Source organism: Verrucomicrobiia bacterium, assembly GCA_035629175.1.
Taxonomy (GTDB): domain Bacteria; phylum Verrucomicrobiota; class Verrucomicrobiia; order Limisphaerales; family DASXHY01; genus DASXHY01.
This window is the reverse complement of sequence record DASPIL010000091.1, coordinates 56880-114550: the sequence shown is the minus strand read 5'-3', so window position 1 is coordinate 114550 and position 57671 is coordinate 56880. Positions and strand designations below refer to the sequence as shown.

Genomic DNA, 57671 nt, shown 5'->3' with positions numbered 1-57671 from the left:
ACAGCTCGTCATTGAACCGCGCCAGATCCACACGCAGCTCGCGCAGATCCTTCAGCGTCGCAGAACGCCCGCGGGTCGAGCGCGTGCTGAGATCGCGATACGAACGCTCCAATGAATCGTCCAGAATGCGGTCATAGGCCTCGAGCTCTGCCAGCTGCAGATTGGCGAGTTCCATGATGTAGAGCGTTTCATCGAAGTGTTTCCGCTCGTCCATGATCAATGCCGCATCCCAGTCAATCACCACCAGGTCGTGCTCGTAATAACTGAGGTAACGCCCCGTCGATTCGTCCGCTTCCTGCCGCGAGAGATGATCCACGTCAGGTCCCTGTGTGAGCAGCGACGCCACCGCGCGCCGATGCGTGCGCCACCATTGCTCAGCGTTGATGCGCCGCGCGTCGTCAATTTTCGGTGATTCGATGCAGAACACCGTGTACGCCTCCTCCTCCACGATCCGCTCAATGGGGCGCACAAAGTAAGGCGACAATTCGCGGCGCACCTCCTCTGCCAGCCGCCGCACTTCCTCGTGCAGGGACCCGTTGCTGAACTGAAGGTCGTGGAATCGAATGAGGTCATCGATGCGATCGACCTCAAACGGCACGCGCATTGTGATGCTGATGGCGCCGACGGGAAGGAGTTTGACCACGCACTCGGCACGCACCGGTCCGCCAGGGCCAATCCGTTCCAGCGGCGGGAGTCGGACCATTTGAGGCCGATAAAAAAAGAGCTGCCGCGGACTCCGCTTGCTGGCATCCACGACAAACTGCGCCACGGGCTGGCCCAGCAATTCCCTCACGGGCTGGCGCGACATTTCGTACGCGACGTCGAAGGCGTAGATATAAACAACTTCGCCACTGTAGCGCAGCGGGGTGTTTGCGGGCTTCCGTTCCAGTCCCTGGATCTGATCAACGGTGGTTTCCATGCCCCAACCTAAGCCACTCCCGCAACGCTGTCGAAACGCATTGCGCAGGGTCGGCTTAAAGCTCAATGCTGGCTGACGGATATTCCTGCGGGGCTGGTTGTCCTGTCCAGTATGGCTTCAGTTTTCAGCTTTTATCGGTTCCGCACTTTTCTTCAGATCCGTGTTCATCCGTGGTTAAAGTTCCTCTCTTCGATTCGCGCAAATTCGTGGAATTCGCGGAAACCTGTTTTCCCTTTGAATCCGTATTCATCCACGTTCACCGCGTGCGAGACGGGTAATCTCCTTCCGAACTCGTACGGTTGCGCTGGGGCGGCACCTCGGACACACTGCGCCCGTGCAATTTCAGGCGAAGATCCTTACCGCGGCGCAGCTTCCTGGCTGGCGCCAGCAGTTGCGTCACGCGGGCAGGAAACTCGTCGTCACAAACGGCTGCTTCGATATTCTGCATCCAGGCCATGTCACCTATCTCGCAATGGCCCGGGACCTTGGCGATGCCCTGCTGATCGGGCTGAACGCCGATGCGTCCGTCCGCGAGTTGAAAGGTCCTTCGCGTCCGGTCAACTCCGAATCCGATCGCGCCATCGTCCTCGCCGCGCTGGAAAGTGTCAGCGGCGTCTGCGTCTTCCCCGAAAAAACTGCCACGGAATTCCTCATGCGCGCGCAACCGGATGTTTACGTCAAGGGCGGCGATTACACATTGGAAACGATCAACCAGGACGAACGCCGCGCGGTGGAAAGCGCAGGCGGCACGGTGGCGATCCTTCCGATCGTGCCCGGAAAATCGACGACGTCGATCCTCTCGAAGATCGCAAAACTCTAACGCTTCAATGCGGATGCGCCACCCCCATGGCGTGCTGCCACGCGTGAAGAATGTGGCCGATGATCGATTCCACCCCCACTCCGTTCCTCACCTGCGCAAACACGAACGGCCCAGCGCCCCGCATTTTCAAAGTGTCTCGCTCCATTACTGTCAGGTCCGCTCCGACCGCCTGAGCCAGATCCGTTTTGTTGATCACCAGCAGGTCGGTTTGCGTGATGCCCGGCCCGCCTTTGCGCGGGATCTTGTCGCCACCCGCCACATCAATGACTTGAATCGTGAAGTCTGCAAGCTCGCGGCTGAAACACGCCGCGAGGTTGTCGCCGCCGGATTCAATGAACAACATGTCGGGCGTGAATCGTTGATGCAGGTCTTCAAGTGCCATGAGATTCGCAGAAATGTCTTCGCGGATCGCGGCGTGCGGACAGCCGCCCGTTTCCACCGCGCGAATGCGTTCCGCCTCCAGCGCGTTGTGCCTTGTCAGGAACTCGCCATCCTCGCGCGTGAAGATGTCGTTGGTGACAACCGCGATGTTCATCCGTTCGCGCAACTGAAGACACAACTGCAGCGTCAACGCCGTCTTGCCGCTGCCCACAGGTCCGCCGATGCCCACCGTAAACGCGCGTTCGCGGAAATCGCGGTGAAGCGGCCGGTCGCGTTCGTCGAATACGCCGCGATGACTGTGACCGTTGGCGTCACTGTGATGATAATGCAGAAGGAGTTTCATGTTCGTGTTTCGTTTTAATCGTTCCGCGATCCCGACATTCAGCTCTGGAACAACCGGGAATACAGTCGATCCTGCGCACCCTGCCACAGGTCCAGCAGCGGAGCCGTCTGGGCGAGGTCATCCAACGAGAGCGAGCCGCAACGGGCCAGCACGGCTTCCGCCACGCCTGACAGGCAATTCTGCAGAACCTGCGCGTCCATGGGACCAACAATGTTCAGCCGCACGGCGGCGGCGAAGGTTCCACGCAGGTGCTGGAAGACGAACATGCGACCCGCCGCGATGCGGTCGATTCCGGCTTCTCGCAAACAGGCGCCGAACATGGGCGCCATGTGCGACCACGGGGTGTCTTGGAGAGCCGCCGCTCGCTCGCCCAGGAACACTTTTCGGACTGCGTTGAAGAATGCCTTTCCCTGCAAACGGCTCGCACGGTTGGCTACATGATTCGATGTGAACGCGTGACACAGCGCATCGAATTCAGGGAGCCGTTGCGGCTCGGTCCAGGCCGCGGTCACAAACGGCAGGGAAGCATGTCCAAGTTGATCCAGACTGGCTTCAGTGAACGAGACCAACTCCGCGCGGTTCCTCACCTCGCCGTGTTGCCAGGCCGCTTCGAGGCCGTTTGAGTGCGCAAAGCCACCCGTCGGAAATGCAGAATCCACCAATTGCCAGACGAGCCATTCGTTACGCTCCGTCGCGTTCGGCGATCCTTCAATTGGCTGCGGCGCGCAGATTTCAGGTGGTTGCAATCGGGTCCCCATGCTGTTGTCAAAAAAGAAAATATCGTTGCGCGAGCGGCAGCACTTTTGCGGGTTCGCACGTGAGCAACTCACCGTTTGCGCGGACTTCGTAGGTTTCAGGATCGACAGTGATTTTCGGCAGGGCGTTGTTCCACTTCATGTCCCGCTTGCTCACAATGCGGCAGCCTTTCACCGCTTCGATTCGCTTGCTCAAGCCATACGACTTTCCAACGCCACGCTGTTTCGCAGCCTGGCTGACAAACGAAATCGCGCAGGGGCCCGAAGCCTTGCCAAAGCTCCCGAACATGGGCCGCATGATCACAGGTTGCGGCGTGGGAATGCTCGCGTTCGGATCGCCCATCTGTGACCACGCAATTACTCCGCCCTTGATCACCATCTCGGGTTTCGCGCCGAAGAACGCCGGTTTCCAAAGCACCAGATCGGCGAGCTTTCCTTTCTCGACCGATCCGATGATGTGCGCCATTCCATGGGCGAGCGCAGGATTGATCGTGTACTTCGAGAGGTAACGCTTGATCCGCACGTTGTCATTGTCACCGCTTTCCTCAGGCAGCCTGCCACGCTGCTGCTTCATCTTGTCGGCAGTCTGCCATGTGCGGGTGATCACTTCCCCGATTCGGCCCATCGCCTGCGAATCCGAACTCATCATGCTGATCGCGCCGATGTCGTGAAGAATATCTTCAGCAGCGATCGTTTCGCCTCGAATCCGGCTTTCAGCAAATGCGACGTCCTCAGGCAGATTTGGATCCAGGTGATGGCAAACCATGAGCATGTCGAGGTGCTCGTCGATGGTGTTCACCGTGTACGGCCTCGTTGGATTGGTGGAACTCGGCAGTACATTTGGTTCGCCGCAAATTCGAATGATGTCGGGCGCATGTCCGCCGCCCGCGCCTTCGCTGTGGTAGGTGTGGATGGTGCGGCCCTTAAAGGCGGCGATCGTGCCTTCCACGAATGCAGATTCGTTCAATGTGTCGGTGTGAATCGTCGCCTGGATGTCGAACTCGTCCGCGATCTTTAGGCAGCAATCGATGGCTGCGGGCGTGGTTCCCCAATCCTCGTGCAGCTTCAATCCAATCGCACCGGCCTGGATCTGTTCTGGCAATCCGGCTCGCAACGCCGTGTTGCCTTTCCCGGTGAATCCGAAATTGAGCGGCAATGAATCCACCGCCCGCAGCATCATGCGCAAGTTGAAGGAACCTGGCGTGCACGTTGTCGCGCAGGTGCCCACCGCAGGGCCCGTTCCGCCGCCGACCATCGTCGTCAATCCAGCCGCAATCGCTTCATGCGCCTGTTGCGGGCAAATGAAATGAATGTGCGAATCGAAGCCGCCCGCAGTGAGGATCAAGCCTTCCCCCGCAATCACCTCCGTCGTGACACCCACGATCATGCCTCGTGTCACACCCGCCATCACGTCAGGATTCCCAGCCTTTCCGATGGCGGCAATCAAACCGTCCTTGATGCCGATATCGGCCTTGTAGATCCCGCTCCAATCCAGCACGAGCGCGTTGGTGATGACGCAATCCAGCGCATCGCGATCACCCACACCGGCCGCCTGGCCCATCCCCTCGCGAATCACTTTGCCGCCGCCGAATTTGCATTCGTCGCCATAACTGGTGAAATCCTTCTCCACCTCCAGGAACAGCGAAGTGTCGCCGAGCCGTACTTTGTCGCCCGTCGTCGGCCCGAACATGTCCGCGTAATGCGAACGCTTCATTTTATGCGCCATAAAAGGTGGTTTTCTCAGAATGGAATGACTGCAGCGGCCGGCATCGTGGAAATCACCGGGTGTTCCCGAATTGCTTTTGTTTTACGCGCAACAGGGCCGCCTTCTTTGCCGCTGCCGAAACCTTCCCACTGGCGACATTGTTCCCGCCGCGAATGATCTTGCGGCCCGCGATCTCGACCAGCCGCACGGTCCTTGATTCGCCCGGTTCAAAGCGCACCGCCGTGCCCGCCGGGATGTCGAGACGCTTGCCGTAGGCAGCGCCGCGATCAAACTGCAACGCGGGATTCGTTTCGATAAAATGATAATGGCTGCCAACCTGCACAGGCCGATCGCCGAGATTGGTGACCGATAACTCCACGGCCGCCCGTCCCGCATTCAACTCAACGTCTCCGTCCAGGATCTCGCACGATCCCGGCTGGATGGATTCCTTGTCCGGTTTGAACGAAGACAACTCAGGGATCGGCAGAAAGCTGCCGTGCAACGCCAGTGTGAGATCGCCGTTTTCCAGCGCGATGGGATGATGGACTGTCACGAGTTTGGTTCCGTCCGGAAACGTGCCTTCCACCTGCACATCGTGAATCATCTCAGGAACCCCGCTCATCACCTGGTTTCGTCCAAGCAAATGCCTGCCCAACTGCATGAGTTCAGCGACTGCGCGGCCGTCTCGAATGAACTCCTGCAACTGCGTGGCGATCAATGCGACGGCTTCGGGATGGTTCAGTCGCAATCCGCGCGCCAGCCGCTTCTGCGCGAGAAATCCCGCCTGGTGCAGCGTCAGCTTGTCGATTTCACGTGGGGAAAGATGCATCGCCAGTTTGAATTCAGTTTAGCGCGGCCATGCCGCTTTGCATTTGCGCGCGTTGTTCATTGTCGTCGTGCCCAGGGATCATCACCCAGGATTTCCTTCACAAAATACAGAAGCCGTTGCACTTCGCGGCCCACGGCTTCGACGCTCTCGCCCGCGATGCGCACCAGCACGCCATCCTCGGTGGCGCTGGCGCTGACGATCAGCGCATCCTGTTTGCCAACCGCACGCGACGCGACATCCAACTGAATGGATTGCGCGCCCTCCTCCAGGGGCGTTCCCGCCAGCAGCACCGTGGCGATGCAGTTCCAGCGGCCCAGCCGATGGGCGCCCTTCAACTCGGTTCGCGTGCAATCCAGCAAAAGAGAATCCAGGAACACGCGACGGTCCTCAATGAACACCTCGTTTCGGCACTGGAACAAAGAGAACGCCCAGCGTTCGCCCCGCGCCGCGCGGCCCGAAGTAAACCAATCCACAAGCACCAATCCCGCGCCCGGCAACAACTGAAACACCTGCTTCTGCCGGTAAATCGAAAGCGCAAACGCTTGAACCGGATCGGGCGCGAACACGAGAATCGCGTCGCGTTCGACGAACCCCAGGGTCTCGTGCCCGCACGGAAGCCCGGTCTCGTTACGGTAAACCTTCGTGGACGCCTGTGTCCCGACGAAGCAGCGCGCGCCCGCGCGAATCCGCACCTCAAGCAGAGTTTCGTCGCCCGCCACCAATCCCCCGCCGAAGCTGCTTGTGCATGCCCAGACGCTTTGCCCCCGTGCACGCGGCGTCAGCAGCTTCAAGGGATTTGTCGCGAACGCAGAAACGACAGTGCTCTGTCCGCGAACCAAACCCACCTCGAGCGCGGCCCGGCCTGCTCGAGTCAGCTCACGGTCCTGTGATTGCAGTGTGTTCACAGCAGTGCGGCCCGCGATAAAACAACTTATTGCGGCGAAGGATGACGGCTACAAACCGCCGAGCGAGTGGCATTGATTAAAATTGTGCGTCGTTTTGATGAGCAAGAACGCGTCATGTCCGCCGGAAAAGCACTGCATGTGCCATGGCCCTCCAATCTGGTGTACGGAGCCGTACACAACAGCTGCAGCGGGCAGAATTCGCAGTAAATCGCCTTGATAAAACTTGGGTCGCGGAGCAGCCACGCAAAGAAATCACGTGATGCTCCTGGCGGAATTTACACAGCATGGCCAGATTCGCGCTGACAACCTTTTCTGGCCGACGCCTGTCTCTCCTCTCCCCAGACCTCTCCTCCGCTCCGAGCGGAAGAGAGTGAGAATGAAGACGCATTCGACACGAGAGTCTGTGCATGTCACCACGCTCCTGTCGCATTGGTCCGTTGTTTCATGAATTGCCAGGCTCTCCTTGCCGCCCTTTCGCTCTGCGTTCGTTCAGCGGTCCGCCGCCTCCGGCGGACCGCCTGCCGAAGGCCTCTGAAGCGGGAACGCCGCGGCAATAGTTCGAATCATCGAATCGTACAAACACAAGGCCGGGAAGCAGTTCCCGGCCTTGCTCTGAGTAGTTGTCTCGTTTGGGTTAGTAAGTCAGTCCAGTTGAGGCTCGCTGCCGTCGAGCATCTTGACGCCATTGTGCTTGAAGTACTCGCGAGTCAAATCCTTCAGCAGCTTGCCGCGCTGGTCATAGAGCCGCTTCAACTTGCGCGGCTTGTGTTTTGCGAGCGCGTAATGCGTAAAGAGCGGCATTGCGATCGTCGTATCCGTGTAGCAAACCACGGCGTCGGGAAGCTTGGTGGGATCCACCTTGCCCCAGCTCACCGCTTCGCCCGGCGTCGCGCCAGACAGGCCGCCTGTGTCAGGCCGCGCGTCAGTCACCTGGATGAAGAAATCCTGGCCGACCTCTTTCATTCGCAGGACTTCCTGAATCTGCGGCTCGGTCTGCAGCATGAAATTCTTCGGGCTGCCGCCTCCCCAGAGCACAACGCCGCTGCGTCCACCCCCACGCTTCGCGCCGAGCACGAATGCAGTGGTTTCATTGACGTCGATCGACGGATTCACCCGCAGCTTGTTGCCGCGCAATTCCACGCCGGCGAAGTTCATGCCAATCGTCGAATCACCAGGTGAACTGGTGTAGCACGGCACGCCCGCACGATACGCCGCAGCAAGGACCGACACGTCCTTGAGTTTGTGCTTCCGCTCCCATTCCGCGCAGTAGCGTCCGATCAGATAATGCAGCTCCGCGGTGCCCATCTCCTTCTGAAACTCCGGCTTTATCAGGAGTTCGCGCAGCAAATCGTCCGTCGCCATGAGGCCGTCGGAATACGGGATCACGACGTCATAGATGCGCACCAAATCATTGTCGCGGAGGTCCGTGTCGTCGAATTTGAAGCTGCCCGAATGGACCGGGTAATTGAGCGCAAAGTGCATGTCGTGGTAGAGATTCGCGCCGGTCGACACGATCCAGTCCACGAAACCCGCCTTGATCAGCGGGATGATGCTGGAGCAGCCGAGGCCCGCGGGCGTCAATGCGCCGGAGATGCTCATGCCGATCGTGACATCCTGGTCGAGCATCCGATTCGCGAAGAGCTGGCAGGCTTCCTTGAGACGTGCCGAGTTGTAGGCCAGGAACGTCTCATCAATGATGTAGGCGAGCTTCTCCTTGCCGTTGATGTTCTTCGGCATGATCCGCTTGCCCGACATGTATTTCTTTTTATGCGGGCAATGTTTGTCCTTCATCCAATCCGGCATGTCCGCGACCGCTTCGCGATTGGAAATTTTTTGACGTTCAGTTCTGGCCATAATGAATTCCTGTTCTTAAAAACGTGCTGTTCACAATACGAAAGGAACAAGCGAAGCCAACAAAGAAATTGCGGCGTTGCGTCGCAGATGACACGAGAAATGATTCCCTTCAACTCAGAGTGGAGGAGGGCGAGAATACACGAGCAGTGTCACGACGAGCCGGCCTGGCATCGGTGGAATCGCGACGCTTGACCGTTGCGCCCGCGGTCTCTATTACATTGCAGCGTATGCCGACTTACGAATACGTCTGCGAAAAGTGCGGACACGAATTCGAAAAATTTCAAAGCATGGCGGAGAAGCCACTGGCAATTTGCCCGGAAGACCTGTGCGCAAAGAAAAAATGGGGCCGCGGGAAGGTCACGAAAAAAATCAGCGCCGGGGCCGGACTTATCTTCAAGGGCAGCGGTTTCTACATCACGGATTATCGCAGCGAAGGTTACAAGGAAGCTGCGAAGAAGGACGCCGCCGCGACCGCGCCGGCTCCTGCCAAGGACTCCAAACCCGGCGCAGAAACGAAGGCGGCGGCTCCCGCGAAAACCGAGAAGAAGCCCAAGGCTTCCAAGCCCGACTGAACTCCTGACGTGAAAACGCTGTGCGCCATCGCTTTCGGACTGCTGGTCACCCAAGCGCCGGCGCAGCCTCGTCCGGAACTCGCGACGGCTCGCAGCGTCTCAGGCCAGTTTGTCGCGTATCCCGGCGCAAGCGGTTACACGTCGCGCTACTACAGGGGCGATGACACATCCATTCCGCTCGCCCCCGCGGTGCAGGTTATTGCGGCCGAACGCATCAAGCAGGCGGCGTGGCGCCAATTCGATCTTCAGGGATCCGCGCGCGGCAAAATTTTTCTCCGTGCACGCCCCGCCCGCTCCCCGTACGAGCAGCCGACGATTATTGTGGAGCGCTCGCTTGGCAGCTGGGCCTATCGAATTGATCTGCCGGACGCGGTCACTTCGCATGTGTTTGTCCGCACCCTGGTGCATGCCTGCCTGCTGGAGATCGCAAACCGCGATGCGCACCACCATGCCGCCGAACTTCCGCTTTGGCTGGCGGAAGGCATTGCGCAGGAAATTCTCGCCACGGAAAAACTGGATTACCTGATGCCGTCCGCGCGCGGCCGCGAAAACGGATTGATCCTGAACCGCCTCATCGTCAATGAGCGGCGCGCGGATCCATCAGCCCGCGCACGCTATGTATTGCATCGAAAGGCGCCGCTCACCTTCGAACAACTCAGCTGGCCGGGGCGCGAGCAATTAGTCGAGCCTGAGATCGAGGTTTTCCGGGCGAGCGCGCAAATGTTCGTTCGCCAGCTGATGCAATTGAAAGACGGCCGCGCGTGCCTGCGCAACAGTCTTGCGCGGCTGGGGAATCATCGTAACTGGCAATTCGCCTTTCTCTCGGGCTTCAGTCCTCATTTCAAAACCCAGCTGGACGTGGAGAAATGGTGGGCGCTCCAGGTTGTTGGATTCACGGGACGCGACCTTGCGCAAACCTTCACTTGGGAGGCGAGCTGGGAGAAGCTCGACAACATCGTGCAGGCGCCTGTGGAAGTCCGATCGCGTCCGCAGGAGATGCCGCGGCGTTCCCAGATCCCGCTGCAGGTGGTCGTCCGCGATTGGGACGGATTGAACCAGCGAACCGCGTTGCAGCAAAAACTCCAGCAACTCGAACTGCTGCGGCCCCGGGTGTCGCAGGAGCTGATCGGAGTGGTCGATGACTACCGATCCTTGCTCGCGGCCTATCTGTCGGAGCAGAACTTCTCGGGATCGTTCTTTGGCTTGCGCAAGCGGAGCGGTCCAATCCGCAACCGGGTTTCGGATTCGATGATCCGCGAGCTCAACTCGCTGGATGCACGGCGACTCGCGCTGAAGCCGGCCGCCGCGGCGGATTCCGATCCACCTGCTCTATCTGCGCTGCAGCCTTAGGCGTGCTCATTCGGGCACGACTCATTCACGCTTCGACGCCCCAATCGACCAGGCGAATGTACTCCTTGACCTTGCGGCGTTCGTAACGGTGTTTTTGTTCCTTGTGCGGCCGGTCCACCACATGCGGAAAAGGGTGTTGTGCAGTGCGGATGGTTTCAGCGATTACATCAAGAGACTTTCTCATAGGCTTTATTCAGTTCGTGTTTTGCAATCAACACCCCTCTCGCATCAGCGATGCCAATGGCTTTGAGGGAATTCAGAAGGGCGCAAAGCGATGCTGTTCAACGGGTTCATCGCGGGGTAAAGCGCCTCGCTGCGAGGTTTTCACCATTTGCCGGAAGGGAATTCCCTGAGCGTTTTTGCGCACGTTGCGCAATCCCGGCCCGTCAGAAATTCGCATGCCCGGCTGGCTAAAGCGCTCCGGGTGAACCACCTCCCGGGATGCACGGTGCGCGGGAGTTCCCCTCGCTTGACAGGAGGGGCTTCAAATCTATAGTGCGCTAACCATAACTAGAAAATGCACAGCGCAACTCCACGGGAGAGCGGCGAGGAGCCGCCCGCAGGTCGAAGTTTCGAATCGTTAAAAGAGTTCAAATCAGCCGGAAAAGGATTCTGGGAAGACGTTCCGGACACGGAATGGAATGACTGGCGCTGGCAGTTGAAGAACCGCATCACCACGCTGCAGCAACTGCAGATGCTGATGCCCACGCTGACGCCCGAGGAACACGCCGGCACGCAGCTCGCCAATCACAAGCTCGCGCTGGCAATCACCCCTTACTTTTTCAATCTGATTGATCCCGCAGATGAACATTGCCCGATTCGGCGCCAGGTCGTTCCGCGCCTCGAGGAAACCGCCACGGCGCCGTGGGAAATGAGCGATCCGTGTGGCGAGGATTCGCACTCGCCCGTTCCCGGGCTTGTTCATCGCTACCCCGATCGCGTGCTGTTTCTCGTGACCGATCGTTGCGCGGCGTATTGCCGTTACTGCACTCGTTCACGCCTGGTGAGCAACGCCGCGGGATATGATTTTCATCCCGAATTCAACCGCCAGATCGCATACATTCGCGAGCACCCGGAAATCCGCGATGTGCTGCTGAGCGGTGGCGATCCGTTGCTCTTGAGTGATGACAAACTCGAACACCTTCTCAGCCAGTTGCGGGCCATTCCGCACGTTGAGTTCCTGAGGATCGGGACGCGCATTCCCATCTTTCTTCCGCAACGCATCACGCCCGCGTTGTGCGCCATGCTGAAGAAATATCATCCCTTGTTCATGAGCGTGCATTCCAATCATCCGCGCGAGCTCACCACAGAAGTGCGTGAAGCACTCGGCCGGCTGGCGGATGCGGGCATTCCGCTCGGGAACCAAACCGTCCTGTTGCGGCATGTGAATGACGATGCGAATCTCATGAAGGCGCATGTGCAAAAATTGCTGATGTGCCGCGTGCGACCCTATTACATCTACCAGTGCGATCTAATTGCGGGCTCAGCACATCTCCGAACAAGCGTTCGCAAGGGCCTCGAGATCATGGAGCAATTGCGCGGGCACACGACGGGTTACGCTGTTCCCACCTATGTCATCGACGCTCCTGGCGGCGGCGGCAAAGTGCCCGTCAGTCCGGAATACGTGCTTAGCCGCAATGCCGACCGTGTCGTGATTCGCAATTACGAGGGCAAGGTGTTCGAGTATCCCGAAGCTGCCGACGGAACGCCGCTGTTCCGGCCGGAACGCGTCAACGAAGCGGAACTCGTCTGAGGTCTGTCACTGCGCCAGGCAATAACCCACAAGGACCGCGGCGTTCACGCCGCTTCAGCGTGCGCGAACCGGCAGGGCAATCATTCCAAACGATCCAAAGCGGCCATTGAAGCACCCTGAAGGTTGGGCTGCGGCCGCTGCCAGGATGCGCCCGCCCCTTGGCGGAACAGCGGATTGCGCTTGCGGAGATCGCATCAGTCGGCTTCTACTGCGGCCGACATGACCATCAAGAAGGAACTTGCCGCTTTGTCCGTTGGTGCCCTTCTGATTCTGAACGGGTGCGATAAGAATTCGAATTCGGAATCCGTTAGTCCGCCCGCGAAGGAATCTGAATCCACGGCGACGAAGCTCAAGGCAGCGGCCTCCGGCGCTGCATCCGAACTCAAGGCGACGGCACAGCAGGCAACTGCGGACGCGCGCGCAACCGCGGGCCGCATTCAGGCACAAGTCACACAAACCGCCAGCAACTCCATAGCAGCCGCAGGTCCGGCCATCGCCGCTTTCAAGGACGAGACCGAGCAGTTGATCGAAAAGGCGCGCCTGATGGTCAAGGACCAGCGCTGGGAAGACGCTGTCAAAAACCTGAAGGAACTTTCCCGTCTCAACTTGTCTCCCGAGCAGAAGCAGGCGGTTGAGGATCTCAAGCGTCAGGTGCAATCGTTGTCGAACCAGGCCGTCACAAATGCCTCGTCAGCGATCAATCAATTGTTCAGAAAATAACCCGGCAATGACACGGCTGATAAGGTTCAAGGCCGTTTGCCGCGTTTAGTGATCCAAAAGCAACCATGAAATACAAATCCATGCTCCCCTGCTTCGCGGCTGCCGTAGCTGCTGCGACATCCACCCAACCCGCCATTGCCCAGGCCCCCGCCGATGATCCCACGGCCTGGAAGAGCAGCGCTGCGTTTGGGCTCACGATGACACGCGGCAACAGCGAAACCGTGATGGGTACCCTCAATCTTTCCACGGGAAAGAAATGGGACCAGCACGAGATCAGTCTCGGGGCCGATGCTGCCTACGGGACGACGGAAATCGACGGCGAGGAAGAGACGACTGCCAGTTCCGCGCGCGCGTTCGGCCAATACAATCACCTCTTCAATGAGCGTCTGTATGGCTATGGCCGTCTCGAAGCGCTCCATGATGACGTTGCAAACGTGGATTATCGCATCACGCTCAGCCCTGGGGCCGGCTATTACCTGATCAAGGAAGATCGCATGGACCTTAGCGTTGAAGCCGGCCCGAGCTACGTGCTCGAACGGCTCGATGGTGAAGAGGACAATTACCTCGCTCTCCGCCTGGCTGAGAAATTCAACTTCAAGATCAACGACCGCGCCCGAATCTGGCAGTCGGTGGAGTTCCTGCCCCAGGTCGACGACTTCGACAACTTCCTCCTGAATGCCGAGATAGGGATCGAAGCCGACCTGACGGAAAGCTTCAGCCTGCGCAGTTTCATCCAGGACACTTACGACAACGAACCTGCTCCCGGCCGGGATGAGAACGACCTGAAATGGGTCACCGCAATTGCGTATAAATTCTGATCTCCACGCACTCACGGGAGCTCGAGAAAGGGCAGCCATGCTGAACATCAACAAAGCGCGGCCAACGCACGTCTGGCGTTTTTTTCGGGCGGGCGGTTTCGACCAGGTCAGGCTCGACAGTGGCGCAGACCTGATGCGCCTCGATGAGCTGGACCAAAAGCTTTGGGTCGCCCTGGCGAGCCCCGCGAGTGGACTGGAATTTGATCCGAAAACGCTCGCCCTCGTTGACGCTGACAAGGACGGACGGATCCGGGCGCCAGAATTGATAGCCGCTGTGAAGTGGGCGGGCGGGTTGCTCAAGAATCCGGATGTACTCGTCAAAGGCGGCGACTCTGTTCCGCTGGATGCCATCAGCACAGCCACGCCCGAAGGGGAAAAGCTGCTCGCATCGGCGCGACAAATTAACGAGAACCTTGGCAATGCGCAGTCGCCGACAATCGCCCTGGCGGACGCCTCAGACGCGACACGCATCTTCGCGAACACGACGTTCAATGGTGATGGCGTAATCATTGCGGAATCAGCGCCAGAGGGACCGCTGCGAAAGGTGATTGCGGAAATCCAGGAATGTTGCGGAACGGTTGCCGATCGTTCTGGGAAACCGGGAATCGACCAGGCCCACATCGATCAGTTCTTCGCAGCATGCGCGGCCTTCGATGGATGGACGAAGCAAGGCGACACCGACAGCGCAGCCCTGCTGCCCTTGGGCGGCGCCACCCCGGCTGCGAGCGCTTCGGTGAAGGCAGTGAAGGGCAAGGTGGACGATTACTTTGGGCGGGCGCGGCTGGCTGCGTTTGATGCGCGCTCCTTGCCTGCGTTAAATCGACGTGAAGAAGATTACGCAGCGTTTGCGGGGGCAGACTTGAGCCTCAATGCTTCTGAAGCGGCGGGTTTCCCGCTTGCACACGTTGCCCCGGGCAAACCCCTCTCCCTCACGACAGGAATCAATCCCGCCCACGCTGCCGCCATGGCAACGTTCAAAGCAAGCGCTGTTCAGCCGTTGCTCGGTGACAAGTCAGAATTGACCGAGGCCGACTGGCTTGCACTGCAGGCAAAGCTCGCGCGCTACGATGAATGGCAGGCGGCAAAGGCTGGTGCCATTGTCGAAAAACTGGGAATCGCTCGCGTCCGGGAAATTCTCGGCAGCGATGCGCAGCAGCGGCTGGGCGAAGTGATTGCGCAGGACAAGGCCCTGGAGCCTCAAGCCTCATCCATCGCGAACGTTGAGAAGCTCGCCCGTTATGTGCGCGACCTTCATCGGCTGTGCGAGAACTTCGTCAACTTCCGGGACTTCTACGACGCTGACGGCCGCGCCGCGATTTTCCAATGTGGTGTTCTCTACCTCGACCAGCGTGCCTGCGCATTGTGCATCGCTGTTGAAGATGCCGCCAAACACGCGCTTATGGCCGGCCTTGCAGGCGCCTATCTGGCGTATTGCGACTGCGTGCGGAAAGCCACAGGTGAAAAGCGCTCGATTGTGGCCATCGTGTCGAATGGCGATTCGGATAATCTCATGGTCGGCCGCAACGGATTATTCTACGACCGCAAAGGCCGCGACTGGGACGCGACCATCACGAAAATCGTCGATAATCCCATCAGCCTGCGCCAGGCGTTTTGGTCGCCATACAAGAAGCTCGTCCGCCTTATCGAGGAACAGGTGGCCAAGCGCGCCGCCGCCGCGGACGCCAAGGCGAACGAGAAGCTCGCGTCGGCGGCAAGTGCAACGGCAAATCTCGACAAGACTGGACCTGCGCCGAAAAAGGTGGATGTCGGAACGGTTGCTGCGATCAGCGTGGCAATCGCTGGGATTGGAGCTTTAATCACCTCGCTGCTTGGGTATGCGACTGGGATTTTCATGCTCCCATTCTGGAAGCTGTGCCTCGTCGTGACAGGGTTGGTGCTGCTCATTTCAACGCCGTCCATGATCATCGCCTGGCTGAAGCTCCGAAAACGGAATCTCGGCCCGATTCTCGATGCAAACGGCTGGGCAGTAAACGCCAAGGCGCGATTGAACGTGCCGTTCGGAGCTTCACTGACGCAGGTGGCGGCGCTCCCGGAGGGCGCGGCGATCGCGACCGACCGCTTCGGCGACGCGCCTACCAGCTGGCCGAAGATTGTGCTGACGCTCGTTGCCATCGCGTTCGTACTCAGCCTTTTGAACCACTTCACCTTGCTGGACATGATCGTCCATAAGGCCACAGGCCGGCACTATCCGCGGATCCTGAAACAAGCCGCCTACACACCAGCCACAATCGCGCCGACCAACTCGGTGCCTGCAGAGTCTGGCGTTTCAACCGATCTTCCCGCCGCAAGCAATTGAGGCAAAGACCAAGAGGCTTCATGGGAACGACGCGAAGGCCGCGAAAGTCGGGAACGGCAAACGGCATTGAACAGGAGCAAGCAGAGGTAGCAGAGAGAGGAGTGGGATTTTGTTCTTCTAACCCGTGTTCATCCTTGGTTAACAACTCTGCCGTTAATTCGCGACAATTCGTGAAATTCGCGTAAGACCGTGTGGCCTTAGGTATCCGTTGCAACCCGCGGTCAAATTCGTCTTTGGCTTGCGTGGAAGAATGGGCTTTTTGTTTCGTGTGATTCGTGTTTTTCGTGGTCATGCAACTCTTTCGCCGTTGATTTGTGTTCCTCCGTGTCCATCCGTGGTTAAGGTTCCTCTCTTCCATTCCCGTAATTCGCGCAAACCGTTTTACCGCTTCCCGTTTCGGCTGCGGCTCTGCCGCGCTGTCTGTTTCGCTGTGGTGCCATCGCTTGCCCGAATGCAAAGCCCGCCGTACAGTTGCCGCCATGCCGCGCGAATCACTTCAGGCGAAAATTGAGCGAACGGGAAAAATCATTTCCCGCTTGCAATCCGCCTACCCCGATGCGCATTGCGAACTGAATTTTTCGAATCCGCTGGAATTGCTGATCGCGACCATCCTTTCCGCGCAATGCACAGACAAGCGCGTGAACATCGTCACAGCCGGCTTGTTCAAGAAGTACCGGTCGGCCGCTGATTTTGCCTCCGCAGACCTAGGCACGCTCGAGCAGGACATCAAGAGCACGGGCTTTTACCGCAACAAGGCAAGGAGCATCAAGGCGTGCTGCCAGGCGATCGTGAGTCAGCACGGCGGCGAGGTTCCGCGCACGATGGAAAGTCTCGTCGAACTCGGCGGTGTCGGCCGCAAGACCGCGAATGTTGTTCTCGGCAACGCCTTCAACACACCCGTGGGCGTGGTCGTGGACACGCACGTCGGACGTCTCTCACTGCGTCTGGGCCTTACGCGTGAAACCGATCCAGTGAAGGTCGAGTCGGCTTTGATGCAACTCGTTCCGGAAGTCCATTGGACATTGTTCAGTCACCTCCTCATCTGGCACGGACGCCGGCGTTGTTACGCGCGAAAGCCCGATTGCCCCAACTGCGAGGTGCTGGCGTTGTGTCCGCGAATCGGCGTGACGGATCCGCTGCTGACGACTGCCAGGAAGAAGGGCGCCGAGTGAACCGCTGGCTGCTTCTCAAGCCGGGGCTTTGCGAGTCCGCTTTCAATATGGCGCTCGATGAGACGTTGTTGGTTTCCGCACCGAACCTGGGCGCGCCAGTTCTCAGATTTTACGGCTGGATCGAACCCGCAGCGACGTTTGGCTACTTTCAAAAGTATTCCGAAGTCTCAGCGACAACGATGCTGCGCCCGCTGATTCGGCGACCAACGGGCGGCGGCATTGTGCCGCACGATGCGGACTGGACGTATAGTGCGGCAGTTCCCCCGGGGCACGCATGGTATGAACTGAAGGCCATTGAAAGTTACCAACGCATTCACGCGTGGATCGTGGATGCATTCAGCGTCCTCGGCGTCAAAACCGAGTTGGCGCCCTGCTGTCGAAAGTCGGCGCCCGGGCAATGTTTCGCCGGCCACGAACAATTCGATGTTCTCTGGAACGGCCGCAAGATCGCAGGCGCAGCGCAGCGACGCACGCGCGACGGCCTGCTGATCCAGGGCTCTGTGCAACCGCCGCCTGTGTCGCTCATGCGTGCGGATTGGGAGCGGGCGATGCTCGACGTGGCGGCGAAACACCACGGGATCGATTGGCACGAATGCGGACTGGATGACACGCTGACCGCAACGGCCGCTCAGCTCGCCGCCAGCAAGTATTCGCAATCAAGTTACAACGAAAAGCGGTGACATGATGGGTGTTGCCATCGGCGTTCGCGACGACGCGGAATTCTTTTGACGCGCAGGCTGATCTTCACAAGGATTCCCGCATGCTTCAGGGAACAGGGAAAGCAAGGGGAGGGATCGTTCTTACCATCATTATCTTCTTCACATGTCATCAGTTGCTGCATGGTGGCGTCCTGTTGAACGAGGAGTTTTCGTACCCCGACGCCGCGCTCACGGCAGCCTCTGCCATTTGGCAGACACATAGCGGAGCTCCAGGCCAGGCTGTGGTCAGTTCAGGCAGGCTCGTGTTGAACGGGTTCAACACCGAAGACGTCAACGCCGCGCTCGCGGGTGGGCCGTTCGCGAGTGGCGACTCGACGAATCGTTTCTACAGCAGCTTTCGTTTGCGGGTCACAGCCCCGCCAGGGTCGGCGGGCGGTTACGTTGCGCATTTCAAAGGCAACTCCGCGACGGCGATATGCGGGCGCATCTGGATTTTCTCGCCAGCTGCAAGCCCCGGAAAAATTCGAATCGGCCTCTCCTCCGCCAGCGGTTCCGCTCCTGCCGCCGTATGGCCTTTTGAGCTGAATCTGAACGCGGATTACGTGGTCGTGACGCGCCTCGTGAACAGCAATGCGGCGACGAAGCTCTGGATCGATCCCATCTCCGAAGCGGATTTTCACGTTGTCGTGTCGGAACCAGCGGACTCGTTCAACGTAGCTGCGTATGCATTCCGGCAGGCGGCGGGGATTGGTTCGATCGAGATCGACGACCTGCGTGTTGGAACACGATTCATCGACGTTCTGCCAGCCGCACCCAATCTATACGCGCCTCTCGTGCTGGATGGGCCAGCCAATCAGCTCGTCCTGCAGGGAAGCCCCACAGTCCTTGAAGTGCGTGCGCAGGCGGATCCGCCGCCGTCGTTCCAATGGTTTCGAGACGGCTTTCTGCTCGCGGGAGCCCAAGGATCCACCCTCACTCTTCCACGAGCGGAGTTCGCGGATTCGGGGTTCTACCACGTTCAGGTCAGCAATGTCATCGACGCGGCGTTCACCGCGCCCGTTTCGTTGAACGTGCGTGTCGCCGCACCCGCTGCGTTCTCACTGCTGAACTATAATCTTCATGGAAACGGCGTGTTGAACTGGACGACGAACTCGCCACAGGTGCGCGCGATTGGGAGGATCGTTCAATTCTTGAACCCCGACATTCTCGCGCTGCAGGAGATTCCGGTGACCAACAACGGCACTGCGCAGATGGAACATTTTGTTAAGGCTTTCCGCGCTGGATTTCACCTGGCTACGAACTCAAGTGACGATGGATCGATCCGCAGCGCCATCATCAGCCGGTATCCGATCCTCGCGGCGCGCAGCTGGCTGCACGGCGCCAGTCTTGAACCGTATGGTGTTCCGAACGAGACCTTGAAGCGCGACCTGTTTGAGGCCGAGATTGCCGTGCCGGGATTGCCTGAACCGTTGCACGTATTCACAGTCCACTTGAAGTCGGGCCAGGACACTGCCGCAGCGCGACAGCGCACAGGTGAGACCGCTGCGATATCGAATTTCTTCGCAACCACGTTCAGGGCCACGCACCCGATGGCTCCCTATGTTCTGACGGGTGATTTCAATGAAGACTTGATGCGGCCGCCACCGAGCCGGCTGGGATCGGTCGAACGGCTCGTCAACCCGGGCACTGGATTGCACCTGACCACGCCACTTGAAATTTCGGGCGGGAGTGAACTGACGTTCAGCACGCAATCGCCGAACGGCTTCACGCGACGCTACGATTACATTCTGCCGTCCAGCCTGCTATGGTCGAACGTGGTGAGCAGCGAACTATTTCGTTCCGACGTTTTGGATGTCCTGCCACAGAATCTCTATTGGACCGACAGCCGCGTTGCATCGGACCATTTGCCAGTGCTGATCCGCTTTGCAAATCCATTCAGGCGGCAACCGTTCCTGAGAATCACACGAACCAGGATTGGCATTGACCTCAGCTTCTCGTCAGTGCCCGGCCAGCGGTATCACGTCGAACAATCTGCGAATCTGGTGAATTGGAATATGGTATCGGAAGTCACGGCGGAACAGGTGGAAACAACCATGCCGGTTCATCCACAGGAGTCATCCGGTTTTCTTCGTGTGGGCATCGGACCGCAGTAGCTGTGGGACGGGACCGAACGCCGCTCCGAAAAAGAGGTTCAACCACGAAATACACTAATCACACGAAATAAAAAGACGGCTTCAATCAGCGGTTTCGGGCGGAGAGGTGAAAGATTCAAACCCGATAACCTTCCTCTCTTCAATCGCGAAAATTTGCGTAATTCGCCTAAACCCCTTTTCCCTCTTTTCCGTTTTTGTTGCGGCTCTGACACGCTGTGTGATTCGTGGTCTTCACTTGGGCGGGGTGGCAGTTTTATCTTTCGCCACCCGCTCAATTTCGTTTCATTGGCGGCTCATGAAGCAGTTCGCCACCATTACGGTGATCGGCCGCGACAAGACGGGGGTCATCGCACGCGTCACCAGTTTTCTCTTCGAACAGCATGCCAACATTGAAGCGCTTGAGGAGCAGGTGACGCGGGGGCAATTCAGCATGACACTCCAGGCATCCTGGAAGGAGGAGCAACTCGACGCCCAAACCCTCCAGAGCGGATTGGCCGACCTCGCGAAGGTGCTGCAGATGGAAATTCGAATGCGCCTGACCAATCCATCGCGGCGCCAGCGCATGGCCATTCTCGTCACCCGTGAGCCGCATTGCCTCGAGGCGCTCCTCCGCGCGGTGCGGCAGGGTCGATTGAATCGCGCAGAACCTGTCATCGTGATCAGCAATCGCCCGGACTTGGAACCCATCGCGCGCGAGCACAAGCTGCCGTTTGTGTTGATTCCATGGAACGAACGCGCGGACGCCGAGGCGCACCTGCTGCGGCTGCTCGACGAGAACGAAATCGATTTCCTGGTCCTCGCCCGCTTCATGAAAATCCTTTCGCCCAACGTCGCGTGGCGATTCAAAAACAAGATCATCAACATTCATCCATCTCTCCTCCCAAGCTTCCCAGGCGCGCAAGCGTATCGGCAGGCCTACGAGCATGGCGTGAAGATCGCGGGAGTGACCGCTCATTTCGTCAGCATGCACCTGGATGAAGGCCCAATCATCGCGCAGGGCAGCTTCCGTGTGCATCCCGAATGGACGTTGAAGGAGATCGTCGCAGCAGGCCAGAAGCTCGAATCAGAGATTCTGCTGAAGGCCGTGCGGCTCTATCTGACGAAACGCCTCGATGTTTATTGGGGCGTGGTCAGGGAAGTTTGAAGGCCATTTAAATCCTGCGCCGCTTTCGCCACGCAACCGGATCGCGAGCCGGCGTCGCGCCGCGCAGACCTCCGAGTCTGCTGTATCGCCCTTCCTCCGCAGCAGCCTGCTGCGGAGGGTGGACCGGGTGGGAGACCTGCGCTACGCCGCTTTGCGCTTTCCGGTTTTCCCTTTGCCCCGTATATAACGTGGCGCATGACCACACCCGTCCGAAGTGAACCTTCGTCGCCTAAAGCGGCGCGCACGTTCAAGAAGTTGATGGCTGCCAACCGCAGCGAAATCGCCATCCGAATTTTCCGCGCAGGGACTGAGTTGAACCTCCGAACCGTTGCGATCTACGCCGCCGAAGATCGATTTTGCCTCCATCGCTTCAAAGCCGATGAAGCTTATCTCGTTGGCTCAGGCAAGGGGCCGGTTGCGGCGTACCTCGACATTGAAGGCATCGTTGCTGTTGCAAAGGAGAAGGGCATCGATGCGATCCATCCAGGATACGGTTTTCTTTCCGAGAACCCGGACTTTGCCCGCGCATGCGCGAAAGCTGGAATCGCCTTCGTCGGTCCGCGCCCTGAACTCCTCGAGATGATGGGCGACAAAACCGCAGCGCGCGCGCTGGCCCGGAAGATCAATGTTCCCGTCCTTCCCGGTGTTGAAACGGCCATCACAGAACGGGATGCAGCGTTGAAGGCGGCGAAGGAAATCGGCTTCCCGCTGATCATCAAGGCCGCGTTTGGCGGCGGCGGGCGCGGCATGCGCGTCGTGCACAAGGCGTCGGATCTCGCGAGCCTGCTGGAGGAGGCGCGTTCGGAAGCGGAGCGCGCGTTCGGGAATCCGTCGGTGTTTCTGGAGAAATACATTCCCCGAGCCAAGCACATTGAAGTGCAGATTCTCGGCGATCAACACGGCAACGTCATTCATCTGCACGAGCGCGATTGTTCCGTGCAGCGCCGCCACCAAAAGGTCGTGGAAGTGGCGCCGAGCTTTGGGTTGCCCCGCAGTGTGATCAAGGAGCTCTGCGATGCTGCCGCGCGCATTGCGCGGGAAATTCGATACGACAACGCGGGAACGATCGAGTTTCTATACGACCTCGACAACCACGAATGGTTTTTCATCGAGATGAACCCGCGCATCCAGGTTGAGCACACCGTCACGGAAGTCATCACGGGCCTCGACCTCGTTCGCGCCCAGATCCTGATTGCCGAAGGTTATCCTTTGCACGGGCCTGAAGTGAACATGCCGTTGCAACCCGACATTCCCCGCAACGGTTACGCCATCCAATGCCGCGTCACCACCGAGGATCCTGAGAACCGATTCATGCCCGATTACGGAAAGATCCTCGCGTATCGCTCCCCGGGCGGCTTTGGCATTCGGCTCGATGGCGGGATGGGTTACGGCGGCGCCATCATCACGCCCTTTTACGATTCCATGCTGGTGAAGGTGATTGCGAGCGCGCACACATACGAAACCGCAATGCACCGCATGCACCGGGCGCTTTCGGAATTCCGCATCCGCGGGGTGAAGACAAACATTCCTTTCCTGGAAAACGTAATTCATCACGAGCAGTTCCGCAGCGGGCAGGCAACGACGACGATGATCGACACGTCGCCTGAGCTGTTTCATTTCCGGACCCGCCGCGACCGCGCGACCAAGCTCCTGAACTTCCTGGGCAATGTGATCGTCAATGGCAATCCGCACGCCAAGGGTTACACGCCGGACAAACCGCCTGTTCCGGCAACGCCTGTGGCATTCGACCACAAGGCGCCGCCGCCTGCGGGAACGCGCGACCTTCTGTTGAAGCTGGGGGCCAAGGGGTTTGCCGAATGGGCGCGCAAGCAGCGGCGCCTGCTGGTCACCGACACCACCATGCGCGATGCGCATCAATCGCTGATGGCGACCCGCGTCCGCACGCATGACATGCTGGCGGTGGGCGACGCTGTGGCGCGCCGCGCGCCCGGGTTGTTCTCGCTCGAAATGTGGGGAGGCGCGACTTTCGACACCACGATGCGGTTCCTGAATGAGGATCCATGGGAACGCCTGCGCCAGTTGCGCGCGCGTATTCCGAACATTTGTTTTCAAATGTTGTTCCGCGGCTCAAACGCAGTCGGCTATTCGAATTACCCGGAGAATGTCGTCGCGGGCTTTGTGAAACACGCTGCCGCCTCAGGCATCGACATCTTCCGCATCTTCGACTCCCTCAATTACACGCCCAACCTGCGCGTGGCAATGGACGCGGTGCAGGAGACGCACGCCGTGTGCGAAGCGGCCATCTGTTACACGGGCGATATTCTCGACGCGCGGCGCAGCAAGTATTCGCTGAAATATTATGTGAAGCTTGCGAAGGAGCTGGAGAAGATGGGCGCGCACATTCTCGCAATCAAGGATATGGCCGGCCTCTGCCGCCCTTACGCTGCGTATCAGCTGGTGAAGGCCCTGAAGGAAGAGATTGGCATTCCGATCCATTTTCATACGCACGACACCGCCGGCGTGCAGGCCGCCGCCATCCTGGAGGCGTGCGACGCCAACGTCGACATCGTCGACCTTGCCATGGGATCGATGTCGGGTTCGACGAGCCAGCCCAATCTCAACTCCATTGTCGCGGCGCTCGAACACACTCGCCGCGATACGGGACTGGACATCGCGGCGCTCGGCGAATTTTCTGATTACTGGGAACGCGTGCGCGAATATTATCATCCGTTCGACACCGCGCCCAAGACGGGGAGTGCCGAGGTCTACCTGCACGAAATGCCCGGCGGCCAGTATACAAATCTCAAGGAACAGGCCAACAGCATGGGCGTTGCGCATCGCTGGCCCGAGATCGCGCGCACGTACGCGGAGGTGAACCAACTTTTTGGCGACATCGTCAAAGTGACGCCAAGCAGCAAGGTCGTGGGCGACATGGCGCTGTTTCTGTTCAGTCGCGGCATCCGGCCTGCGGACGTCGTGAACCTCGAGCCGGGCTCGCAGAGCTTTCCTGAATCGGTCGTGGATATGATGAGCGGCGGGATCGGCTGGCCTGACGGGGGATGGCCCGCGGAGGTGCAGCGCGTCGTTCTCGGCGAAAAACGCGCGGCACAGGCGCAAAAGGACTATCGGAAGGGGGTTGTGCCCGGCGCAGTCGCCACCCCGGCCAACCTGGAGAAGCTTCGCCGTGAGCTCTCCGAGACGTTGAAGCGGGAGGCCACGGACGACGACCTTTACTCGCACCTCATGTATCCGCAGGTCTTTGCGGGGTTCATCAAACATCGCCGCGAATTCAGCGACGTCAGCGTGCTGCCAACGCCTGCATTCTTTTACGGGTTGCGATTGCGCGAAGAGATCACGTTTGAGATTGAAGAAGGCAAGACGCTGATCGTGCGGCTGGTGAACGTAAGCGAGCCCGACAAGGACGGCCGCCGCACGGTGACGTATGAGTTGAACGGCATGACACGCGAGGCGTTCATCGCGGACAAAAAGATCATCCCGCAGGCCAAGTCCCGTCCGAAGGCAGACGTCGCGGATCCGCTTCAGGCCGCCGCTCCAATCCCGGGCCTGATCGCTGCGATCTCCGTGACGGTGGGTGCGAAGGTTGCCAAGGGAGACAAGCTGCTGATGATGGAAGCGATGAAGATGCAGACGACCGTTTACGCGTCGGCAGACGGGATTGTGGACGCGATCAACGTGCAGGTGGGCGACACCGTCGAGAGCAAGGATCTGCTGTTGCGATTGAAGGCTCGTTGACGACGCCAAAGAGATCACCTGGATTATCTCCGTTCGTTGCGAATGGTTCTGCACGGGAACTGAGCGCAGTTGAAGAACGTCTCCCCACAGGGATGTACTTATTGAATGGGAGGCGCTTCGGCGAGGAGAGCTTTCAAATCGAGTGCGCGCGTGAACATCGCCAGACCGCCATCGGAAGTGCGCGGCCACTGGGACTCAGGCCGGTCCCAATATAATTCGACGCCGTTCTGGTCGGGATCGCGCAAGTAAAGCGCCTCGCTGACACCATGGTCGCTGGCGCCATCCAGTGAAATTCCGGCGGCCAGCAATCTCCTCAGAGCGTCGCCAAGTGCCGTGCGGGTCGGATAGAGGATCGCCAGGTGAAACAGGCCCGTGGCTCCGGCAGGCGGCGGTGAACCGCCCAGGCTTTCCCACGTGTTCAAGCCGATGTGGTGATGGTAGCCCCCCGCGGAAATGAACGCCGCGCCTGAACCGTAGCGCTGGGTTAATTGGAATCCGAGGACGCCGCGGTAAAAGCCCAGCGCACGCTCAAGGTCCGCAACCTTCAAGTGCACGTGGCCAATCCTGACCTTCGGGTCGATGTGAGATTCACTCATTTGTCACAACCTGATGGCGGCTCCTGGAACTTGCGAGCTGTTTAACGCACCCTCCGATCTGCGGCGAGCCTCAATCCTGATACTGCCCCAAGCCACAATGCAGAGGATCGTGGCCTTTAGGCCGCTTCAGCCTGCGCGAAGCGCGTCCCAATGCGTCTAGAGAGACATTCCCTTTTGATGCGCACGGGGGGAGCTGAGGATTTCCAGGGCACGCAACGTCGCCGCGCCGCGGGTTTCCACGCCAGCCTTCTCAAAAATTTCCGCAACGTGCTTCTTCACCGTCGATTCCGTATTGCCAAGGATCTGGCCAATCTCCGCATTGGTTTTTCCCTGCGCCAGCCAGAGCAGCACCTCGGCGGCGCGCGGCGTCAGGCCGAACGCTTCCTCCAACGGCGAGGATGACTTGAAGTTGGGATTGAAGACAGGACGCGATTGCTGATCGGCGCGGGCGAGGCGCGTTCGGATGGCCTCGAGCAATTCCACCTTCGGCACAGGCTTCGTGAGATAATCATCAGCACCCAGATTCATTCCCGCCCGCACGTCGGGTTTCTCGCCCTTGGCGGTGAGGAAGATGAATGGAATCGCAACCGTCTGCGCATTCTCGCGCAGCGCCTGGAGCACGCCGTATCCATCCAGCTCGGGCATCATGACATCGCACAGGATCAGGTCCGGATTCTGACTCGCGGCCAGCTCGATCCCCACGCGCCCGTTTTCCGCCGGGATCGGATGAAACTGCTCGAGGCGGAGGATCGTGGCGAGGTTGCGCCGCATTTCCGGTTCGTCTTCAATCACAAGGATTCGCTTCATGAAAGTAATGGCTCCATTGATCAGCTCAGGGTTGCGGACGTCTGATTACTTCAGTGTCGCCGCGGCGGGGGAGAGCGGTCGCCCGAAAGACCGGCAACCGAACAGTGACCTCAGTTCCCTCGCCGACCTTGCTCCATAGTCGAATCGTTCCCCCATGCAATTCCACGCACCGCTTGACGATTACCAGCCCAAGGCCCGTGCCGGGGCGCTGGCCAACGTTATCGCCACGATGAAACGCGTTGAACAGGCATTCCTGGTCGGCTGGCGGAATGCCGATTCCGTGATCGCGAATGACGCAGATGAGATCCTGGCCTTCAGCAAAAACATCCAGCCGCACAGGCTGGCCAGGTTCGGAATACTTGGTCGCGTTGCTGATCAGGTTCGTCAGGATGTGGCGGGCCAGGCTCTCGTCGAGCAACGCAGTTTCGGAAGTTTCGGCGAGGTTGAGAACGATGGGACACCGGCGGTCGGTGGATGACAGCGCTTCATCGACAAGGCGAACAAAGAACTTCCTGAGGTCAATCGTTTCGGGACTGAAATCCATCCGACCCGCGTCCAGGCGGCTCAGCACAAGCACTTCCTCCATCATGTCGCCCATGCGCCGCGCATTGCGCGAGACACTGTCGAGGTGACTGCGGCGTTCGTCGGGATCGAGGCGATCCAGGTAATCAGCAAGGATTTCCGCTGATGACATGATGATGCCCAGCGGAGTTCGAAACTCGTGCGAGACCATCGATACAAAATTGCTTTTCAACTGGCCCAATTCCTTTTCGCGGGCGACGACCTTGTGCAACTCGGCCTCAGAATTTTTTCGCTGGGTGATGTCCTCAACGATGGACCACAGCTGCGTGCGCCCGTCAGGGGACGTGGCTGCCATGCCATTGAGTACTACCGGAACGCGATGACCGTCCTTGTGAAAGTATTCCTTCTCGTGCGGTCCAAACCGGCCCGTCCGCCGCAGGGAGTCCAGGACCGCAAGTTCCGCCTCCTCGTATTCACGGGGGGTGACCTCCCAATAGCTGAGCTTTTGAAGTTCCGCCTGTGAGTAGCCGATGATGTTTTCGAAGGCCTTGTTGACCTGCACGAACGTTCCGTCCCATTCGACCTGCGCCATGCCGAGCGGGGAAAGTTCATAGAGCTGCTTGAACTTTTCCTCCGATTTCCGCAAGGCTTCCTCCGCAGCTTTGCGTTCGGAGATGTCATTGATCACCGCCTGGATCAAGGGCTTGCCGCCCATCTCGATGCGCGTGAGGATCACATCGACAGGAACAGGCTGGCCTCCGCTCGTGAGGCTGACCCATTCGAACCTCGCCGTTCCCTTTTCCATGCACTCGCTGATGTGACGCGACGCCGCGACGAGCGAATCCTCACCGTTGGGCTGCCTTGCGGGAGACAAATCAGCGGGGTGCTTGCCGATGATCTCCGCGGCGCTGTTGTAGCCCATGATGCGCACTGCGGCGGGATTAACGTCGTGAAACTTTTGGGCGTCGTGGATCATTACGCCCTGGCTCGTGGCTTCGAACAGCGCCCGATGCTTTTGTTCCGAATCGCGCAAAGCCTGTTCCGCGCGTTTGCGTTCGGTCGTATCCGTGATGCTTCCCCGCACCAGCCTCCGGCCTTCGGCCGGAAGACGCACGAGGCGCACTTCACACGGAATCAGCCGCCCATGCGTGCCGCGGTGAATCCATTCGAAAACGGGAACCTCACCCGCCAGCGCCCGCTCGATGTATTCCCGGGAAAGGTCCGCTGATCGACGGCCGTTCGGCTGGAATTCCGGACTGACATCCGCGGGATGCAACTTCAAGAGTTCCTCCCGGTTCAAGCCGAGCAGTCGCGCCGCGTTTTCATTGCAGTTCAGGAAATCGCCGCTGGCTCCGTCAAACACCACGATCGCCTCGGGAGCGTGCTCGACCAAAGTTCGCATCTGCGCTTCGCTCTGGGCGAGTTCGGAGGTGCGTTCGGCAATGCGCTGTTCGAGCATGACGTTCCATTGCCGGATCGATTCCTCCGCCTGTTTGCGTTCGGTGATGTCCTCATGCACGCATACAACCTCGAGCAGTTGTCCGAGTTCGTCGCGAATGGGAAACAACGTCGCGCCAATCCAGCGCGTGCGCGGTCCCCCACTTGGCGGCGTGGGCAATTCAAAAGGAACGGCGGGAACGTGCACCACCTCGCCGGAAAACGCGCGGCGAATCAGCGGCGCCGCCTCGCTGCCGGATAGTTGCGGATCAGTCAGGAGGTTGAATTGCGCCGCTTGCTCACGCGTCATTCCGAACAACTTTTCCCAGCCGGGATTCACGCGGCGCGTCCATCCGTCAGGGGCGAAAATCTGCACGCTGAACGGGGCTTGTTCGAATACCATGCGCCAGCGTTCCTCGGACGCCCGCAACGCTGCTTCGGCGCGCTTTCGTTCTGTGATTTCGCGCGCAGCAGACAACAGCAATGGGCGTTCGCCGATTGGGATCGGCGTCAAAACGATTTCCACTGGGACAGACGAGCCGTCGAAGCGGTTGATGACCCAATCAAAGCGATGGCTCCCTTTCTCCAGGGCGAGCCCCACCATTTCCTTCGCCTTTTCGATGGACCGCGTTCCGTCCGGCTGGAATTCCGGAGAGATCGTTCCGGGACCCAGTTCAAGCATCGCAGCCTTGCTGGGCGCGCCGGCAATTCGGATGCTTGCGGAGTTCACATCGACGAACCGCCCAGATTGCGGATCCACCAATGTGAACGCGTCAGTGCTGCGCTCGAACATCAACCGGAACATCGACTGATTATCCGGGGGCGCCGGGAACGAGGCACTGGTCCTTTCGTTCCAGTCGGTTTTGGCGTCGGATGAATGCATGTCAATCAACGTGCAGTGTAATCCGGAGGGGGGAACCACGGTCGAGCCCGAATCTTGCATTTTCATGTAAGAAACGCCCCGCAGCTGTTTCTCATATTCAGAAACACGTGAATACCAACGATCAGCAACAACGGTTCGCCGAATGGATCCACGATTACAGCGGGGTGCTTTACCGCGTGGTCAACGGGTTTGCCGATGGCGACGACCGCAATGACCTCCTGCAGGAGGTGCTGCTGGCGGTTTGGAAATCGATCCCTGCATTCCGCGGCCAGGCGAAGGCGAGCACGTATCTCTACCGGGTGTGCCACAACACGGCGTTGCTGTGGACCCGCTCCCGGAAAAGTTATCGCCTTCGGCTTGAGCAGCTCACTGCGTTTGCGCCCACGGCCCACAGCCCGGAAGGCGGTTCGCTCACCCAGGAACGACTGGCCGCGCTGTATGCCGAGATCCGCCGGCTGAAACCCGCGGACCGCTCGCTGATTCTCCTGGCACTCGATGGCCTGAGCTATCGGGACATGGCGGAGGTGCTTGGACTTTCGGAGAGCAATGTGGGGGTCAAACTCAACCGCATCAAAACACAACTCGGTCAAACATTGAAAGACAAAGACTATGAACCTCGATGAAATGCAACACGCCTGGAACGACCCGGCCAACAACATCGGAACCCAACAGCAGCAGCAACTTGCCGAGCGGTTCACCCTGCAGATGCGCCGTCGTCGCAGATTCCAGATCGCCTGGCTGGTGAATACTTTTGTCGCGCTGTCGGCGATCACCGTCCTCGCGCTCTGGTCGATTGGCACCTATCGCACCGATGCTGCCCGTGAGTGGGCTTTGTTTCCGCTGCTCGCAGTGCCGTGGACGTTCGCGGTTGTTTTCCTGCGACGTTTTCTGCGTGCGAACCGCGGATCAGGCAACGGAGAGCTGTCCGTGCTCGAGACGTTGGGGCAGGCGCTCGAGTCAAACCGAAGGACGCAGAGCAATCTTCGGCTCGTGGGTTTGCTATACGTGATCTCGGTTCCGATTCTGGTGCTCACGATGCGGCAGCTGCAAGCGGTCGGAAAGGTCTCGGACCGGGAACTCGCCTCTATGTCATTGTTCTTCGGTGCAACACTCGGAATCAGCGCGCTCGTGGTTGCAGTGCGGTATTTTCTGCGGGTGCGCCCGCAGCAGGAACAGTTGAGCACCTTGATCGCCGAGCTCTCCTCCCGATAGCTCTGATCGCAGGAAGTTGAGTTTGGCTTCAGCGGGACTGTTGTATCGACACTGGAATTGTTGCGTCTCCGCGCAATTCCAGGTCAAGCGTCCCGCCCGCAGCGATGGTCTTCCACGGAACGCTCCAACCGTCCAGGAGCGTTCCGTTCGCACGAATCGCCTTCACAAAGGCTTCGCGATTGGACGCGCCCTGCGCCCGGATCTTGAATGTCTTGCCCGCGTGATAACGGGGATGTAGTTGAACTTCGATTTCGTCGAACAGGGGTGCTCCAACCTGCATGACAGGCTCTCCTGTCGCGCCGCCCTGGACGTCGAACAATCCAATCCCAGCCAGCACAAACCAGGCGCCGAGCTGGCCCTGGTCTTCGTCCTGCCCGTAGCCATAGCCATGCACGACATTCGTGCCGTAGAACACATCACAGATGCGGCGCACCCAGTGCTGGGTTTGCTCGGGTTGTCCTGCGTAGTTGAAGAGCCACGCAATGTGCAGGCTGGGCTGGTTGCCCTGGTTGTAAACGTTCTCAAGTCCTGAGAAGGCGTCGATCTTCTTGCCGCCGCCGAACTCAGTTTTCTCCGCCTGCGCGAAGACATCCGCAAGCCGGTGACGAAACGTTTCAACGCCCATTTTCGACATCAACCCCGCGGGATCGTGCGGCACGTAGAACGTGTATTGCCACGCGTTGCCTTCCTGGAATCCGCTCCAGGGTTTACGCGCATCGAAGTCAGGGATGAACTGCCCTTCCGGGTTCTTCGGCCGGATGAACCCCGTTTCCGTGTCGTAGAGATTCTCCCATCCGCGCGAGTAGCGCATGAGGGAAGCCTGCTCGTTGGTCCTGCCGAGGGCCCGGGCGAACTCTGCAGCCGCATAGGCCGAAAACGAATACTCGAGCGTATGGGATGCTGAATACAGGGACCCGTCAGCAGTGGATCCGCTGAATGCGGGAACTTTCCGCATCAAGGGCACATAGCCGCGATCGATGAATGTCTTCACATCCGCCTTGCCCACGCCCACAGGCCGGTTCTGCCAGCCCATCTCATTCTTCAAAACAGCTTCGAACGCCTGCGGCACGTTGTAATCGCGAATGCCCCAATGATAAGCGCTGCTGACCACAAGCCCCATGAAATCAGTTCCAACCCCCGACACAAATTTTCCAGCCGCGACCGAATCGGGCAGCCAGCCGCAATCGCGATACATGTCGAGATGGCAGCGCACGAACTCGCTGAAGTAATCGGGGTAAGCAAGCGCCCACACCTGGGTGAGATTCCAGAAAGCGCCCCAGACTGCATCGCTATTGTAATGGTGGTATTGGGGAACACCTGATTCATCGAGAGGTATCTGGCCTATCGCGTCATCGTTTCGGCGGTAAGTGCCATTCACGTCGCTGGCCAGGCCGCGTCCGAGCAGTGCGTGATACAGCCCAGTGTAAAACTTCACCCGATCCACTTCGCGCCCGCCTGACACGCGGATGCGTCCCAGCATTTCGCTCCACTTGGATTGCGCCTGCGCGCGCGCGGCATTGAAGTCGAGAGCAGCGGCTTCCTTTTCCATGTTCAACCGGGCATTGGCAACACTTGTGTAGGACATCCCGAGCTTCACCTCGACGGCTTCGTTCTCGGAGGTTTCGAAATCGAGGGACAATCCGCATCCGGCGCCCTGAATGGCTGAGTGCCCGGCGAACTGCTGTTGGGAACGAAACGCCGTGACGCGGTTCGGCGTTTTACTGAGTCGCGCCACAAAATACATCCTGACTGAAGCTCCCGGTTGATAAGCCTTCACGTAAACAGGCAGCGTGTTCACAAATCCTTCCACCTCGCGCTCACCGACCCGTTGAACAAAGGCATCAAGCACTGCGCCGCCTTCTCCTTGTCGATTTCCAACATCGAGGATGACGTGAGCGTCCGAAGATTTCGGAAACGTGAATCGATGAAACGCGACGCGTGGGGTGGCGGTTAATTCCGCGCGAACACCGTAATCCTTCAGCAGCACGGAATAGTAACCCGGCTCCGCTCGCTGGTCCTGTTTGTCAAAACGCGATCGGTATCCCGACTCCGGATCCTCGAGCTTTCCGGGGATCGTCTGCAACTTCCCCGTGGTCGCCATGAGAGCGACCCCGCCGATCTGAAATTCCCGAAAGCTGACGAAGCTCTCGATCGATTCGTGCCGGCTGTCGTAACCCACCGCGTCCCAGCCATGCACGTTGCCGAGGTGTGCGTCAGTGCAGGGACCTGGTTTGGCCATTCCGAACGGCATCGCGCCAGGCGTGAAGAAGAACCAGCGGCAATGGGTGGTGCCAATCGTGGGATCGACGGATTGAAGCGGCGTTTTTTCAGCGGCGAAACTGCTGAGAGCCGCAATGGACAACAGGCCAGCGATGATGTTTCTCATGACAATTCGAAGAAGCGCATTAATACGCGGCAGTGCCCTGCTCGAAGGGATCGCCGAAACGTTGCTTCTGCGCCGCAAGCTCGCGCTCGAGTTTCTGGCGCAATTCAGCATAAGCCGGGTCCCCAGCGAGGTTTCTCGTTTCGTAGGGATCAGCCTTGAGATCGAACAACTCCGTCCAGACTTTGCGGTCGGGATACTGGATTAGCTTCGCCGCCGGCGTCCGCACCGCGATCATTGCGGGGGTGGCCGGGAGGTTGCGTTCGAACAAGTACGCGAACATGAACGCCTGCCGCCAGTTCGACGCATCTCCGCGCAGGAGCGGCATCCAGCTCGCGCCTTGCATTTGCTCGGGAACCCGCACACCCGCCAAATCCAGGAATGTGGGCGCGAGATCAAGATTGAGGACCATTTCGTCAATCACCTTCGCCCGCATTCCCGACCGCGGGTATCGCATCAGGAGGGGGATTCTCATGCTTTCCTCGTACGCCGCGCGTTTGTCTCCGAGCCCGTGATCTCCGAGAAAATATCCGTTGTCACTCGCGAAAACGACCACCGTGTCCTCTGCAATTCCGAGCGTGTCGAGTTCATTCAACAAACGCCCGACGTTGTCATCCACAGCGGAGATGGCACGGAAGTAATCCAGCAGGTATGGGTCGGACCCGTGGCTGTCAGTATCGGTCTCCACCGGTTTTCCGATCTCCTCGCCTTTATACGCCCGCTGCCCCTTTCCGTAGGACGGTGCCGCCTTCAGGTTCATCGCTGGCTTGACGGATTCGCCAACGAACCGCTCCCGTGCCCGCACGGGAGGCTGCCGTGGCGTGTGCGGCGTCTTGAACCCGAGCATCATCATCCACGGCTGATGCCGATTCGTTCGCAGGTAATCCAGGGCAAAGTCCGTGGAGGCATCGTCCACCCAATTGGTCACCCTCGTCTCGGCGCCATTCACGAGGAAGCGTCCGCCAAAATATTCACCCTGACTGACATAGCTGACCACGTGTGCGAAGCCAGGCCGGTTCGGCTGGTAAGCCATGTGATACTTCCCGATATACGCCGTGTGATAACCGGCTTCGCGGAGAAGCACCGCCTGGTTCATCGCGTTGGATGGAAAGTGGGTGCTGTTATCCACGATACCGTTGCGATGCCCGTATTGCCCCGAAAGGAACGAGGCACGGCTTGGCGAACACAGTGAATGAACGACAAACGCGTTGCGGAATCGAACCCCTTCCTTCGCGAGGCGGTCGAGGTTGGGCGTCTTGAACCACGGCCACCTCGCATTGCTGCCCTGCTCCTCCTGCACGACACCCAATGCGTCGAAGCGTTGGTCGTCCGTGATGATGAAAAGAAGATTCGGACGGCGCTGCGCTGCGCTGCTGGCGCACACAAATGCCGCCAGCATTCCCAACGTCAGCAGCACGAATGCGCAGCTTCGCATCGAATTCCTGCAACGAGCCAGTCTTCGTTTGTTCATACGGTTTCTCAGAATTCAGCCCGCAATGTGACGACACCAAAGCCCGGCACAGCCACCCGGTTGCCGATCTTGTCGCCTGGCTTCTCATTGGTCCCGCTCAAGTACACGGACTTCGGCGCCCGATCACCCCAATTGAGACGCACGTTGTGATCCTTGCTGTTGGCGGCAAAGAGGCGAATGATCCAGCCCTTGCCGTCATCGGTCGGCTTCAGGCCTGTCACAATGACATCGTCCGTATTCAAGCGCAGCAGCGGTTCAGACATTTGCGCGCCGTTCGAGCGGGAAACCTGGAGCGGCTGCGTGAACGCCGTTGCAAAGCGCGTCGCCTCGGCGTGATCCGTCCCGCCCCGATGCGGGCGAAGGATAAAACGGAACAACGTCGGCCCGTCCTGATACGCTCGATAATTGGTTCCCCAATGGTTGTTCATCGCCCACGAATAGAACTTCTGAGTCGGCTCAATCCGTTTCCGCCACACGTCGGGATTCGTCTGCGAATTCAACAGCGTCGCGGTAATCCCGCCGACCTCGATCAGGGGTGCGTCCAACGTGATCCATGTAACGCCACGATTGCGGTTCGCTACGTCGACCCAGCGTCCGACCGTGAGCCAGTTTTTACAGGCGCTCGCGATCTGGTCCTTTTCGGGCCGCATCGCCGCGTATGGAATATCGACCCAAATCTGGCCGTCCGGAATGTTGAATGGGAAGGCGAAGTTCACGCTCTCCTTGCCATCCTTGTCGTAATAGCTCTTCGCCTTAAGCCGCGCCTTGTCCACCAGGTTGATCACCTCGACGTAATCCCGTCCCGCTACAACGCGCAATTCACGGCGGAGCTTGTTGCAGCCAGGGGCGTCGGATTCAACGATGATGGACGCGACGAGCGGCCCGGATTCGCCCACCGAGAGCGTCACGGAGCCGTTCGCCTGGAGTTTGCTGACGTCATCGCCAATGAGGTAACGATAGTCGTTCAGAGCCTCACCGCTTGACGTGTCGACGAGGTTGCCGTCGATGCCTTTTGCGGAAAGCTCAACGATGCCACCGCCTTTTTCATCCACGCGGACGCGGATGACATCATTTTCAACGACAGCACCTGACGCTTTCGCAAGGCGCTTCGGCGCAAGTGCAGGACCCTTCGAAACTGTGTAGCGCTTGGACGCGAACGGCGGCACGTTTTCCGCAACGAAGACCAGCTCACCTGTCGAGAGGCGTTGTGACGGGATGGTTTTCCCTTTTGCGTCCGTCACCCGATCGCCCGCGCGGCTTTGGTCCGGGGGGAGGAACACCACTTCGGTGCGCTCCCACGAAAGGGTGTTGACGAGGTCGATTGCATTTTCCGTTGCGCTGGAGGAACCCGTCGACTGCAGGGCCTGGGCCAGCAATGCGCGTGAAGCCTGCTCCGCGCGGTCGGCGTAACTCTTTTTGCCATCCCACTGCTCCTTGGTTTCCTTGCGTTCGGGCTCGCTGATGCTGCACCAGGCGCCCCATGTGTGTTCCGAATAGAGCAGGACGTCGCGCCAGGCGAGGTTGAAATCCTGCAGCGGATAAGCCTTCGGATTCAACATGGCAAAGACCGTTGCCGCTTGCGACAGCCGATCGGAGCTGTGGCGATTCTGCGAGGTTTGCAGTGCCGAGGATCCCGCGCCGTCCTCCCAGTACGGTGTCCAATCGCCGCTCACGACGGGCAGCTTGCTTCCGTGCTTTTTCTCGAATGCGCGAAATGCCTCGCTCGCACCCGAGATGATGAACTGCGGCCATTGATACTTCGCATTCCAATCGCGGATGAAGTCGCAGATCTCAGGATCGGGAACGGCGTTGTCGCCATGCCCCGCCCAGCGCACGTAGGCAATGTCATACGGGTAGCTCCGTTTCTCCAGGCCATCGTAAAAGTCCGTGATGAGCCGCGGCGAGAGTTCGTTGTAGATGTGCGACATCGCATATCCCCAGAACGGAATCCAGACGAGCACGCGGTTTCGTCCATCGGGCGCGACCCAGTAAAAGGGCTTGTTTTCCCACTCCTGGAGGATGTTGCCGATTCGATCGAAATAATTGGGTGCCGCCGTGAAGTATTTGATTCCAGCCTGGCTCATCGCGGACACGGTGCCCCACGTGTAACCCGGCACATCTGAGATCATCGCAGTGTCAATCGTGACACCGGTTTTCTCAGATACCTTCGTTGCGAATCGGAATAACTGCACCAGCTCCTCGGGACGGCACAGGGCGGTTAGTTCGTTTAAGTACAATCCGTTCAATGCGATCTGCCCCTGGCGCACAGCTTCATAGAATTCTTCGCGCTGTGCATCATTCATGCGCTCGAGGAACAAGTCGGCGGCCCAACCCACTTCGATGTTCCACACAAACCGCGAACCCGCGGGATAATGCGCCGTTTTGCGCGCGGCGGCGATTCCGTCGGCGACATTCTTGACCTGCTTGTTTTCCACCGCGCTTTGAATCTCCGTATAACCGATGTCGGTGTGGGAATGCGGCAGGACGTAGATCGTCATTGGCCGCGCGGGCTGATGCTGGAATGAGGTGCGCGCAATCGTTTGCTCCTGAAAGCGCACTTCAGCGTTAACCGTCGCCGCAGCAGCGATCTCGGGCAGCAACAGATCAAAAACGTTTTCGCCGGATCTCAGCGACAGGGCCTGCGGTTCGCCCGAGCCAAGGCGAACGCTGACCTCGGCGGGTTCCTGGTAGGGATGGTGAATCGTGACCTTGAGCGGCCGATTGCCGGTTTTCTCGACGAACGGCAGCACGCGCACTTCGATCCGATCGCGCGTGGGCTGGGCGTCGTCGGGTTCCGATGTAAAGAAGGCGAGTTCGGCGCCGCCGAGCGCGAGCAGCCCGGAAGTTCCCTGCCGGGTCACGCGCCATTTTGCACGCTGCGCCGTCACGGGTTGGGGCAGGACAAACAACGTTTCGCCGCTCCGCTTGTTCACGTGCTTCACAGGCAGCACGGCGACGCGATTCCCGGCGGCGTCCATGAGTTCAAGTTCGGACTCGGCTACAGTCGCGCGGTCATTTCGGTCCACATGCCGCAGCGCAGTGATACGTGCAGGCTGCGCCCATTGCATTTCCACCACGGTGTTGGTGCCCTCATCGCGCGACGCGAACTCGGTCTTCAATTTGCCATCGAAGAAGTTGCTCATGCCGAAGTTCCCGCCGGGAACGCCCTGCGGCATGTTGAGGATGCGTGGTGCAGGCAGCGGCACCATGGGTGTGAAAGCCAGCAGAGAGGTTGCGGCACTGAGCATCAGCGCGGCCACGCCTGCGGCTGCGAGGGATCGGTTTGGTTTCATGCGTGTTCTCATTGGATTGTAAATTTCATGGAGCAATCGTGTCGAATTCGGCGCGAAGGGTTACCAGCGCGAACCCGGGAATGGCTAACTTTTCGGGAGCAACCTCGAGGGGCCGCTCGCTTGTATCGCTCAAGTAAACTCGGGAGGGCTTGCCATGCGGCCAGCGCAGCGACACCACCCGAGACTCGCCCGATGCGCCGAACAAGCGAAGCACAAGACCGCCGCCATCATCCGCGGGTTTCGCCGCGGTAATCAGTACATCGTCGCAATCAAAGCTTGGCAGATGGTTGGTCGCGATCGCCACGCTTGGGCTGGAGACAATCAGCGGCTGGCTGAAGCCTGTCGCAAAACGCGAGGCCTCGGCGGGGTCAGCATTTGTCTGCGGCCGCATCACGTAGCGGAACAGAGATGGCCCTTCCTGGTAGGCGCGATAATTGGTTCCCCAACGATTGTTCATAACCCACGAATAGATCCTCCGCACACCGCGAACATCCTTGTGAATGCTCGGTCGCCATTGGCGCAGCTCCTCTGTTGGATCTTCAAACTGCACCAGCGGCGCGTCGAGCGTTACCCATGTGATTCCATGCTGCGCGTTGTTGATGCTGATCCATCGGCCGGCGGTGAACCAACCCGTGCACGACGCTGGAATCTGATCCTCCGCCGGTCGCATCGCTGCGAGCGGCAAATCCACCAACGCGCGCCCGTCGGGAACCTGGAACGGAAACGCAAAATTGACGCTCTCCTTTCCCTGTTTCCCCTTGTAGCTCTCCGCCTTGAGCCGCGCCTTGTCCAAATGGTTCAACACCTCGACGAAATCCCGCCCTGCGATCAGGCGCAATTCGCGCCGCAAACTGTGACAACCCGGAGCCGCCGATTCGATGGCGAGCGATGCAATCAGCGGTCCGCGCTCCTCCACTGAAATCCGAACGGGTGCATTGCCTTGCACGTCGTCAGGGTCTTCTCCCCGGAGATAGATGTATTGGTTCAACTGTCCCGCACTGGAGTCACCCGCGAAGTTATGATTGGAAGCTTTGGATCGAAGTTCGGCAACGCCTCCAGTTGCCTCATCCACGCGCACCCGCAGCAGGTCATTCTCGATTGTGAGTTCATCGATTTGCACGCAATCGGCGCCCCTATGCGCCGCGCCCGACTCGACGCGATAACGCGCTGTGCCGAAAGCGGGAACGTCCGCGGCAAGAAACGCCAGTTCACCGGAACGAAGGCGCTGCGACGCCGCCGCTTTGCCCGAAGCATCTACAACGCGATCACCCGCCCTCGAGAGTTCGGCTGGAATCCTGACGAGTTCTGTGCGTGGCCACGAAAGCGTATTGATGACGTCGAACGTTCCCTCCATTGAGTTGGCGCCATCGCGATTCAATTTACCCGCGCGCGTCTTCAGCGCCTGATCGACAAGGCGCTTCGACTGCTGTTCTCCCTGATCAGCATACGATTTTTTTATGGCCCATTGCCCTGTGGTTTGCGGGTGTTCCGGATGACTCACGCTGCCAAGCGCGCCCCATGTATGCTCTGAGAACAGGAGGATGTTCTTCCACGTGTTGTCAAAATCGGCCTTGGGGTAGGCAGTGGGATCGAGCATCGCGAACAAAGTTTGCGCCTGCGTGAGGCGCTCCGCGCTTTGCCGGTTCAGTGCTGTTTCATGAGCCGTCGAGCCCGCACCATCCTCCCAGTAAGGAGTCCAATCGCCGTGAAATTCCGGCAACGATTTGCCGTAACGTTCCTCCAATGCCTTGAAGGCTTCTGTCGTGCCCGAAATCACAAACTGCGGCGAAGCGTATTCCGTGTTCCAGTCCTTCACGAAGTCGCAAAGGCTGGCGTCAGGGACGCCGTTGTCGCCCTGCCCCGCCCAGCGGATGTGCGCGATCTCGTAAGGTTGGTTGTCGCTCTGCAGCCGTCGTCCAAGATCTTCGAGTAACCGCGGCGACATTGAGTCGTAGATGTGCGACAACGCGTAACCCTGGAATGAAATCCAGACCAGCACCTTGGACTTGCGATCAGGTCCGACCCAATAAAACGGTTTATCCTGCCACACGCGCATGAAGGCGCGCTCGCCATAGTTTGGGCCCGCAGACAGGTAACGAATGCCCGCCTGCGCCATTGCAGTGACGGTTCCCCACGTGTATCCAGGAACATCAGAGATCATGGCCGACCGAATGGGCACCCGGGTTTCCGCGGACAACTCCGTGGCGTACCGGAACAACTGGATCAGCTCCTCAGGCCGGCAGAGCGCCGTCAACTCGTTCAGATACATTCCGTTCAATTCCACCTGCCCGTTTTTGACGGCGTCGAGGAACTCCGCCCGGCGCGCTTCCCCGAGCCGTTTTAAATATAAGTCAGCTGCCCAGAGCACTTCGACGTTCCAAACATAACGAGCGCCTGCAGGGTAATCCGCCGTGCGGCGCGCGAGTTCAATTCCGCGCACCAGATTGTTCACCTGCTTTTCCTCGATCGCAGGCTGCAGTTCTGTGTAGCCAACGTCCGTGTGCGAATGCGGAAGGATGTAAACCGTCATCGGCCGAATCCGGTTCTGACGGAACGCAACGGTCTTCTGCAATTCGGAGGAAAGCTCGAGCGTCGCCTGCCGTTGCTCGGGCGCGGTTGCGGCACTCACTTTTACATCGATCGTGTTTACACCGTGGACGAGTTGAAGAGGGGTCGGTTCCGCATTCTCGATCCGCAACACCGCTGCCGCAGGCTCCAGGTACGGATGATTGACCGTTACACGAATCGGCTGCCTCCCTGCTCGATCGAGAAACGGCAGTGCGCGCGCTTCGATGGAATCACGCGTTGGAGCCGCATCGGCGGCATCGGCCGAAAAGAACGCGACCTCGGCGCCTCCGACGGTTCCAACACTGTGGGTTCCGAGCCGCGTGACCTGCCACCGAACGCGGCTCGCATGCATGGGACGGGGCAGGATCAGGAACGTTTCGCCCGACCTGCGGTTCACATGGTCCACGCGCACAGTCCCGACCTTCTTTCCTTCGGCATTGCTGAAGATCAATTCCGATTCGCCAACGAGTGCACGATCTGCGCGATCGACATGACGAAACGCAATGACGGTGGCCGGTGACGGGAACGAGAACTCAACAAAAGTATTCGTGCCGTTGTTGTCGGAGGCATACTCCGTTTCCTGGTCGCCATCAATCAGCCTCGCACTGCCGAAACCGCCGCTCGGATATTCGGTGGCAGCCCCTGTGATCCGCATCGGAATCCGATGCGTGGGCGTGAACGCGCTAACCTGCCGAGGAGCAGCCACAACCAGCAACGCCACTACCAGCAAGGCGGGAACGCATATGAAATGGTTCTGTTGCACGTTCATGGCTTGCCGGGCGTCACGACCCGATAAAACCGGGTGCCGTCGGATAACGCGTTGGTGATCGTTAGAACCCGATGTTCGCCAGAGGCGGGAAAGTCCTGCGCAAATTGCCATTCGCTTTCGAGCGTCACCCGTTGCTGCAACGAGTAACTGCGACCTGCAGTGGCACTGAATGAGAGGATGACGTGTTCGCCTGCGATCGAACTCGAAACCATCAACCGGCTGGCCGGATTGGACGCGAGGGTCCCAGCTATGAACTCCTGCCAATTGCTCATGCCATCGCCGTCGGGATCTCCATCGCGACCGTCAAAACCTTCGTCGCTTAAATGGTCCAGCTCGTTTTCCATTTCCCAGGTATCAGGCAGGCCATCGCTGTCAGAATCCGCCGGGACGGGGTCCGCCTCGCCAGGCGAACCGCCCGCAGCTGAGCTCGAGCGCCACGCTGCCTTGCCGATGTCCCCGGCAGGCACTGCGGCTTCATTGCGGGCAACCAGTGAGAACCCGTTGCCATCGGTCATCGGGAGCCAATCATCGCCAAAGCGAAAATCTGCGATGGTTTCACCGACCGCTCCTTCCAAACGCAACCGTTCGCCGGAGTTATCCAGGCTGCCTGTATACTGGCCGGCAATGTTCGTCACCTGCGGATAACGCGACAAAAAAGCTGTCCTGTTCTTCACAAGCACGAGGAAATCCCCCGGACCGAGGTTGGTCACTGCGTTCGTGCTTTGAAAGGTGAACTGAATTCCGTTGGTGAATCGAACTCCAGCCAGGTTGCACGCGCCGGCGCCCACGTTTCGAAGCTCGATAAATTCAAAGTTGTCGGCGTCATTCGTGTTTCCGATCGGTGCGTCAGGCGGGTGATACATGATTTCCGTGACTGCCAGCGGAATCGGCTGGACGACGATCGTTTTCGCAACAAGGCCGGACCATGGAGTCGTGAGCGGCGGATTGTGCAGGCCAGTCAAATTGCGATGTGCCGTGTTGCGGGCGCGCACCATGATCCGGGAATTCCGGGCGAGAGTGATCGGCGAGCCATAAACGCGGGCGGATGGCGAGATCCCGCCGCCGGCCGAACGCGGATCGACACCGTTCGTCGTGTAATACACAACTGATCCTGGAACTGAAGGACCCGTGATCGTCAGCACCACGGTGTTCGAAAGAAGTCCGGCCCCACTTTGCATGTTTGGACGCGCGAGAAAGTTCGTATCGATGAACTCCATGCGGTCGAGCAGCCATCGTTTCAGAAAATCGATTTCGGACTGATAGCTGCCTGCGCCGAAATCGTGGCTGTAGCCGTTGGCGGAATGCAGCCCCTGCCGCGGAGACGTGTCGGATCCAACCGAACCGCCCCACCTCGCAACCTCCCTGGGTTGCGCCGCCCGCACTTCGTTCGCCAATGTGTCGACAAGAGCCAGGATTCTGTTGGTGCTCCAGAGGTCACTGCGAAGATCCTGATAACGGTCGACGTAGCGCTGCCAAAAATCCGGGTCCCGGAACAGTCGCCGATACCACGCATTATTGAAAAAGATCGAGGCATTGAAGAAGTCCGTGTTGCCATCGTAGTTAATGCCGCGCCAGGAACGCGGATTAAACGGACGTTCCTCCACCCGGCTCGTGCCCAGCGCTCGATCAAAGTCCCAGATGGGTCCCATCGTTATCTTCCCATTCCGTGGAATGTGCGCATAGCCGCTGATGCGGAAGGCGTCGGCATTCAGCGCCAAAACGTTCAACAGGTGATGATCGATCCCCGCATCCACATCGAAATATTGCGCATACCCCGTGATGGGATTGGTCCAATTGGCGGCATTCAGCGCTGCGTAAAAGGTGTTGAGCCGATTTGTGAAGAACTGGTTTTGCGCAGAGCGGAGCGGAGAAACCATCTCGGGACCGGGAGGTTCGACATACACCTGGAAACTGTTGGAGAGCCCGCCCGCAAAGAACCTGACCTCGTCAGGATCCACAGCGTCGTTCTTGAAAATGTAACCGCCAGTCACTTCGGGAAACGCCGTCACGCCGGGTTCGAGCTTATCCACATCAACGCGATCCTTGCCCCGCTTGATCTTCTCCTCGACCACATACACGCCGTTGTAGTTCCCACCTGCGGGAGGAAAAAACATCACGTTGCCGCCGCTTTGGTTGACGAACACCTCGGCGAACCGGGTGCGGGAAGCGTAGCGTCCGATGTCGCGGCTCAACTGATGCATGAGCGGATTGTGAATCAAGGGAATATCGAACTGGTTGGGCGCGTACAGGACCCAGTCGGATTCGGCGGGCATGCCACAGAACCTCACATCACGGTCGTCGTTGAATTCGTCCCAGGCTTCAACTGCGAAGCTGGACTTCGGAAAACCTGCCGTGCTGAGGCCGCGGATATTGATCCCGGCACGCGTTACCAGGCTGGGCGGGTTGGTCATCGAGGCAACTCCAGAGACGGGTTCGAACACCATGACGATGGCATTCTGATCGCGCGACGCCGGGATGAGGCCGCCGCCAATGTTATCCAGAAGGATGATCGGAATGTCGGAGGTGAACTGCGCCGCACCTGCTGAGAGGCGCACAAAGCTCTCCGTTCCCGGCGGTCCAGGAAACAGGCCGCCAGTTGTCGGAAACGCGCGTGCGCGCACCTGCATGGTATTCGAGACCGTGATTGGGCCTGTGTAGAGCAGGGAGTTCGTCGTCGGGATGTTCAACACGGCGTTGGATCCCTGCGGGACATTGTTGGTGACGAGCACATAGCGGATCTTTGCGGCCGGATCCGGAACCGACAACGAAACGGAGAATGCGTTCACGAACGTGCCGCTCGAATGTGAGAACTCCACAGGGGGACAGAATCCAGCGCCTTGTGCGGCGTTCGGACTTCCAGGTGTCGGATTTGTGAAATAGCCGATCAGGTCAGGATTCAACCGGTCGCGCCCATAGGAGACGTCCGCTTGCTGCTGTGGATAAGCTGAAAATTCGGAGATGACATTCGTGGCGCTATTCGCGAGCGCGAGGTAACCGCCGCCGGCGCTCAACTTGAAGTTCGTATGAAGCCGCCCTGAAACATTGGTGTTCCGATCGGAAGCGAACACAACAAGATACCCGTTCGCGGGAATGAGGACCGGAGGAAACTTCCAGCGGGACAGCCGCTGAGCGTCGTCCGTGAGAAACCAGCCCGTGAGGTTGGCGACGACGTCCGACGCATTGTGAATTTCGATCCAATCGGGAGCGTTCCCCAGTTCATCCTGAAGTGAATCCGCCAGGTCGCCGCTGTTGGATGCAAGGAATTCGGAAATGTAAATCGACCCAGCGCCCGCTTGCGGATGGACTGCATAACTCCACCCGCTGCCGGCGAACAAATTCGAATGGCTGCTGATGTCCCGAATGCCATGGTTTGCGGCCCATGCAACATTCACTGCGCCCGTTGCTGCAGGCTGAAAGGTGAAAAGAAATTGCGATGGCGTGAGCGGCACCACGCTCTCGGCAGGAACATTGTTGATCAATAAATCAGATGCATCGAGGCCGCCGACAGGCTCGCTAAATCCCACTTCGATGGCATTTAGGATCGGCACCGCCGCGCCTGGACTCGGAGAAATGTATGCGAGCGCAGGAGCACTGATATCGGGAGGTGCGGCTCCAAGTCGCAATTCGCTTGCCCCAATGTTTCCTCCCACCGCCGGTGTTTGCTCCAGCTTGAAGAGAAAATAACGGCCAGTAAGAACGGACGGCAGCGCATATTCCGTCCAGATCGCGGACTGGCGGTTCGTGACAGGGATGATGGCGTGAGGCAGCACACCCGGATCCGCAGGCGCGAACGGAGCCGACGTGCCAGTCCAGATGCTGATGCGATCCACCTTGTCCCAGGCAGCGATATTGCCAGTGCGCTGAGCGTAAAAAATCGAGGTGACGGATTGGATCTGCGCTAGTTCGAATCGCAGGTAAGCAGGCCCGGTTCCGGAGATCGCCCAATCGAAATCAGGCGAAAGCGAAGTTCCCCGGCTCACTCCTGCAACGTCGCGATCAAAGGCAGCCGCAGGAGGAAAGGCAGCGCTGTATTGACTGCTTGCCGCGACGGCCAGATAGCCGCCACCCGACGGATGGATTACGGGAGCCGCCGACGCGGAAGGCGCACCCGCAAGGGCAAGGGTTCCCAGCAGGACACCGACAGCAGCCGCCGCAGGGGAGGCTTTTCGCAACGATGGAATTGTTGTTGTGTTTTCAAGCACGCGTTTGCATCCGTGTGTTCAGAACCCGTGGCGGAGAAGGCCGCCACACGCTGTGAAGCCGCTCTTCCCATGGCGCCGCTGCAGAGGTTACCAGAATAGATAATTGGGATCGGGCGGAGTATCGGCGTGGGTATGGAGGTCGTTCGGAAACTGGTAAAACTCCACATGCGAATCACCGAACAAAACACCTTCCTTGCGGACACCCTTGAAATTATGCCAGATGGCCGGCCGCACGTTCACATCGCGGTTCGCGTGCCAGTTCCATTCGCCCAACATCAGCTTGTTCACCGGCTTCTTCGCCACTTCCGAAGTCTTCAATGACACGTTGTCAGGAACCCCGTCGGCGGCGGCCCACACGGCAACGAAAGTTCGGGCATTTCCCGCAACATATTGCACGCGGAAGTAGTCGCGCTGAAAGGGAACCAGGTAACTGTTACCCCAGCCGTTCCAGGCGCTATCGAAGTTCGGCAGGTGCGGATCACCTTTATCTGACGGGCAGCGGAACAGTTCCTGGTTATTGCCCACATACGCATTCAAGGGGCGGTTCTTCGCGAGAGCCCCGTAATGCGTCGGAATGCCGGCTGAATTTGTGGCCGGGCGGCCGCCGAGCGCTGCGTAGCCCTCGATCACAGGAAAGCTGCCGTTGCTGTCGTCGGCATACAGATGAAATGCAATTCCAATCTGCCGCAGATTGTTCATGCAATAGGTGCGCTTGGCGTTTTCCTTGGCGCGGCCAAGCGCGGGCAGCAGCATCGCGGCGAGGATCGCGATGATGGCGATCACCACCAGCAGCTCAATCAGAGTAAACGCGGAGCGGTGCCGCGCCGGACTGGACTTTCCTGCATCTGTCGTCATAAGCACTTTCTTAAAGAGCCGGGGGTTCGATCCCCCGGCCCATCAACTACCCTCCTGGGTCAGTAATAGAGAACGCGGAAGAACTTCTGTTCGGCCGTGGCTGGCACAGGGCTCCCGCTCGTGATGCCGGTTGCATTGACCCACGGACCCGTGAGGGCGTCCGCGTGCTGCAGCACGCCGTGGCTTGGCCATTCCAGAACTGGCGAACCGTTGACGACCGAAATTTCCAGCGGGGCCGGAAGTCCAATAACGCCCAACCGCACCTCGGCAGCGCCGGGATTGCCCGTGATGGTCGTCTGCTCCATGTGCATCAGGAAATAACGTCCGGTAATCGGTTCAGGCAGCAAGTGCCGATTCCAAATGAGATTCCCGAGTTCAAGCGGAATGGTCACTGCGGGAGGCGTTCCGGGATCGTTGGTGCTGAATGCAGTCGTTTCGCTCGCCCAAAGGCTCACCTGCTGCATGTTGTCACCCGTCCCCGACCCGGCTCGATGAGCCCAGTAAAGGGCCCCAATGGTGTACACCTGGTCGACCTCAAAGCGAACCCATGCGTCGCCGCCGCCCGACCTTGCATACTCGGCCTGGGAGCCGATCGATGCGCCAAGCGGGATGTTGCTCACGTCTGTCTTGAACAGGTTCGTGGCGCCCCAGTTATTTGCAAAGGTCCGGTCCGCAAGCGCGTTTGTGTAGATCGCGCCCGTTGGGTCGAGAACACGAACGATGCTGCTCGAGACATTCACCGTCACCACGCTGCTGGTGGCGGAGTTCGCCTGGTTTTGTGCGATCAAATAGTAGTCGGCCGCGTCCGCCGTGCGCACACCTGGCAACACATACGTCGCGTTGGTTGCGCCTGCGATGGGAGATTCATCCCGATACCATTGATACGAAATGGGAGACGTGCCAGTCACGGTGGCGGCAAGGTTCAGTCGTTCGCCTGTGAACAGGTTCTGATTGGTTGTGATGCCGGTAATTTCAACGGGCAGCGGCACGATGGAACCCACACCGGCGGCGAAGAGGTTCATGATCTCCGCTTCAGACAAGGCGCGTTCATAGATGGCGACCTCATCAATCGCGCCGTTGAAGGTGCGGGCAGATTCCCCGCCGCTCACGTCAAGGCCGATCATCGTGCTTCCGCCAAACGTTTGAACCGGTTGATTGAAGGTATCGACGGCCATCCGGACCGATTGATTCGTGCCTGCATACAGCGTTGCATTCGTCGGAGTCACGACCAGCGCCACCATGCTCCACTCACCCACGGGAAGACTGATGCCCGAATCGAAGTTCACGCGGTTGCCTGCCCATTGATAAGCGAGGCGGGTAGCATTTGAGTTGTAGCTCAGTCCGGCAATGGTGCCAGCCGCGCGGCTGAACACGATGCCTGCGAAAGGCTGCTGCTCGCCATCCGGCCGGACCCAGGCTGTGATGGTCACGCGGTTATTTGTTGAAAGGTTCAACGGAGGCAGGGTGACAGCTGAATCGATAAGGAAGCTCGTGGTTTGCACCGCGGCGTTTTGATTTTCGAAACCAGGCTGTTGCGGGGGGCGAGGACCAACTGCGCTCAGGGCGGAGGCCGGACCATACAAGCCATTGTATCCACCTGCATAATCGAACGCGGACGGGCCGGCCGCTTCGTCGAAACGCCAATAAGCAACAGGCGGATTTGCCATGACGGCGGCGGGATAATCCGCAGTGGGAGCGGGGATCAATGAGAGGGCCGCCGCGGCGCTCACCGTCCCGCCAAACGCGTTGGTCACGCCGACAGTGTAATTGCCGAGGTCGGCTGCAGAGAGATCCGAAACCACAAGCTTGCTGGAAGTGGCGCCCGAAATCCGCGAGTTGTTTTGAAGCGCTACGCCGTCCTTGTGCCATTGGAAGGTCATGGGCACCGAGCCGGCAGTTGCAACCTCGAAGAACACGGAGCCGCCGGTGTAAATGGTCTTTGCCTCGGGCGCCTGCACGATGCTTGGCGGGGTCGGCGGCGGATTCAATCCGAGCCGCATTTCATTTCCACCCGGGTTTCCAGTGATGTTCCCCGCGGTTTGTTCCAGGAACAGGAGAAAATAGCGGCCGTCCACGATGTTCGTCAGGATGTATTCCCGCCAGACAGAGGCACCCACGTTGGGCTGCAGGTTGATCACGTTGTCGGGCGGAGTTCCGGGATTTGCAGCCGTGAAGGGAGTGGTTTCACTGGTCCAGATGCTCATGCGTTGCATGTTGTCGCCCGTGCTTGCGCCATTTCGCTGCGCCCAGTACACGGAGCCGACGGAGTAAACCTGATCCACTTCAAACGCCACATACGCTGAACCTGAACCAGACTTCGCCCATTCCGGACCGCCAAAACTCTGTCCAACCGAGATGGCCGACATGTTATGGGTGAAGAGATTCGTCGCGCCCCAGGCAGCCGCAAACTGGCTGCTGTTCGTGACGTTGGTGTAAATGGCGCCTGTGGGATCGATGACGTCAAGGGCCTTCGTTGAGCCGGCAAATAAAAGGCAGGCCAGGCCTATGCCGGCAAGGGATCGCCGACGCCAGGGGGCCGCCACGGGTTGGGTTTTCATAGTTGGTTTTCCTGCTTGGAGGGATGGTTGTCGCTCAGATCGTTAATCGCGTGGATTTGCTGCTGTCCGACTTTGTCTATACATTTATTACAATCGAAAGCGGGGAAGTCAACGGTTTTTTCCGAAACTTGACACCGGGAATTGCGCCTGCGCATAGATGCGGCCCGATGCTGAGTGTTGATCACAAGAGTCCGATTCCGTTGCGTGCCCAAGTGGAACAACTGCTGCGGGACCTGATTGTCCAGCCGGAATACCAGAAGGGCGCCCTGCTCCCGGACGAAGTCGCGCTCGCGGCGCAGCTCGGCGTCAGCCGCGGCACTGTCCGATCCGGCATCAGCAAGCTCGTTTTTGAAGGGATGCTGGAGCGCAAGGCGGGCGTCGGGACGCGGGTGTCGACACGAAACCTCGAATCCGGCATCACCGCCTGGCGCAGCTTCACGCGTGAAATGGCGTCCAAAGGCATCAAGGTGGAGAATTTCCGCGTTGAGTATCGGCACGCGAAAGCCTCTGCAGATGCCGCGCGCGCGTTGCACGTCGAACCGGACACCCTGCTTCGGTGCCTCAATCGCGTCCGCGGATGGGACGGAAAACCGGTGCTGCAGACCACTTCGTGGTTTCATCCGCGCATTGGTTTGAAGGGCACTGAGGACATCACGCGGCCGCTGTATGAAATGATCGAGAAGACCACGGGCGTGCGGCCGCGGAATGCGCGCGAAGAGTTCCTGGCGGTGAGCGCGGATGCCGCGCTCGCACGGGTGCTCGATGTTTCGCGAGGGACGCCGCTGTTGCTGCGACGCCATACCGTGTTTGACCAGGGCAGCAGACCGTTTGAGTTTGCCGAGGTCCATTACGTCAGTTCACGTTTTGCGCTCACCCTGGACATGCGTCGCGGAGAAGCTTGATCGTCAGCTTACGGGCTGCAGCTTCTGGCCGGCACTAAGTCGCGCATTTTCCGATGCGGAATCTTCATTCGAAACCGGTGCCGCCATCGATTCGCGCACAAATGCTTTCATCGTTGCGTAACGTCCGCCTTGAACCGTATTCGCCGGGCGAATCGTGTAGGCTCCAACGGCTGCCGGGACAATGAACGTTTCCGCGAAATGAACAACAAACGGCTCAAACGCGCCTTCGGGTGATTCGACCACCACCTCCTCGCCCTCGACAAGATTCAAGACGTTCACCCCTCCGCGGGTATGGTGCGGCACAAGCTTCGTAAACCAATGACGCCGCGTCTCAAGGAACTCGCGCTCGTGCAATCCCGTGACCTCCTCGCGCCAGCCGTTACCCACCGCCAGCGGCACAATCCGGTTTACAAGGTTCTCCCGCACCCATGCCGTGGTTCGATCCCACTGAATGTTTGCGATGCCGTGGTCCAGATGAATCGGCCGCGGCCTGCCATCGAGGCCGAGCCGTCCCCAATCCCACATCTTGAATGTGAAGATGAACGGCGTCGCACTGATCTCCAGCACCATGGACTCCGCTCCTGAACAATGAACGGTTCCGGCTGGAATGAGAAAATGGTCATGTTTCCTCGCCGGGAAAACATTCACATACTTGTCTGCAGGAAACTGCAGTTCACCCGCCTGCGCTGCCCGAAGATCGCGGATCATCGCGTCACGATCCACGTTGTCACGCAAGCCAAGATAGACGTTCGCATTTTCCCCAGCATCGAGGACGTAATAGCTTTCGTCCTGCGTGTAGTGCATTCCGAAATGGTGCTGGATGTATTCCGTCAGCGGATGCACCTGGAATGACAGGTTGCCTCCGCCCATCGTATCGAGAAAATCGAATCGAATGGGAAACTCATCTCCGAAACGGGCATGCACCGCCTCGCCCAGCAACGCGCGGGGTTGATCAAAGACCAGGTTGATTGAAGGCATTTCCAGTGTCACCCCGTCGAAATCGAACAGGAGACTGTTTTCTTCCGGCACGCAGTCAAAACACCAGCCGTAGTTGGGCGCGTCGCCATCCAGGCCGCACGCCTCGCGCATCCATTGCCCGCCCCAAGGCGCCGGGTCGAAGAATGGGACCACGCGAAACGGCCGCGCCACCGCATGCCGCAGTGCAGCGCGGACAGCGTCGCCGTCAGCAAGCTTCGGCTTTCCGCCAATGGTTGTATCGAGCAGAAAATCCCACCTTCGGATCAGCGGCCGCTTCCATCGGTCCGCGACGCGCCAGTCGATAAAGAATGCGCGCTTGTATTGCAGGCTGGTCCGCAGCGTCTGATTGCTTGCACCCAGATTGCTGGCTTCGTTGCGGCGAAACCGTGCCTGTGCCTCCCAACGGGGGAGATCCGCGTATACCAGGATATCTCCAGCCGTTACAAGCGCCGCACCACATCCGAGCACCACGACGACGCCTTGCCGGGCTGCCGCGACCTGAGACCTCAAGTGCTCCAGTTTCGCGGGTTCGAAAAACTGCGGCAGCGTGAGGCCGCCAAGAAAACCAAACACGGGATCATCGCCGCCGAGAAAGGGAGCGATCAGTGCATCGATTCTGTCGGGTTCGAGCATGGCCTCGGAGCTGCGCACCCAGGCGGCATGGGGCATGTGCGGCTTGAGCTCATTAAGAATTTCCGATTCGTTGACCCCGGGGTAGCACTCGACAACGATGACGGTTCGCGAACTGTCCCGCTTCGCAACGGCCTGCTGCAAACGCCTGGCACACTGGCCCCAGCCCTCCACGCACGCGCCGGCACCGTTCGGAACATTAATCTTGGGAAACTTGTCGTAGTTGCTTCGCTTCATTTCAGAACCTTCTCCATTTCCTCCTGCACGAGCCATTCACAGGCAACCAGCGCGGCGTGGTCGCCGAGGCTGGATTGCACGACCGTGACTTTTCCCCACGGGGTGTGAGCGTGTCGCTCCACGTATGCCTGAATGGCAGGAACAATCACGGAACCGCTGCCCATGATTCCGCCACCGAGAATGACGCGCTCTGGATCAAACACGTGAATCAGATTTACCACGAGCGCTGACCAGACTTGTAAACTTTGTTCACGCAGCGCGACGGAACAGGCATCACCCTTTGCTGCGAGCCGGAATATTGCCGCGTAGTCCACCACGTCCTCCCGAGCCAGGGCGCTGGACCCGAACGCAGGATGTTCGCGCGCAAGCTTCCCGATGACAGAGGTGGAAGCCGCGACTTCGGCGCAACCCTTGTTGCCGCAAACGCACTGCGGACCCGCGGGCTGAAGCGTGATGTGGCCGCCCAGGATTCCAGCCTGTCCGTGCACTCCCCGAAGCACGTGACTTTCGATGACTGCTGAGACCCCAATCCCTGTGCCGAGGGTCACGATCACGCAATTGTCACAGCCCCGGCCCGCGCCGTGCCGCCATTCTCCAATCAGGGCCATTCGCGCATCGTTGTCTATCGCAAGCGGCAGACGCAGGCGTTCACGCGACCAGCCCCGCAGATCGATTGTGGAGGCATCGCCGAACTTTCCGAAGTGATCCAGGATCCGCGCGTTCCTGCGATCAATGATGCTTGGGTATGAAAAACCAATTCCATCGCAGGTCCCGGTCGCGATTCCCTGTTCCTGACAAAGAGCTTCAAGCGCCGCGGCCACGGCTTCCAGCCGCGATGCGAGAGGTTGATCGGATTGCGCCGCAATCACCCGATGCGCCAGGACGGATCCGTCGCGCACAATGCCGAGCTTAATTCTGGTTCCTCCGAAATCAACGGCGAGACAGGTCATGCTTCACCCCGCCGCATCTCAAGCGTGAGCGTGAATCGGGAACTCACGTAATGCACCTCGGCGTATTCGAACGGCCGGTTTCCCTGGTCAAATACGATGTGACGCCGCAGCAGGAGCGGGGTGCCGCGCCTGACGTCCAGCAGGCGCGCCAGGCGGGAATCCGCGCCTACAGCCAGAAACTCCTCGCGCGCATAACTCGGCCGAACGCCAGTGGCACCCTCAATCATCTCGTAAACCGGCTTCGAGGTGTCTTCATTGCCCTTCAGCCCGATGCGCGGATGAAACCATGAGGTGCTGTGCAAGACGGGTTTTCCGTCCCATCCGCGAACGCGATCCAGGCGCCACAGCGATGCACCTTCGTCCAGGTTCAATGTGCGCACGGCATCGACTCCGGCCTTAACGAGGCGGAAATCGAGTCGAAAATTCTCCACCGAAATACCCTTGGAAGCCATCTCACGCGTGAAGCTGCGCCACGCGCTAATTCCCGATTCCAGATGACGGTTTGACACGCGGGTGCCGACGCCTGCCTTCCGTTCCAAGACCCCTTCGAACACGAGCTTGCTGATCCCCGAGCGGACGGTTCCCCTGCTGACGCCGAGCTGCGCGGCAAGCGCCACTTCGTCCGGAAGCAATCCCCCTTTCTGGTACTGGGGCTGCAACGCGAGGTCCCGCAGCAACTTCTCCACCTGCGCACGGAGCGGAACCGGGCTGCCATGATCAAGATTCAACATGTCCCACATTTGTATAAACAAATAGACGAAGTGTCAAGGTGAAGCCCCCTTGCAGAATTCATTTCGGCTGGGATTTTTCAGCGAAACGGGCCTCGATCTCTTCAAGGCTTTTGCCCTTGGTTTCCGGAACCATTCCGAACACGAAGACGAGGGCTGCAAGGCTGAATGCTGCGTAGATCCAGAACGTGCGCGCCGGGCCGACAGCCGGGCTGTCGTTGAGCATGGGAAAGGTCTGGGCAACGATGTAACACGAAGTCCAGATCGTGAACGTAGCAACGGACATCGCCCGACCGCGCACGCGGGCCGGGAAAATTTCCGAACAAAGGATCCACGGGATCGGGCCAAGCGCCATCGCAAACGCCGCGATGAACGCGAGGATCGGAACCAACAACGCCACTCCCTGCACGTTTGCATGGAACATCCAGCCGACTGCTGCGAGGGCGATGACCTGGGCGGTCAGCCCGATCAGGAGCAGCGCACGGCGCCCGGCCTTGTCCACAAACGCAACCGCGATCAGTGTGAACAGCAAATTGACCAAACCGACGACCGCCGATGCCGTGAACGAATCCTTCACACCCACACCGGCGGTGGTGAAGATCTTCGTCGAGTAATACATGATGGCGTTGATTCCGCTGAACTGTGAAAACGCCATGAGAAGCACAGCGATCAGCAGCAATCGACGAAACCTGGAATTCGCGAGCAGTTCGATGAAGTTGCCTTCGTTTTGCCGCAAAACCTCCTTGGTTGCAGCGATTTCCGCATCGGCCTCTACGCCACCGTGAATCGGTTCCAGAATGTCGCGCGCCTCCTTTTCGCGTCCCATTTGCACGAGCCACCGGGGACTTTCCTTGACGAACGCCAGCAGTCCAAGCAACAGGATCGCGGGTGCAACTTCCGCCCCAAGCATCCACCGCCACCCCGTGTGCGTGTTCCATGCTTCGTCACCGGCGCCCTGAATGCGCCCATTGATGAAAAGGGTGAGGAAAATGCCGCTGACGATTCCAAACTGGAACAGCGAACCCAGGCGGCCGCGCCATTTTGCTGGAGCGAGTTCCGCAATGTAAACCGGGCATATCATGGACGACGCCCCAATTCCCAGTCCGCTGATAAATCTCGCGACGAGAAATTCCGTGAAGGTTCGCGGAAGCGCTGACAGAAGGCCTGAGGCCGCGTACAGAATGGCGCAGAGAAACAGCACCTTCCGGCGCCCAAACCGATCGCTCAGGTAACCGGCGAACATCGCCCCAGGAATGCATCCAAGGATTGCGCTGGCAGCCGCGAAACCCTCCTGGGCCGGATTCAACCCAAAATGCAGTTTGATGTACTGGTTCGCACCGTTCACCACGGCTGTGTCATAGCCGAACAGGAACCCTCCCACTGCGGCGACCAATGCTACCATCAAGAGCAGCGGACTGCGCAGGAACGAAACCGGTTCAACTTGGCCAGCCGCCATGCTCGTGGACTTCATGGCGCGAGCAAATCACATTTGTCTATACATTTACAAGGGTTTTCTGTAAAGCGGCTTCAAGGGGTCGAATCAGGTGCGGGGACGCCACTGCCGTGTGACTGCCGCATGCGCGAGAACCACGCCGGGATCGCGCTGCAGCGCGTCGAAATAATGACGGGAAAATCCCTCGCCAATTTCTGATGCGACGAGCAGCCGTTGAACCTGCGTGAACACGGCATCGACCTCCGCGGGCGTGAGCGGCTCCTTGCGATCGAGCGCTTCATCGATGGAAACGATCAACTGGGAAAGCGGATGCAGCCATGCAAACCAGGGATCGGTGGTCAGGAGCTGTAGAAAGTGATTGGGCGAACGGATCTGGCCGACGATCTCCTCGTAACTCACCCGCTCTGAATCCACTAACGCCTTGTGCAGCTCCAGGAGCGGCGTTCGAACACCTTCGAGCTTCTGGCGAATCGTTGCTGTCATCCAGGCAAAGGTCGTTGGTTTTATGAACCCGTCAATAGCCGCGCCGAGAACAAGGCTTGTAACGCTTGGGCCATCAGGGTAAGCCATGGCTGTCCCCATGCGGACATCCGACAGGCATGGAGTCTCCAATGAAAACAATCATTTTCTTAATGCTCGTGTCGCTCATGGCCACCGGCTGTGCGCGTCGTTACACCATGACCACAAACGGAGGAGGCCAGATCGTGTCGAAAGGCAGGCCGCAGCTGAGCAACGGGGTCTATGTCTACAAGGATCTGCAGGGCCGCCGCGCGACAGTTCCCGCCGGAAGAATTCGCGAGGTGGCGCCCTCATCCATGGTCACAACACCTCGCGACGGAATGGGACGGTGAATCATCCGCCGTCCCCCGTGGGTGCTAGGAATCGCGAGGATTCTTGCGCGCAGAGATAAACTTCTCGACGTATTTTCCAAGAAGATCCGCTTCCAGGTTCACAGCGTCGCCAACCTTTCGGTCGCTTAACGCCGTCACTTCGTAGGTATGCGGAATGATCCAGATCCGAAAACTGTTTCGTTTCGCTTCGGCAACGGTGAGGCTGATGCCGTCGACGGCTATCGAACCTTTGAAGACAACGTACCGCATGACATCGGGCGCCGCCGCAATGTCCAGCACGTGATCCTTCCCCGAGCGTTCCCACCTTGTGATTTTTCCGACTCCGTCGATGTGGCCCGTCACGAAGTGCCCGCCAAACTCATTGCCAGCGGCGAGCGGACGCTCGAGGTTCACGAGCGAGCCCGTCGCCATCAATTGAAGGTTCGTGCGCTTCCAAGTTTCCTCGAGCAGGTCGAAGTGGACGTGCTTCGATCTGCCGCGGCCCCCGGCGATTTTCACCGTGGTGAGACAGCATCCATTTACCGCAAGGCTGTCGCCCACCTTGAGGCCTCGCGCGGTGAGCGCTGCGGCAACGACGAGACGAATCGAGTTTGCCAGGGGAGTGATCCGTTCAACTTTGCCTGCTTCAGCGACGATTCCAGTGAACATGAGCGAAACGTAGAAGTGGCTTGAGGGATCGTCGAGACGGGATTTGCCAATGTCGAAACGTCCTTTGACGTGTCACGGGTTCTTCCGCCGCGGCGCCTGCGAATAGTCCAGCGCCCCTGTCATCAACAGATCCGGACCCAGCGTCTTCCATCCGATTCCGGTAATTCGCGGAATCTCCCCCCAGTCCGAGGCTCCCATCCCCGCAACCCCACGTCGGGCCTTACGACCTCCGATGATTTTCGGAGCGTAAAAAAATGCGACGCGATGCGCAAATCCACCCAATAGAAAGCTGGCATTCACCTCACCGCCACCCTCAACCAGAACGCTCGTCACGCCCTCGGATCCAAGCTTCTGCAAAAGCCACCGCAGATCCGGCCGTTGTCCGTCCTTGCTGGCGGCTTCCGGGGAAACCCAAACCTGCACGCGCTCCGAAAGCGCCTTTACTCTTTTCGAAGCCGTCGCGGTAGTGACGACCACCGTTGTCAGTTCAGCGTGTTCATCGCCGAGGACACGTGCAAGAGGCGGAATCCTCCCGCCCGAATCGAGAATGATTCGCCGCAATCGTTTGTTTCCGAAGCCACTGACGGATCTCAATGTCAACGCCGGGTCGTCCGCCAGGATTGTGTTTACGCCAACGAGAACTGCATCGCTGCCCAATCGCAACCGCATTGCTTTCCGCCGCGCCTTGTCGCCTGTGATCCATTTTGACTCGCCCGCGGCGGTCGCAATCTTGCCGTCGAGCGTCATGGCGGCCTTGACCGTGACGAAAGGTGTTCGTGCGATGATCCAATGATTGAATGCCTCGTTCAGCTGCGAACATTGTTCCGCCAAGACACCTGATTCCACGCGGATGCCGGCCTGCCGGAGAATGGAAAAACCTTCACCTCGATGTTTTGGATTTGGATCCGTGGCACCAACGACCACCGACCGGATCCCTGCATCGATTAGGGCCTCCGTGCATGGCGGGGTCCGGCCCTGGGTGCAACACGGTTCCAAGGTGACAAAAAGTGTGGCGCCGTGAGGCGAATGTCCGCGGCGGGCGGCATCGCGCAATGCCTCGATTTCCGCGTGGGGTTTGCCCGCCCGATGATGATATCCCTGCCCAATGGATTTGCCCGCTTTCACCAAAACAGCGCCCACCATTGGATTGGGCGATGTCTTTCCAAAACCGCGTTTCGCCAGCCGTAATGCAAGTTGCATCCACGGAATCGCGTTCATGGCTTCAGACGGGCTGCGTGAAAAGCGCCTCGGCAAACCGCCGCGCATCGAATGGCTGGAGGTCGTCGGCCTGTTCCCCGACGCCAATAAACTTGATTGGAAGATTCAATTCCTTCTGGATGGCGACCACCATGCCCCCCTTGCTGGTGCCGTCGAGCTTCGTCACCACAAGCCCTGTGAGCGGAACCGCCTTATTGAACTCCCGCGCCTGGTTAAGGGCATTCATCCCAGTCGTTGCATCCAGCACCAGCAGCACCTCGTGCGGAGCACCGGCGAGTTGCTTGCCCATGACGCGGTGAAGCTTCTGCAGCTCCTGCATGAGATTGTGCTTGGTGTGCAATCGGCCTGCCGTATCGACGAACAGATATCGCGCATTTCGCGCGTGAGCGGCCGTTACTCCGTCATGCGCAATCGCCGCAGGATCCGCTCCGTAAGCGCCCGCGACGACTTCCACGTTCAAGCGTTGTCCCCAAAGTTTCAGTTGTTCAATGGCTGCTGCACGGAACGTGTCGCATGCGGCGAGAACGGCAGGCTTGTTTTGCGACTGAACGTAGTGGGCAAGCTTCGCGGAGGTGGTTGTCTTGCCTGTGCCGTTGACTCCCACCACGGAAACAACCGTCAGTTCGTTTGGATTTTC

Annotated in this window: 42 protein-coding genes (2 of these 42 cut by a window edge); 16 read left to right on the top strand and 26 right to left on the bottom strand. The window is 59.1% G+C overall.

What is annotated here, in order from left to right; all coding sequences use genetic code 11:
- Positions 1–919: the 5' portion of a hypothetical protein gene (locus tag VEH04_15865; protein ID HYG24255.1), read on the bottom strand. Its footprint begins 239 nt before the window's first position; the window shows 919 of its 1158 coding nt (coding positions 1–919); the start codon lies at positions 917–919; its stop codon lies off the left edge, out of view.
- Positions 920–1253: 334 nt separating this feature from the next.
- Between VEH04_15865 and VEH04_15860 the strand changes: the two genes are divergently transcribed.
- A complete protein-coding gene (locus VEH04_15860) occupies positions 1254–1739 on the top strand; it encodes an adenylyltransferase/cytidyltransferase family protein (protein HYG24254.1) in 486 nt (161 codons plus the stop codon).
- Between the two features lie 4 nt (positions 1740–1743).
- Here VEH04_15860 and ureG read toward each other — a convergent pair whose 3' ends face one another.
- From ureG to speY, 6 genes are all read right to left on the bottom strand, one after another.
- Positions 1744–2463, bottom strand: coding sequence for an urease accessory protein UreG (gene ureG / locus VEH04_15855; GenBank protein ID HYG24253.1), 720 nt, complete (start codon positions 2461–2463; stop codon positions 1744–1746).
- A gap of 38 nt (positions 2464–2501) precedes the next feature.
- Positions 2502–3221 (bottom strand): urease accessory UreF family protein, encoded by a 720-nt coding sequence (locus tag VEH04_15850; GenBank protein ID HYG24252.1) that lies wholly within the window; start codon positions 3219–3221, stop codon positions 2502–2504.
- A 7-nt stretch (positions 3222–3228) separates the two neighbouring features.
- A complete protein-coding gene (gene ureC, locus VEH04_15845) occupies positions 3229–4944 on the bottom strand; it encodes an urease subunit alpha (protein ID HYG24251.1) in 1716 nt (571 codons plus the stop codon).
- A gap of 52 nt (positions 4945–4996) precedes the next feature.
- A complete protein-coding gene (locus VEH04_15840) occupies positions 4997–5752 on the bottom strand; it encodes an urease subunit gamma (protein ID HYG24250.1) in 756 nt (251 codons plus the stop codon).
- 56 nt (positions 5753–5808) lie between these two features.
- The gene (locus VEH04_15835; GenBank protein HYG24249.1) at positions 5809–6657 is read right to left on the bottom strand and encodes an urease accessory protein UreD; all 849 of its coding nucleotides are present in this window, start codon (positions 6655–6657) and stop codon (positions 5809–5811) included.
- Positions 6658–7299: 642 nt separating this feature from the next.
- The gene (gene speY / locus VEH04_15830) at positions 7300–8511 is read right to left on the bottom strand and encodes a deoxyhypusine synthase (protein HYG24248.1); all 1212 of its coding nucleotides are present in this window, start codon (positions 8509–8511) and stop codon (positions 7300–7302) included.
- A gap of 227 nt (positions 8512–8738) precedes the next feature.
- Here speY and VEH04_15825 point away from each other — a divergent pair, with 227 nt between their 5' ends.
- Positions 8739–9083, top strand: coding sequence for a zinc ribbon domain-containing protein (locus VEH04_15825; protein ID HYG24247.1), 345 nt, complete (start codon positions 8739–8741; stop codon positions 9081–9083).
- Positions 9084–9092: 9 nt separating this feature from the next.
- A complete protein-coding gene (locus VEH04_15820) occupies positions 9093–10433 on the top strand; it encodes a hypothetical protein (GenBank protein ID HYG24246.1) in 1341 nt (446 codons plus the stop codon).
- A gap of 25 nt (positions 10434–10458) precedes the next feature.
- On the opposite strand, the gene VEH04_15815 is transcribed toward VEH04_15820, so the two are convergent.
- Positions 10459–10617: a hypothetical protein gene (locus VEH04_15815; GenBank protein HYG24245.1), complete on the bottom strand. Its 159-nt coding sequence runs from the start codon at positions 10615–10617 to the stop codon at positions 10459–10461.
- Between the two features lie 333 nt (positions 10618–10950).
- Between VEH04_15815 and VEH04_15810 the strand changes: the two genes are divergently transcribed.
- The 9 genes from VEH04_15810 to VEH04_15770 all read left to right on the top strand — a co-directional run bounded on the left by VEH04_15810 (position 10951) and on the right by VEH04_15770 (position 24883).
- On the top strand, positions 10951–12186 hold the full coding sequence (locus VEH04_15810) for a KamA family radical SAM protein (protein HYG24244.1): 1236 nt from the start codon (positions 10951–10953) through the stop codon (positions 12184–12186).
- Positions 12187–12405: 219 nt separating this feature from the next.
- Positions 12406–12906, top strand: a complete 501-nt coding sequence (locus VEH04_15805) for a hypothetical protein (protein HYG24243.1) — start codon at positions 12406–12408, stop codon at positions 12904–12906.
- 65 nt (positions 12907–12971) lie between these two features.
- Entirely contained in the window at positions 12972–13724 is a 753-nt protein-coding gene (locus VEH04_15800; GenBank protein ID HYG24242.1) for a DUF481 domain-containing protein, read from the top strand.
- Between the two features lie 37 nt (positions 13725–13761).
- Positions 13762–16041, top strand: coding sequence for a hypothetical protein (locus tag VEH04_15795; GenBank protein ID HYG24241.1), 2280 nt, complete (start codon positions 13762–13764; stop codon positions 16039–16041).
- A 479-nt stretch (positions 16042–16520) separates the two neighbouring features.
- Positions 16521–17213, top strand: a complete 693-nt coding sequence (gene nth, locus VEH04_15790) for an endonuclease III (GenBank protein ID HYG24240.1) — start codon at positions 16521–16523, stop codon at positions 17211–17213.
- Positions 17210–17893 carry a hypothetical protein gene (locus VEH04_15785; GenBank protein ID HYG24239.1) on the top strand — a complete coding sequence of 228 codons (684 nt, stop codon included), beginning with the start codon at positions 17210–17212 and terminating at the stop codon, positions 17891–17893. The genes nth and VEH04_15785 overlap by 4 nt, the downstream gene beginning before the upstream one ends.
- Before the next feature lie 80 nt (positions 17894–17973).
- Positions 17974–20025, top strand: a complete 2052-nt coding sequence (locus tag VEH04_15780) for an endonuclease/exonuclease/phosphatase family protein (GenBank protein ID HYG24238.1) — start codon at positions 17974–17976, stop codon at positions 20023–20025.
- Between the two features lie 295 nt (positions 20026–20320).
- Positions 20321–21169, top strand: coding sequence for a formyltetrahydrofolate deformylase (locus tag VEH04_15775; protein ID HYG24237.1), 849 nt, complete (start codon positions 20321–20323; stop codon positions 21167–21169).
- A 195-nt stretch (positions 21170–21364) separates the two neighbouring features.
- Positions 21365–24883, top strand: coding sequence for a pyruvate carboxylase (locus VEH04_15770; GenBank protein ID HYG24236.1), 3519 nt, complete (start codon positions 21365–21367; stop codon positions 24881–24883).
- A 98-nt stretch (positions 24884–24981) separates the two neighbouring features.
- On the opposite strand, the gene VEH04_15765 is transcribed toward VEH04_15770, so the two are convergent.
- The 3 genes from VEH04_15765 to VEH04_15755 form a co-directional block, all read right to left on the bottom strand.
- The gene (locus tag VEH04_15765) at positions 24982–25479 is read right to left on the bottom strand and encodes a VOC family protein (GenBank protein ID HYG24235.1); all 498 of its coding nucleotides are present in this window, start codon (positions 25477–25479) and stop codon (positions 24982–24984) included.
- A 156-nt stretch (positions 25480–25635) separates the two neighbouring features.
- Positions 25636–26286, bottom strand: coding sequence for a response regulator transcription factor (locus VEH04_15760; GenBank protein ID HYG24234.1), 651 nt, complete (start codon positions 26284–26286; stop codon positions 25636–25638).
- A 25-nt stretch (positions 26287–26311) separates the two neighbouring features.
- Complete coding sequence (locus VEH04_15755; GenBank protein HYG24233.1) at positions 26312–29128, bottom strand: PAS domain S-box protein; 2817 nt, start codon at positions 29126–29128, stop codon at positions 26312–26314.
- Between the two features lie 107 nt (positions 29129–29235).
- Here VEH04_15755 and VEH04_15750 point away from each other — a divergent pair, with 107 nt between their 5' ends.
- Both VEH04_15750 and VEH04_15745 read left to right on the top strand, forming a co-directional pair.
- Positions 29236–29751, top strand: a complete 516-nt coding sequence (locus VEH04_15750; GenBank protein ID HYG24232.1) for a sigma-70 family RNA polymerase sigma factor — start codon at positions 29236–29238, stop codon at positions 29749–29751.
- Positions 29738–30340 carry a hypothetical protein gene (locus VEH04_15745; protein ID HYG24231.1) on the top strand — a complete coding sequence of 201 codons (603 nt, stop codon included), beginning with the start codon at positions 29738–29740 and terminating at the stop codon, positions 30338–30340. The genes VEH04_15750 and VEH04_15745 overlap by 14 nt, the downstream gene beginning before the upstream one ends.
- 28 nt (positions 30341–30368) lie before the next feature.
- Here VEH04_15745 and VEH04_15740 read toward each other — a convergent pair whose 3' ends face one another.
- From VEH04_15740 to VEH04_15710, 7 genes are all read right to left on the bottom strand, one after another.
- Entirely contained in the window at positions 30369–32726 is a 2358-nt protein-coding gene (locus tag VEH04_15740) for a GH92 family glycosyl hydrolase (GenBank protein ID HYG24230.1), read from the bottom strand.
- Positions 32727–32745: 19 nt separating this feature from the next.
- Positions 32746–34194 (bottom strand): sulfatase, encoded by a 1449-nt coding sequence (locus tag VEH04_15735; protein HYG24229.1) that lies wholly within the window; start codon positions 34192–34194, stop codon positions 32746–32748.
- A gap of 8 nt (positions 34195–34202) precedes the next feature.
- Positions 34203–37487 carry a hypothetical protein gene (locus tag VEH04_15730; protein ID HYG24228.1) on the bottom strand — a complete coding sequence of 1095 codons (3285 nt, stop codon included), beginning with the start codon at positions 37485–37487 and terminating at the stop codon, positions 34203–34205.
- Positions 37488–37512: 25 nt separating this feature from the next.
- On the bottom strand, positions 37513–40824 hold the full coding sequence (locus VEH04_15725) for a hypothetical protein (GenBank protein ID HYG24227.1): 3312 nt from the start codon (positions 40822–40824) through the stop codon (positions 37513–37515).
- On the bottom strand, positions 40821–45026 hold the full coding sequence (locus VEH04_15720; protein HYG24226.1) for a CotH kinase family protein: 4206 nt from the start codon (positions 45024–45026) through the stop codon (positions 40821–40823). Before VEH04_15720 ends, VEH04_15725 begins: the two co-directional genes overlap by 4 nt.
- 87 nt (positions 45027–45113) lie before the next feature.
- Positions 45114–45881, bottom strand: a complete 768-nt coding sequence (locus VEH04_15715; GenBank protein ID HYG24225.1) for a prepilin-type N-terminal cleavage/methylation domain-containing protein — start codon at positions 45879–45881, stop codon at positions 45114–45116.
- Positions 45882–45940: 59 nt separating this feature from the next.
- Complete coding sequence (locus VEH04_15710) at positions 45941–48439, bottom strand: LamG-like jellyroll fold domain-containing protein (protein HYG24224.1); 2499 nt, start codon at positions 48437–48439, stop codon at positions 45941–45943.
- A 23-nt stretch (positions 48440–48462) separates the two neighbouring features.
- On the opposite strand from VEH04_15710, the gene VEH04_15705 reads away from it, so the two are divergent.
- Entirely contained in the window at positions 48463–49341 is an 879-nt protein-coding gene (locus VEH04_15705) for a GntR family transcriptional regulator (protein HYG24223.1), read from the top strand.
- Between the two features lie 3 nt (positions 49342–49344).
- Here VEH04_15705 and VEH04_15700 read toward each other — a convergent pair whose 3' ends face one another.
- From VEH04_15700 to VEH04_15680, 5 genes are all read right to left on the bottom strand, one after another.
- Positions 49345–51186 (bottom strand): class I mannose-6-phosphate isomerase, encoded by a 1842-nt coding sequence (locus tag VEH04_15700; protein ID HYG24222.1) that lies wholly within the window; start codon positions 51184–51186, stop codon positions 49345–49347.
- The gene (locus VEH04_15695) at positions 51183–52136 is read right to left on the bottom strand and encodes an ROK family protein (protein ID HYG24221.1); all 954 of its coding nucleotides are present in this window, start codon (positions 52134–52136) and stop codon (positions 51183–51185) included. Before VEH04_15695 ends, VEH04_15700 begins: the two co-directional genes overlap by 4 nt.
- The gene (locus VEH04_15690; GenBank protein HYG24220.1) at positions 52133–52867 is read right to left on the bottom strand and encodes a GntR family transcriptional regulator; all 735 of its coding nucleotides are present in this window, start codon (positions 52865–52867) and stop codon (positions 52133–52135) included. Before VEH04_15690 ends, VEH04_15695 begins: the two co-directional genes overlap by 4 nt.
- A gap of 58 nt (positions 52868–52925) precedes the next feature.
- On the bottom strand, positions 52926–54335 hold the full coding sequence (locus VEH04_15685; GenBank protein HYG24219.1) for a sugar porter family MFS transporter: 1410 nt from the start codon (positions 54333–54335) through the stop codon (positions 52926–52928).
- A gap of 69 nt (positions 54336–54404) precedes the next feature.
- Positions 54405–54887, bottom strand: a complete 483-nt coding sequence (locus VEH04_15680; GenBank protein HYG24218.1) for a hypothetical protein — start codon at positions 54885–54887, stop codon at positions 54405–54407.
- A gap of 41 nt (positions 54888–54928) precedes the next feature.
- Between VEH04_15680 and VEH04_15675 the strand changes: the two genes are divergently transcribed.
- Positions 54929–55168 carry a YgdI/YgdR family lipoprotein gene (locus VEH04_15675; protein HYG24217.1) on the top strand — a complete coding sequence of 80 codons (240 nt, stop codon included), beginning with the start codon at positions 54929–54931 and terminating at the stop codon, positions 55166–55168.
- Positions 55169–55192: 24 nt separating this feature from the next.
- On the opposite strand, the gene VEH04_15670 is transcribed toward VEH04_15675, so the two are convergent.
- The 3 genes from VEH04_15670 to ftsY all read right to left on the bottom strand — a co-directional run.
- The gene (locus VEH04_15670; GenBank protein ID HYG24216.1) at positions 55193–55816 is read right to left on the bottom strand and encodes a riboflavin synthase; all 624 of its coding nucleotides are present in this window, start codon (positions 55814–55816) and stop codon (positions 55193–55195) included.
- Between the two features lie 72 nt (positions 55817–55888).
- Positions 55889–57034, bottom strand: a complete 1146-nt coding sequence (gene ribD / locus VEH04_15665) for a bifunctional diaminohydroxyphosphoribosylaminopyrimidine deaminase/5-amino-6-(5-phosphoribosylamino)uracil reductase RibD (protein ID HYG24215.1) — start codon at positions 57032–57034, stop codon at positions 55889–55891.
- Between the two features lie 4 nt (positions 57035–57038).
- On the bottom strand, positions 57039–57671 hold the 3' portion of the coding sequence (ftsY, locus tag VEH04_15660) for a signal recognition particle-docking protein FtsY (GenBank protein ID HYG24214.1). Its footprint extends 285 nt past the window's final position; 633 of the gene's 918 nt are visible here — the last part of the coding sequence; its start codon lies beyond the right edge, outside the window — the gene reads right to left on this strand; it ends in the stop codon at positions 57039–57041.

What these genes read in the sequence shown, in the direction of transcription:
- ureG (HYG24253.1), bottom strand. Translation starts at nt 2,463, where the DNA reads ATGAAACTCCTTCTGCATTATCATCACAGTGACGCCAACGGTCACAGT.
- VEH04_15850 (HYG24252.1), bottom strand. Translation starts at nt 3,221, where the DNA reads ATGGGGACCCGATTGCAACCACCTGAAATCTGCGCGCCGCAGCCAATT.
- ureC (HYG24251.1), bottom strand. Translation starts at nt 4,944, where the DNA reads ATGGCGCATAAAATGAAGCGTTCGCATTACGCGGACATGTTCGGGCCG.
- VEH04_15840 (HYG24250.1), bottom strand. Translation starts at nt 5,752, where the DNA reads ATGCATCTTTCCCCACGTGAAATCGACAAGCTGACGCTGCACCAGGCG.
- speY (HYG24248.1), bottom strand. Translation starts at nt 8,511, where the DNA reads ATGGCCAGAACTGAACGTCAAAAAATTTCCAATCGCGAAGCGGTCGCG.
- VEH04_15825 (HYG24247.1), top strand. Translation starts at nt 8,739, where the DNA reads ATGCCGACTTACGAATACGTCTGCGAAAAGTGCGGACACGAATTCGAA.
- VEH04_15815 (HYG24245.1), bottom strand. Translation starts at nt 10,617, where the DNA reads ATGAGAAAGTCTCTTGATGTAATCGCTGAAACCATCCGCACTGCACAA.
- VEH04_15810 (HYG24244.1), top strand. Translation starts at nt 10,951, where the DNA reads ATGCACAGCGCAACTCCACGGGAGAGCGGCGAGGAGCCGCCCGCAGGT.
- VEH04_15805 (HYG24243.1), top strand. Translation starts at nt 12,406, where the DNA reads ATGACCATCAAGAAGGAACTTGCCGCTTTGTCCGTTGGTGCCCTTCTG.
- VEH04_15800 (HYG24242.1), top strand. Translation starts at nt 12,972, where the DNA reads ATGAAATACAAATCCATGCTCCCCTGCTTCGCGGCTGCCGTAGCTGCT.
- VEH04_15795 (HYG24241.1), top strand. Translation starts at nt 13,762, where the DNA reads ATGCTGAACATCAACAAAGCGCGGCCAACGCACGTCTGGCGTTTTTTT.
- nth (HYG24240.1), top strand. Translation starts at nt 16,521, where the DNA reads ATGCCGCGCGAATCACTTCAGGCGAAAATTGAGCGAACGGGAAAAATC.
- VEH04_15780 (HYG24238.1), top strand. Translation starts at nt 17,974, where the DNA reads ATGCTTCAGGGAACAGGGAAAGCAAGGGGAGGGATCGTTCTTACCATC.
- VEH04_15775 (HYG24237.1), top strand. Translation starts at nt 20,321, where the DNA reads ATGAAGCAGTTCGCCACCATTACGGTGATCGGCCGCGACAAGACGGGG.
- VEH04_15770 (HYG24236.1), top strand. Translation starts at nt 21,365, where the DNA reads ATGACCACACCCGTCCGAAGTGAACCTTCGTCGCCTAAAGCGGCGCGC.
- VEH04_15765 (HYG24235.1), bottom strand. Translation starts at nt 25,479, where the DNA reads ATGAGTGAATCTCACATCGACCCGAAGGTCAGGATTGGCCACGTGCAC.
- VEH04_15760 (HYG24234.1), bottom strand. Translation starts at nt 26,286, where the DNA reads ATGAAGCGAATCCTTGTGATTGAAGACGAACCGGAAATGCGGCGCAAC.
- VEH04_15755 (HYG24233.1), bottom strand. Translation starts at nt 29,128, where the DNA reads ATGCATTCATCCGACGCCAAAACCGACTGGAACGAAAGGACCAGTGCC.
- VEH04_15745 (HYG24231.1), top strand. Translation starts at nt 29,738, where the DNA reads ATGAACCTCGATGAAATGCAACACGCCTGGAACGACCCGGCCAACAAC.
- VEH04_15740 (HYG24230.1), bottom strand. Translation starts at nt 32,726, where the DNA reads ATGAGAAACATCATCGCTGGCCTGTTGTCCATTGCGGCTCTCAGCAGT.
- VEH04_15735 (HYG24229.1), bottom strand. Translation starts at nt 34,194, where the DNA reads ATGAACAAACGAAGACTGGCTCGTTGCAGGAATTCGATGCGAAGCTGC.
- VEH04_15730 (HYG24228.1), bottom strand. Translation starts at nt 37,487, where the DNA reads ATGAAACCAAACCGATCCCTCGCAGCCGCAGGCGTGGCCGCGCTGATG.
- VEH04_15725 (HYG24227.1), bottom strand. Translation starts at nt 40,824, where the DNA reads ATGAACGTGCAACAGAACCATTTCATATGCGTTCCCGCCTTGCTGGTA.
- VEH04_15715 (HYG24225.1), bottom strand. Translation starts at nt 45,881, where the DNA reads ATGACGACAGATGCAGGAAAGTCCAGTCCGGCGCGGCACCGCTCCGCG.
- VEH04_15710 (HYG24224.1), bottom strand. Translation starts at nt 48,439, where the DNA reads ATGAAAACCCAACCCGTGGCGGCCCCCTGGCGTCGGCGATCCCTTGCC.
- VEH04_15705 (HYG24223.1), top strand. Translation starts at nt 48,463, where the DNA reads ATGGTTGTCGCTCAGATCGTTAATCGCGTGGATTTGCTGCTGTCCGAC.
- VEH04_15700 (HYG24222.1), bottom strand. Translation starts at nt 51,186, where the DNA reads ATGAAGCGAAGCAACTACGACAAGTTTCCCAAGATTAATGTTCCGAAC.
- VEH04_15695 (HYG24221.1), bottom strand. Translation starts at nt 52,136, where the DNA reads ATGACCTGTCTCGCCGTTGATTTCGGAGGAACCAGAATTAAGCTCGGC.
- VEH04_15690 (HYG24220.1), bottom strand. Translation starts at nt 52,867, where the DNA reads ATGTTGAATCTTGATCATGGCAGCCCGGTTCCGCTCCGTGCGCAGGTG.
- VEH04_15685 (HYG24219.1), bottom strand. Translation starts at nt 54,335, where the DNA reads ATGAAGTCCACGAGCATGGCGGCTGGCCAAGTTGAACCGGTTTCGTTC.
- VEH04_15680 (HYG24218.1), bottom strand. Translation starts at nt 54,887, where the DNA reads ATGGCTTACCCTGATGGCCCAAGCGTTACAAGCCTTGTTCTCGGCGCG.
- VEH04_15675 (HYG24217.1), top strand. Translation starts at nt 54,929, where the DNA reads ATGAAAACAATCATTTTCTTAATGCTCGTGTCGCTCATGGCCACCGGC.
- VEH04_15670 (HYG24216.1), bottom strand. Translation starts at nt 55,816, where the DNA reads ATGTTCACTGGAATCGTCGCTGAAGCAGGCAAAGTTGAACGGATCACT.
- ribD (HYG24215.1), bottom strand. Translation starts at nt 57,034, where the DNA reads ATGAACGCGATTCCGTGGATGCAACTTGCATTACGGCTGGCGAAACGC.